The following is a 45,949-nucleotide window of genomic DNA, read 5'->3' on the forward strand; positions in this document are numbered from 1 at the left end:
ATCGGAATGTATGTGGTGGTTTATGGTTTACGAAACGTGGGTTTAACCAATGTCTTAGCCGACCTGATTCAAGTAACAGCAGATCAAGGATTATTTGCAGCAACAATCGGAATGGGTTTTATTGCAGCTATTCTATCTTCCATTATGAACAATATGCCAACTGTGATGATAGATGCTTTAGCAATTGCAGATACCAATACAAGTGGTGTAATTAGAGAAGCACTTATATACGCAAATGTGATTGGCTCTGATTTAGGTCCCAAAATTACTCCTATCGGTTCTCTAGCAACTTTATTATGGTTACATGTTTTATCGCAAAAAGGAGTTAAGATTTCTTGGGGAACCTATTTTAAAACGGGTATGGTTTTAACCATACCAACATTGTTTATTACATTGGTTGGTCTCTATATATGGTTGTTAATCATTTAAATTTTAATCACAAAAGGAGATTTCATCATGACAAAGAAAAAGCTTTATTTCTTATGTACAGGTAACTCTTGTCGAAGCCAAATGGCAGAAGGATGGGCAAAAAAACATTTAGGTGATGAGTGGGATGTACGAAGTGCAGGAATTGAAGCACACGGATTGAACCCAAATGCTGTAAAGGCAATGAAAGATGCTGGAATTGATATTTCAACTAATACTTCTGATATTATCAATCCTGAGTATTTGAACAATGCTGATTTAGTTGTAACACTTTGTGGTGACGCAGCAGATAAGTGTCCAATCACACCACCAAAAGTTAAACGAGTTCACTGGGGGTTTGATGATCCAGCTAAAGCTCAAGGAACAGACGAAGAAAAATGGGCATTCTTTCAACGTGTTCGTGATGAAATCGGAAATCGTATTAAACGTTTTGCTGAAACTGGTGAGTAAGAAAGAAATTAAGAGCCAAGAGATAAGACTCTTGGCTCTACTTAAAAATTAGGATTCTTTGCAAGAGAAGAAATGGATGTTACATGTCTACTTTTTATTATTCCTTGTCTTTCATGTTATTTATTTAAAAGGATAGCACCGATAGCAATTAGTAAAATGCCAATAATGGAATATACTGAAATGTTCTGACGTAAAACTAATATTGATAAAACTGTTATCAGAATCGCATTTACCCCAGTTTGAATACCGCCAAGCATTACCGTATTTCCAAATGTTTTACTCCCTTGAATGAACCCCCAAGCTAGTGCTATGTTTCCCAAAAAAGAAAGCGGAAGAAAATATATATTAAATCGGATGCTGTCTTTTAAAGTGGGTTGAAAAAAATAAGCAGATAGAATTGGTAATAAGGAAAAAACAGCTGCACCAATTACAATTGCGCCTATTACAAGAAATTTCAAAAGAACACCTCATTTAATGGAAATACTTTATCCTAAATAGTATTGCTTTTTCTTTCTATTCAATTCTCCTTTAACAAAAATATCTTTACCTTTTCTTTTATTATTTAAATCTGTTAGTTTAAGAGCTGAACCATAATTTTCTATTGGTATATTTTTCTTGGGGAATAATGGTAAAGTTCATGCTAAGATTTCCTAAAAGAGAGGTGTTTTTATTGGGCATACAAAGGTGTGAAACTTGTAAGAGTCAATTTACATGGAAAGAAATACAAAAGACTATCCGTTGGAATTATAAACCACTCGTATGTAAGAAATGTAGAGCGGAGCATCAAATTACAATAAAGAGCAAGTTATTATTTTCTTTTTCAATAGCAGTATTGTTATTCATTTTTAGTCTAGCAAATCTTCCATTCAATTTAAGAATTGCGGTAATTATTATTGTCTTCTTATCCGTTTTAGTTAGCTTCCCTTATTTTGCAAAATATAAAAAGAATGGAAATTCAATTAAAAAAGAAAAAAAGGTTAATTGATAACCTTTTTTCCTTTTTTCTCTACGCCCAGCAAGTATTATCTTTACATAACATTCTTTTTATCACTTTGAGAAATTGTAGGTTTAGTTAATAGGGACCCAACGTAATAGAAGATAGCTGAGGAACCTATACCAAATATCACCACTGAAAGTTGCGGTGCAAAGAAGTTAACCAATAAAGCTACTAAAGCGGCCATACCCCATGCAACGAATGGAAGTGGTTTCCAACTCTCGGAACCAAGAGACTGATTTTTTCTTAGAATAAGTTGATCTATTATAATGATTGTAGCGATTGGCGGTACAATTAAACCTAGAAGTTCCAGCCAGCTCTGGAAAGCGTTCCAGATACCTGATAATGCTGCGATGATTCCAACAATCCCTAGTACGATTGTTAAAAATCTCATGCTTTTTCCTGTCATATGTGAGAAACCGACGGCACCATTATACAAGCAGTGTGTACATCCAACACCCAGATTAATAAAAACAAAAATGAGAGCCAAGAAGGAGAGAAGAGGACCTTGTCCCGATAAAATTGGCATAAAGTCGCCACCACTCGTGGCAGGGCTTTGGATTACACCTGTCGCAACGATAATTGCACCCACTAATTCGGCGATGAACTTTCCAAATGGGAAGGCTGTAATTGCAGCTAACAATCCTTCACGCCCATTTTTCGACCAACGCGTAAAGTCGGCGGTCATCGTACCAGAATCAGCAAACGTTGCAAATACCATTGTGACTGCTGCTCCAAAGGATAGAATACCTGCACTGGTTGTTGGTTCATAATTAAAAATATCTGTATTTCCAGTTTTAAACGAGATAATAATTGAAACAATACCGAGAATGAGATAAAAAGGTGCCGCAATCCATCCTAAAATCGTTAATGCTTTTATTCCAATAAAAGTTGCAGCAACATAAAGAACCCCGCCAATTAAGGTCATTAATAGCATTGGGGCACCGAATGAGCGAGCCATTGTGTCACCAGTAAGACCTACCATAAGAGCAAACCATCCTACTACGACTGTGGAAAGTAATCCCGATACGACCATGTATCCATATCGTCCAAAAGTCCGTTGTGCAGTCATTGCAAAGTTTTCTCCGGTTTTTCCTGCCAAATAGCTTAATGCTCCCACAATAAGGCATAGCAATAAGTTTCCTGCTAGTATTGCAGTTACCCCTACTTTGAATCCAAGCATTGCTGTGATGACTCCACCGATTACAGCGCTTGTCAAAACCATCGGGAAACCAAACCAAACAGCTGCTACAGAAGCTAGCGGTTTTCTGTATTCTGTTGGTACAGGAATGGTTTCAAATTCCGGATCTAATACCTTCTGATCGATATTTTTAGTAGACATATATAACCTCCAAGTAAATAGATGTTGGTTAAGCACAAAATATCATTATTTTTATAAAGTACTGTATTTCACCTTCCTTTTATTTTTTAAAGCACTCTCAATAGGATCCTATATGATTATTTTAGAGTGGAAAATTATAGAAGTCTTTGGATATACCAACCGGAAATTATCGAAAAATTTAGTCATTTCATACAAATATTTGTGAATAAATTTTGAATAAGCCAGCTAACGATAGTATTTCATTTCTTTGACATAATTTAATCACAATCCATTGTATGATTTGCACAATTGAATGCATAGCTTTTTGGATTTGTTACACGATGACGGTGTTATGCAATATATCTAAAATAAACATGTAAGCATTTTAGTTAATTATAAAAGAAGGTTCGGTCTGCTCAACGGTATTTGACTGCACGATTCTAGATTTATGGGGTGTCATTCGTGATAAATTCAATCTCTGGTGATACAGATTTTATAAAGGTAATTAATAACTCAACATTCACTGGTTTTGTGCATAGTACATTTAATCGGACATTTAATATTAAATGTTTTGAAAATGGTGATTTATATACCATTGCATGCAACAGACTCGATAATGGGCCTAATACATTAATTGTTGATATTGATAATATGAAGCCAATGAAAATTGAAGCAAATGATCGGGTAAGGGTTGAAGAAAATCTTTTGTATATTGGAGATCAGCTTACTATATCGATAGATAAAGCATGTAAATGGGAAAGTGTTTTGCCAACATACCCATGTAATGTAGAAATCCTCAAACGAAATTTAATGAAAATGAAGGATTTTATCAACATCCACGGTGTGGGCGGAGGAATGAAAAAAAACGTAATAACCCTAAATCTTTTTGAAACAGAAGTCTCGAATATGCTTGAGAATAGAACTCTTTTACTTTTAAACGAATTATTAAATGACCGAATTTCATCTGCCTTGCCACATGCGGTTTCACTCTTAGGTCTTGGGCCGGGGTTAACTCCTTCAGGGGATGACTTTTTAACGGGGTTATTTACCATTTTTAATATGAAAAACAGTCCTTTTTATCCTTACCGATCATTTTGTGAAGATGTTTTAAAGAAAGCAAAAACCTTAACGAATGACATTAGTTACATGACTTTGAAAAAAGCAGCAATTGGTAAAGTGAGAGAGTCTATTATTTCATTACTTAATGCCTTATTAATTGAAAATGATGAAGACTTAAATCTCTCTTTAAATAAATTATTAAACATAGGTTCTTCATCCGGAACAGATATAGCTTTAGGCATTGTTTTCGGAATGGAAGCCAATATTAGAGCAGGAGGATAAGTATGTTAGTACAAGCTTTGATTAAGCCAAACACATATTTCGATTCAGTATCTTTAATGTCGCTTTCCACTAAAGCGAATCAAATTGAAGAAGTTGAACAAGCAATTATTGCAATGGGTACCGAAATGAATAAAGAGGTAATAAAAAATGTCGGCTTAATGACACCTGATGTTGAGACAGCGGGAGCAAGTGATTTAATGATTGTTGTAAAAGCAGCAACTGACGAGTTATGCGAAACCGCTTTCGAAAAAATTAATGATTTATTTACAAAAAAGAATTCAGGTAAAAAAGGTAAGAATGACATCAAATATTCTACTATTTCTTCTGCCGCAGATAGTAATCCGGAAGCAAATCTTGCCATTATTGCTGTGAATGGTGCTTACGCTGCTAGAGAAGCGAAAAGGGCTCTCGAAAATGATTTACATGTCATGATGTTTAGCGACAATGTAAGCATTGAAGCTGAAATTGAATTAAAGAGATTAGCTCATGAAAAAGGTTTATTTATGATGGGACCGGACTGTGGAACAGCGATTATCGGAAATACAGCCCTTTGCTTCGCAAATGCGGTAAGAAAAGGGAATATCGGTATTGTAGGTGCATCAGGAACCGGCAGCCAAGAAGTAAGCGTCCGAATTCACGAATTTGGCTTCGGTATCTCGCAATTGATTGGAACTGGTGGTAGAGATTTAAAAGAAGAAGTTGGCGGAATCATGATGCTTGATGGTATTCAGGCTCTTGAAGACGATGAAGAGACAAAAGTCATTGTCGTTATTTCTAAGCCACCTGCACCAAGTGTGGAAGAAAAAGTATTAGCGAAAATTAAAACATGTAAAAAACCAGTTATTGTTTGGTTTGTTGGCGGGAACGAAGAAAAAATTACTGAAGCTGGAGCACATTTTGCGAAAATGTCCAAAGAAGCTGCACTTAAAGCAGTACTATTGGCAGGGGCAGACGAAAGCAAGTTAAATAAACGCGCATTAAACATACCACTTATCGAAGAAGTTCGGACAAAGTTAACTCCTGAACAGAAATATGTTCGTGGACTTTTCAGCGGCGGAACACTGGCAGATGAAGCTATGCATGCAGCAATGGAAAAATTTGATAATGTCTATAGCAATATTCAAAGAAATCCAGAGTATCGTTTAAAAGACCGATATACAAGCCAAGAGCACACATTCATCGACTTTGGTGATGATGAATACACACAAGGAAAGCCACACCCAATGATTGATCCATCTACACGTCTTGAAAGATTTATTCAGGAGGCAAAAGATCCGTCTGTTGGTGCTATCGTAATGGACTTTGTAATAGGTTATGGAGCACATGAAGATCCAGTTGGAGCTTTCCTTCCAGCAATCATTGAAGCGAAACAACAAGCGGAACAAGAAGGAAGACATTTAGAGATAATTGGATATGTTCTTGGAACAGAATTAGATCCGCAAAATTATGAAGAGCAAATTAATAAATTATTGGCGGCAGATGTAACACATGCGAGCAGCATGCAAAATGCTGGCTTATTGGCAAGAGAATTTGTTGTGAAGGGAGAATAGGCATGAGTAGAATTAGCGATTTATTTAAAAGTAGACCACATGTTATTAACGTAGGAATTGAGTCATTTAAAGATGATTTATTACAACAAGGATCTGAAGTCATTCATTTAGAATGGACACCGCCTGGCAGAGGAAACCCAGCATTAATTGCTGCACTTGACAAGTTTGAAAATCCTGCAATCTTGGAAAAAATTGAAGAAGCTAACAAATTAGCAGTGGAAAGAATTATTAATTCTCAACCAGTGTTAATTGGATATGATCAAGCTATTAATTGCGTACCAGGTATGACAAAAACGACGATTCTTCATGCAGGACCTCCAATTACTTGGGATAAAATGAATGGTCCTATGAAAGGTGCCGTTACTGGCGCAATCGTATTTGAAGGTTTAGCTAAAGATGTTGAAGAAGCAGCTAAATTAGCGGCATCTGGAGAAATTACCTTTTCACCATGTCATGAACACAACTGTGTAGGTTCAATGGCGGGGGTTACATCTGCGTCAATGTTCATGCATATTGTTGAAAACAAAACATATGGCAATATTGCTTATACAAATTTAAGTGAACAATTATCAAAAATTCTCCGAATGGGAGCAAATGATCAAAGTGTTATTGATCGTTTAATTTGGATGCGCGATGTTTTTGGTCCTATTTTACGTGATGCAATGAAACTAAGTCCTAATGGAATTGACTTGCGTTTAATGCTTGCGCAAGCACTTCATATGGGAGACGAGTGTCATAACCGAAATGTTGCGGGTACAACATTATTAATTCAAGCATTAACTCCATATATTTTACAAACTGATTATACAATCGAACAGAAGAAAGAAGTATTTGATTTCGTTGCGAGCAGTGATTATTTCTCTGGTCCTACTTGGATGGCAATGGCGAAATGTGCCCTTGATGCAGCGCACGGCATTGAAAACAGTACAATCGTTACTACTATGGCACGGAATGGTGTTGAATTCGGTATCCGTGTGAGCGGAATGCCTGGAAACACATGGTTTACTGGTCCTGCACAAAAAGTTATTGGTCCAATGTTTGCAGGTTACAAGCCAGAAGATTCTGGACTTGATATCGGGGATAGCGCAATTACAGAAACATATGGTTTCGGCGGATTTGCGATGGCAACAGCTCCAGCAATCGTTGCATTAGTAGGTGGAACAGTAGAGGATGCTATTGGTTTTTCGACTAGAATGAAAGAAATCACTACAACAGAAAATTCTAACATCACAATTCCATTACTTGATTTCATGGGACTTCCGACAGGAATTGATGTTCGTAAGGTTGTTCAAACAGGTATTATGCCTGTCATTAATACGGCGATTGCTCATAAAGATGCAGGAATCGGAATGATAGGTGCAGGAATTACTTATCCTCCAGTAGAAGCCTTTGAAAAAGCAATGTTAGCTTTAAGTGAAAACATTCAATAATAGGTAATCGAAATTAAAAAGCCCAGCTTGGATTTTTGGATCAGCTGGGCTTTTTAATGTTTTTTTAACTTTGTTGAGTAAATGTCTAATATAGAATAAAACAATTACCTGCTATTGGGAAAAAGTCAAAACTAAGGTGTTGTGCAAAATATCAAATAACCCCACTGTTTACAGGTTTTTCCAATACGTTATGAAGGACATATTTTGTACAAAGTTTATTGTATAACCTGCCTAAATGAATACCAGTCTTTTTGGTTTAGGTAGCCAATGACCAAGAAAGCGTTTTCATATAAAATTTTAGATGTAACCGGTTAACCATTAATTTTATAATATTATTTCTCTTTCAGCTTTATAAAAATTTACCTGAGAAAGGAAAGAGTTTTTGCTATTAAAGACGGCAAATTGAATATGCGTAATAAATAATGATAACTAAACAATATTTTTCTAACAAACTAATTCAAATTTAGAGGTGAAATGAAATGGCTCAAACAATTCGATTTTGGAAAAAAGGGGACTTTGCTGCTTCCTTCGGATTATTCGTTAATGTTTTGACAGACTTTTTGGTTATGATTTCATTATTAATCGGTGTAGTTGGTATGCCAAAAGAGTTTGTTTATAAACAAATTGTTCCCGGTTTTGGATTAGCAGTTTTGATATCTGGCATTATATTTGCTTATTTTGCTTATAAATTGGCTAAGAAAACAGGTAGAACTGATGTTACCGCACTACCATCTGGTTCTAGTTCACCTGGTATTTTTCTTATCGTGTTTGTGATTATGCTTCCTCTATATCAACAAACACAGGACGCTGCTTTCACAACCACAGTCGCTGTACTTTGGGGATTTATTGAGGCTGCCATCTTATTTTTAGGAGCATTCCTGGGTGAAACAATTAGAAAGATTGTCCCAAGAACGGTATTGCTAGCAGCCTTGGCTGGTTTGGCATTTGTATTCTTGGGTATGAACCCAATGCTGCAATCCTTTGAAATGCCTATAGTGGCATTTGTTGCCTTAATCATCATCTTCATGAACTGGTTAAGTAAACATCCAATATTAAAGAAAATACCTACCGGTTTATTATTGATCGTAGTTGGAACTGCCATTGCTTGGATAGCTGGATATCAAAATCCTGCTGATGTTACGGAAGCTCTAAAATCATTCGGCTTTAATCCTCCAATGTTGCATTTAAATGGTTTTGCCGACAGTCTTAACGCTGCTTTGCCATATTTATTAACTGCTGTTCCTTTAGGGTTAGCAAACTACATTTTTAACTTGGAAAACGTAGAAGCTGCTGCTGTTAGTGGAGATGAATACAAAACTCGAGATGTTATGCTTGCAAACGGTTTTTCTACTCTAATTGGCGGACTTTGTGGTAATCCATTCCCAGTAACTGTATATGTAGGACATGCGGGTTGGAAAGAAGTTGGAGCAGGTTTAGGCTATTCCATTGCTAGCTCTGTTGCCATTTTCTTATTATCAGTTTTCAGTCTTATGGGACTGTTGCTAGCTGTTGTACCAATTGCTGCTATCGTTCCGATGCTCGTGTTTATTGCGATTGTAACAGGGCATCAAGTTGTCAAAGAAAGTCCGAAATTTGAAGCTCCAGCAATCTTTGTATGTTTCTTCCCATGGGTTGCGAACTGGGCGCTTGTTGCTGTTAATAATGCACTTTCAGCTGCTGGTGTGTCTGTAGGGACAGCTGACAATCAAGTTTCTTCACTAGCTCTGCATAATGCTGGACTTTTCTATGATGGCTTGGTTGCTCTAGGTAATGGTGCACCAATTTCGAGTGTTCTTTGGGGTTGTATAGCTGTATTTACGATCCGCAACACGCCTATTGGAGGCATTATTGCTGCAGTACTAGCATCTGCTTTAACTTTTATTGGTGCCATTCACACGAGCACTATCGGACTTGCAAAAGCAACTGCTATGCCTTTCGTTTGGGGATATCTGCTAATTGCTGCATTCTTAGCGTATAAACTCTATGTAAATAAAAAAGATAATATTGGTCCTGTTACAGAGTAAAAAAGAGGAGGAATTTTGATATGGATTATATGAAATTAGCTGCAGATGCAACACTAGTTGGTATGGCAAACAAAGTTGGTGGACCATTCGGTGCAACAATCGTACGCGGTGATGAAATAATCGCTGTAGTAAGCAATACAATGATGAGAGATACTGACCCATCTGCTCATGCTGAAATGGTTGCTATTCGTGAGGCTTGTAAAAAGTTGGGAACAATGGATTTATCTGATTGTGTTATCTACGCAACTTGTGAACCTTGTCCAATGTGTGTATCCGGTATTATATGGACAGGTATTAAAGAAGTTTATTACTGTAACACGAGCGAAGATGCTGATAGACATGGCTTCTCTGATATGCATTTACGAAAGTATTTAACCGGTGAAGATAAAAGTGTACTCAAAATGGTTAAAGTAGAGCAAAGAGAAGATTGTGATGATTTGTTTGAGTTTTTTCATAAATCTAATAAATAACAATAAGCCCAGCTTAGATTTTTAATCTGCTGGGCTTTTTTTAATTCAGGTGGGTTTTTAAAAAATCAATAACTTGTGTAAGTGCATGTTGAACAATCGGATCTTGGAAGTTTTTATCAAATACATGCTCACCATTTGGAATCGTAATAAGTCTTGCTTCAACCGATTGTTTAATGAGGGCAGCTCTCATAAATACTGACTGTTCGTATGGTACATCCGTATCCTTAGTTCCGTGTAATAATAAAGTTGGTGGAAATTCCTTTGTAACGTTACGATTCGGGCAGAATGGATAGAGAGCTTCTTTGTTATTTAAAGGATTTACCCCTGTAATTTCTTCAATCCAAACTCCATTTTGTCTCGCATAAACATAAAATAAAAACCGTTCCTCTACTGTTGCCTCAGTTACGATACGATCAGTAATCAGTTTGTAAGCGAGTTCCTTAGAAACAGTGTCCTTTTGACAATAAAATTTACTTGGACTGGCAGCCCAGCCTCCAATAAGATCCCCGTATCCGTAAAGCGAAACAATTGCACGAGGCTTAAGAGTAAATGTTCCAGTTGAAAGAGCTAAGAAACCACCTGCGGAACTTCCTGCAACTGCAATTTTCTTTGGATCTATTGAAAATTCTTTTGGTCCTTCTACTTGAATCCAATGAATTGCATCTTCGATATCCTTAAGAATTTCAGGCAGTTTTGTTGCAGGAGCCAGCCTATAGTCAATTGAAAATAGTGATAATCCATTGTCGGTGTATAGTTTGATCATTTCTTCACTAATTTCTTCTTTTGTTCCCCAAATTAACCCGCCGCCGTGAATATAAATGACAACAGGAGCATTTTCTTGGTAAGTCCCATAAAAATCTGCCTTAATTGAGAAATTTACATCCTCTTTATAAATAACCGTTTTCTTCACTTTTATTTACACGTCCTGTCTAATGATTGTTTCATTTAATACTAAAAAAAACAGTCAAATAATGCAATTAAAAAATTGTGCAACTTAACAAATACCCCCACTGTTTTTAAGTTTTTTAAATCTGATATCAAGTACATATTTTGTACAAAGTTTATTGTACAAACTGCCTAAATGAATACCTTTCTTTTTGGTTTTGGTAGCCAATGACCGAGAAAGGGTTTCTGTATAAAATTTAAGATGTAACCGGTTAATCATTCTTATTATTTCTCTTTCAGCATTATAAAAATTTACCCGAGAAAGGAAAGAGTTTCGCTTTAAAAGAAGGCAAAATAAGCAGAGGCGTATTAAATAATGAAAACTAACAATATTTTTTCACATCCAACAAACTATTTGATATTTAGAGGTGAAACATAATGGATCAAACAATTAAATTTTGGAAAAAAGGGGACTTGGCTGCATACTTCGGCTTACTCGCCAATAACTTAACCAATCTTCTAACCATGATGTCATTATTAATTTTTGTTGTAGGTATTCCATCATCCGTGGTTTATGGAAAAATTGCCCCAGCTTTTGGAATGGGTATATTTATTGCAAGTTGTGCTTATGGCTTTTTTGCGTATCGCCTAGCTAAAAAAACGGGCAGGTCTGATGTAACAGCATTGCCTTCGGGACCGAGTGCACCGTCAATTTTCACAGTAACTTTTTTAGTCATATTGCCAGTTTATACCCAAACGAAAGATTATGAATTTGCCATTGGTATTGCACTAGTATGGTGTTTCGTAGAAGCGATGATCCTAGTAGTTGGATCATTATTGGGTGATACGATTAGAAGAATCATTCCTAGAACAGTATTATTATCTTGTTTAGCTGGTCTTGGACTACTGTTATTAGCCATGAATCCAATGTTACAAGCATTTGAAGCTCCGATGATTGCTTTTGCTGTGTTAATTATTATTTTCATTAACTGGTTTGGTAAATCACCGGTCTTTGCAAAAATTCCAACAGGATTTTTATTGCTTGCTGTAGGTACTGGAATTGCCTGGGCTTTAGGTGTGATGGAGCCTGGTGCAATTTCACAATCTTTATCATCTTTTGGATTCAATCCTCCATCCTTAAATATTGATGGTTTTATGCAAGGATTGCCTCATGCCCTTCCATATTTAGCGTCAGCTATACCACTAGGTCTTTCTAACTATGTGTTTGACTTGGAGAATATTGAAAGTGCCTCTACTGCTGGGGATGATTATCAAACTAGACAAGTTATGTTAACTAATGGACTTGCTTCTTGTGTTGGTGCAGCATTTGGAAATCCTTATCCAGTAACAGTATATGTTGGACACCCAGGATGGAAATCAATGGGTGCCGGTATTGGCTATACAGTAGCAACGGGTTTATCGATGTTAATTCTTTCACTTTTCGGTATTGGAGCATTTTTGTTAGCAATCATTCCGATTTATGCCATCGCTCCTATCCTAGTTTATATCGGAGTTGTAACGGCCAATCAGGTTGTTCGTGAAACTCCGAAAATTGAAGTCCCAGTTATCTTTATTGCATTATTCCCATGGATCGCAAACTGGGCGCTAACACTTGCTAATAATGTACTTGGTGCCGCTGGAACTGCTGCAGGTACCGTTGGTCTTGATAAGCTCGCTAGTAAAGGTGTTTATTATGAAGGGTTGTCTCATTTAGGAAATGGTGCTCCGATTGCCAGTTTGTTATGGGGATGTATAGCAATCTTTGCTATCAACGATAAACCGTTACGTGGTGCAGCTGCAGCAGCAGTAGCAGCCGTATTGTCCATCGTAGGATTTATCCACTCTCCAACAGTCGCATTTGCTAAAGGTGCTTCTGTAGAATTTTTCTTTGGCTACCTAATGATAGCAGGTATATTTGTTATCAAATTTGTGATGGATCGTAGTAAAGCACAGCCAAAACCTGAAATAGAAGAAAAAATTGCATAATTATAACGTTAAAATTCACCTTCGATAGAGGATTGTACAGCTATCGAAGGTGATATTTATTCTAGATTAATGGTAAAGGGGAAAATTTTATGATGGAGCTAATCCTTGCAAGTGAACGTGGAGATCTAAAGGCTGTAAAGCAATTATTAGATGACGGGGCTGACGTGTCTTTTAAAGACGCAGATGGTCGAACAGCTTTGATGGCAGCTACACAGAAAAATCAACTTTCAGTCGTTAAAACACTACTAGAAGCTGGCAGTGATGTAAACACAAGAGATATTACACAATTAACACCGTTTATTTGTTCTGGTGCAAATGGTTTTCATGAAATTTTAAGCGAGATGCTTCGCTATGGAGCAGATTTAAAAAGTGTAAACCGATTTGGCGGCACTGCATTATTACCTTCCAGTGAAAAAGGCTATCTTAAAACAGTTCAAAGATGCTTGGAAGCTGGTATCCCTGTTAATCATGCCAACAATTTAGGCTGGTCAGCTCTATTAGAGTCAGTCATTTTGGGTAATGGCGGCCGCTTATACTCGATGATCATTGAATTACTTGTCAAAGCCGATGCAGATGTAAATTTGCCAGATAGGGATGGGAAATCATCACTTCAGCATGCCAAAGAATTAAAGCATCAAAAAGTAGTAAAGATTCTTACGAATGAGTATGTTGAACAAAATGATTATATAAATCGTGCAAAAGCTTTCTACTTAGACGATAAGTATGAAGAAGTAATTTCAGTAATGAATCAAGCTATCGAGACAGATTCAAATAATCTAGATTATTATTTCTACAAAGGCTATTCTTTGCAAGAACTCAAGCGTTATGACGAAGCCCTTGAAGAATATAAAAAGGCGTTAGTCCTTAATCCGAATGATCTTGATTATTATTTCTATACCGCTAATTGCTTAAGGTTAATGAAAAAACCAGATGAAGCACTAACTGAATATGACAAAGCATGTGAATTAGAACCTACTGAAACATTTTACCGTTACCATAAATCAAATTACCTAAGAGAATTAGGGAGACACGAGGAAGCGGTAGCTGAAATGGATAAGCTATTAGCACTTCAGCCAAACAGATATGATTTTTCTTTCCATAAGGCAAACAGCTTGAGATCCCTCAGAAGGCATCAAGCAGCAATAGAGGCTATTGAAAATGCGATTGCTAACGACCCAGAAAATCCACTATATCAATTGCATAAGAACCAATCACTTGAACTATTAAAAAAACAATTTGAATCACAGGGGGTTAACAGATGAATAAATTAGTAATTGTTGCAATTGGTGGTAACTCTCTAGTACGGGACAATGGTCGTGACTCTGTTCAAGATCAATATGAAGCTGTTCAAGAAACTGCCGTGAATATCGCAGATATGGTTCAAGAAGGATACAACGTAGTTGTGACGCACGGAAATGGTCCACAGGTTGGTTTTGGACTTAGAAGGTCTGAAATTGCAAATGAAATTGCAGGTATGCCGGATGTGCCGCTCGTCAATTGTGTGGCAGATACACAAGGCGGTATTGGATACCAAATTCAACAAGCATTAACAAACGAATTTACTAAAAGAGGCATAAATAAGAAAGTTGCAACGGTCATTACCCAAGTTGAGGTTGACATTAATGATCCGAATTTTGAAAATCCAACAAAACCGGTTGGTTCATTCTTTACTTTAGAACAAGCAGAAGAAATGAAAAAGGAACATCCTGAGTGGATTTTTATGGAAGATTCCGGACGTGGTTATCGCAGAGTGGTTCCATCACCAAAACCAATTGATATTGTTGAAAAAGAAGCCATCAAATCATTGGTAGATGCTGGATATGTTGTGATTGCGGCTGGCGGCGGCGGAATTCCGGTTATAAAGACAAGAGAGAATGAGTATTTGGGTGTCGATGCGGTAATAGATAAAGATTTTGCTACCAGCCTTTTAGCAGAACAAGTTAATGCTGAAACTTTAATTATTACAACTGGTGTTCCAAGAGTATGTATTAATTTTGGAAAACCAAATCAATTGGCCCTAGAAAAAATTACAGTTGAAGAGACAAAACAATATGTTCTTGAAAACCACTTTGCACCAGGAAGTATGCTGCCAAAAATTGAGGCTAGCCTAAGCTTCTTAGAAAATGGTGGAAAGAAAGTCGTTATTACAAACCCAGAAAGTTTACAAGATGCGATTAATGAAAAACAAGGAACTCACATTGTCAAACAGCTAAATATAACTCCTTGTATGAAATAATTTATAATAAATTAAAAGTCCGGCACTTAGTAAAACAGTGCCGGACTTTGTTCTTACTATTGATATTTACCTTTTTTCGTTCTCCCGAAATTCTGTTGGCGATTTTCCCTCTATTTTTCGAAATAAAGTACTAAAATAGTTTTGACTGCTAAATCCTGAGTTTTCTGCTACATCAGATATAGTCCAGTTTGGGTGAGCAATTAGAATCTGTTTCGCCGTATGGATTCGATATTGAATTAAATATTCCGAAAAAGCAACGCCTACTTCTTCATGAAATTTACGACTTAGGTAGGTAGGGTTAGCATGAACTTCACTTGCGATATCAGAAAGTGAGATCTTTTCTGCAAACTTTTCGTGAATGGCTTTCAGAGAGCATTGGATTAAGCTTGAATAATTTTGAGAAAACTGATTTTCTTTATACTTTGATAAAATTGTTAATAGTTCCCTCTCTATAACAGGCTTCGTTAAATAGTCAACAACCCCAATTCTAATGGATTGCTGAGCATAGCTGAAATCTTGGCAGGCAGTAACCATGATTATTTCCACATCTTTATTGCTTTGTCGCAGTTCCTCCCCAAATTCAAGGCCCGATTTTCCTGGAAGATTAATATCTAAAAAAGCCAAATCAATTTCATGACTTAGATTAATTGAATGTGCTTGACTCGCATCGGAAGCCTTGAAAAACTTCCATGAAGGAAATTCAGATAGCAACAAGTATTCTAATTGTTCTAACTCTAATGGTTCATCATCAAGTAATAAGACATTCATTTGCAGCAGCCCCTCTGTAAAGTTTCCCATGCAGTTCTTTCATTCAATTTAAACAAAAGGATATTTTAAGTAAATATGAGGTGGAAAAGAAGTAGAAAAAGTTTAAAAAAGAGTAATAATTCCGAAAATAATTTCATTTACCATTTCCTATAATTAAGCTATTAATCAAAATTGTAAAACACACCTGAATTGATAGAAAAGGAGGAAGAAAAATGATTGATTTGCTGCTAATTCACGGTACTGTAATCACAATGGATGCCAGCAGGCGGATTCTTCAAGATGGTGCTGTTGCTATTAATGATGGCAGACTATTAGATATTGGATTAACAGAAATTCTAGCATTAAAATATGAGGCAAAAAAAGTGATTGATTGCACCCATCAGTGTATTTTACCAGGATTAATCGATGTTCACGGACATGGCGGACACTCTATGTTCAAGACCATTGCAATGGATAATGACTTTTGGATGCAAATTATGACCAATACCTATAAACATTTTGTGACCGATGATTTTTGGTATTACGAAGGAAAACTCTCTGCACTAGAACGATTAAAAGCCGGGATCACAACAGGTGTATCTGTTTTAGGGTCGATGCCGCGGTCTGATGACCCGATCTTCGCGATCAATCATGCAAGAGCATACGCAGAGGTTGGTGTAAGAGAGGTTGTTTGTACAGGCCCTTGTAATCCGCCATGGCCACACTTATTCAGCCGCTGGGTGGATGGTAAACGAATTACGAAAGAAGTAACGTACGAGGAAGTGCTGCAAGGTGCAGAAGCAGTTATTGAAGCATTGAATCATGCTAATGAAGACCGAACACGTGCCTTTATAACTCCTTTTGTGATCGTTACCTCAGTTGAACCATCAGGCCCAACATCTCCAGGCAGGCTTTATGGGTTAACAGAGCATGACCTATATCAAGCAAAGAGAATTCGTGAGATTGCTAGAAAGTATCAAACACGGATCCATTCTGATGCCTTTGGCGGGATGATTCATCTGGCAGTCAAGGATTGGGAAAACGCCTTGCTAGGACCAGATGTTCACCTTCAGCACTGCCGTGGAATTTCATTCGACGAGGCACGAATTTTAGCGGATACAGGTACGAATGTGAGTGCCTCCCCAGGCATAACTCAGGCTAATGCGAGAACTCCGGTACCTGAGTTAATTGAATTGGGTGCAACGGTGGCTATCTCTACCGATGGTACATCACCATGTACAAGCTTTGATATGTTTCAAGCGATGAGAAAAACGCAGTTTGTGCACCAATCTGCCCTAAGAGATGAATTTTATTTGCCTCCTGGTAAACTATTAGAAATGGTAACAATTGATGCAGCCAAATGTATAGGCTGGGATGACGAACTTGGTTCTCTTGAAATTGGTAAAAAAGCCGATGTCATTACCGTGAACCTTAATCAGCCCCACTTAACTCCAGAATTTATGCATGTCCATCGCTTGGTATATCAAGCAGTTGCTAATGATGTCGACCATGTGATTGTCGATGGAAAGGTGATTATGGAAGGACGAAAAGTTCATACCGTTGATGAAAGAACAGTGTTGTATGAGGCAAATGAAGAGGCCCATTCAACAATCGAGCGGGCAGGACTTAGGAAGTATATGGAACCCTCCAAATATTTTTGGGGGCATGCACGAGGTTATGTTGATGAAAAGAGATATAACGAAGAAGATTATAGTATTACTAGACTGAAAGGAGAATAATAAATGGTAACAAAACTTAAGGGAAGATATGTGATTGGTTTTGATGGGGATGATCATGTAATTTTAGAAGATTCAGAGGTTGTATATGAAAACGATACAATTATTTATGTAGGTAAAAGTTACTCTGGAAAAGTGGATGAAGTTATTGATGCTGGGAACGCAGTCATTAGTCCAGGATTTATCGATTTAAATGCACTGGGTGATATTGATCATGATATCCTGCATTTAGAAGCAACTAGCGACAAACAGAAAAATCTGCTCTGGTCAAAGAGTTATGTTGAAAATGGTCATCATGAAGTTATGACAGCGGAGGAAGAAGCATTTAAATCCTTGTATGCCTATTCTCAGTTGATTCTTCATGGGGTGACTACTGCGATGCCGATTACATCTGTTTTTTATAAAAAATGGGCAGAGACATATGAGGAATTAGCCACAGCAGCCAATCATGCAAGCAGATTAGGACTAAGGATTTACTTAGGCCCAAGTTATCAATCTGGAATTAGAGTCGTGGAGCCAGATGGAACAATCAAACTTTATTGGGATGAAGATGCAGGGAGAGCAGGGCTTGAGCGTGCCGTTAAGTTTGTTGAAGAATTTGATGGTGCCTATGATGGGTTGGTTAAAGGCATGTTGGCACCTGAACGAATTGAGAGTCAAACAGAAGAAAGTCTGAAACTGACTAAATATTATAGTGAAAAGTTAAATGTTCCTATCAAACTTCATGCAGCACAAGGAAGCTTTGAATATCACACAATTTTAGAAAAATATGGGGTAACCCCAATTCGTTATTTGTATAATCTTGGCTTTTTAGGTCCAAAAACTGGAATTCCTCACGCCCATTTTATTGCTGGTTATAGTGAAGCGGAGTCCGGCGATGGCGATGATAGAGCGCTGCTAACTGAAACCAATACAACAGTTATCCATTGTCCTTTAATCATCGGAAGGCATAGTTCTGCTTTAGAATCATTTGCAAAATACAAAAGGGCAGGAATCAATTTAGCACTAGGTACGGATACATTTCCACCAGATATGTTTCAAAATATCCGAACAGGCAGTATGCTATCCAGGCTGATTGAAAAAGAAGTAAAGGACTCATCCTATGCTGATTTATTTAGAGCTGCAACAATTGGAGGAGCCAATTTTCTTGGAAGGGAGGACCTTGGCAGACTTACAGCAGGTGCAAAGGCAGATATCATAGCAATAGATTTGGACGGCTTCCATATGGGAGTGATAGATGACCCGATTCGTACAATGATTGCAAGCGGGTCAGGAAGAGACGTGAAATTATCAATCATTAACGGCAGGGTAGTTATGAAGGATAGAGTCATTCCTAACCTAGATTTAGAAGAAATTAAATCCAAGGGTCAAAAGTATTTTAATAAGATGAAAAAAGGATATTTGGAAAGAGATTATCAACAGCTTCCCGAGAATGAACTGCTTCCTTCATCCTTTAAGATAGTGGATTTTATTTAATTTTTTTCAAGTAGTAAAGATATTGAAAAATAAAGTAAATATTTTAAAAACAAGTAGTCTGAATATTTCTTATAATTAGACAAATGCATATAAAAATATTCAGGGGGTTTTGGTCCATGAAATGGAGATTAGGAAGATTTTTACTAGTTATGCTATTAGCATTCGTTATTACTGGATGTTCAACTAAAGAGGATGTCAGCACAGAGGATAATAACAGCGGTACCGCAAAAAAAGATGGCGGTACACTAGTCATTGCCCGCTTATCGGATGCTGAGAACTTAGATCATCATTTCATGTCAACGATTAACGCGGCAAGTGTGACCCACAGCAAAATATATGAGGGGCTTGTAGGGCGTGATAAAAATGCCGAAATTAAGCCTTTACTTGCAGAAGAATGGAAACAGCTGGATGATTTAACATGGGAATTTAAACTAAGACAAGATGTAAAGTTCCATGATGGAACAGCTTTTAATGCAGATGCCGTAAAAGCGACATTTAATCGTCTGTTGGATCCAAATGTTGGTTCACCAAGAGCAGTTGTATTTAAAATGGTAAAAGAAGTGAAGGCAGTGGATGAATTTACAGTTCAATTTATTTTATCGGAGCCATTCTCACCATTACTTTCTATTCTAGCAAGCCATGAAGGCGGTATTATCAGTCCAAAAGCGATTGAAAAGTTTGGTAAAGAAATTATTAATGAACCAAATGGTACGGGTCCCTTTGTTTTTGAATCCTGGACTCCTGGACAAGAAATTGTCTTTATTAAGAACAAGGAATACTGGGGAACAAAGGCTAATGTAGATAAAGTTGTATTCCAAGTAGTACCAGAAGAAACGACAAGAATCTCAATGCTCGAAACTGGGGAAGCCCATATTGCTGAGCCACTCTCAGTACCGATGATGTCTACTGTAGAAGCTTCGTCAAAAGTAGAGGTCTACCGAAGTGAAGGATTTGGAACGGAATATATTGGCTTTAACTTCCAAAAGGAACCATTTAATGATATCCGTGTACGTAAAGCCATTTCACATGCTGTTGAAATGGATTCGATTATAAAGGGCGTATACAATAATGTTGGTAAAAAGGCGAATTCATTATTAGGATCAAAGGTTTTTGGTTACCACGCTGATATGGAAGCATATGAATATAACCTTAATGAAGCAAAGAAATTGCTAGAAGAAGCCGGCTATCCTGATGGCTTTGAAACAACATTAAAAACAATGGATAGTAAAGAAAGAATCAATATGGCAGAGGTAATTCAGTCACAGTTAAAAGGAATCGGTGTGAAAGTAAATATACAAGTTTTAGAGTACGGTACGTTTGTTGAGCAAGCTAACAGCGGGGATTCTGAAATGTTTATTCTCAGCTGGAGAAACGCAACCGGCGATGCCGATTACAATCAATACAATCTTTTCCATACTAATTCTCAAGGAGCAGCTGGCAATACCTTCTTTTATAGTAATCAAGAGGTTGATCGTTTAATTGATGCTGCGCGCAAAGAAAAAGACCCAAATAAACGAATCGAACTGTATGCGAAATCACAAGAATTAGAAATGGAAGATGCAATATATATTCCAGTTAGAGTAATTGAAAATCTAGCAGCTGTAGCAAAAAATGTGGATGGTTTTGGAATTAGTCCCTCAGGTTATTTAGAAATCAATGATGTTTCAATTAAATAGGTAAAAAGATAAGAGGGATATCCAAGTGGGATACGCCCTTTTATCTTGTAAAAGTAATAGAAAGGATGTTTTATTATGAGCCGTACCTATTGGTTAACAAATGCCCGCCTAGAAACGGGTTATATAAAAGAAAATGATAGAGTAACAGGAACAAAAACAGAGCTTTTTCACTTATTAATAGAGGATGGCAGGATAGAAAAAATTATCAAAGAAGCAGAGTCTGTCGGAAATGATTTACCTGTATTGGATGCAACTGGTTTGCTGCTGCTTCCCTCATTTATTGAAAAGCATGTTCATCTAGATAAGACTTATATGGGGGAGAACTGGCGGGCTTGTATCCCCGCTTCAGGCGTTATTGAACGATGTGAAATTGAAAAAAATATTCTAGCTTCTATACCTTCCAGTACACAGCAACGCGCAGAAGCTTTGCTGGATGTTTTATTGTCCTATGGCTCAACCTATGTAAGAACACATGTGGATATCTATCCGGAAGCAGGATTGCACAATTTAGAAGGTGTGGGGCTGGCACTTGAAACATATTCTAATAGGTTAAGTTCAGAAATAGTTGCCTTTGCCCAGCATGGCCTGCTGCGTTCTGGTACTGTAAAATTGGTTAGAGAAGCATTGAGAAACGGAGCAGGGATTGTGGGGGCGGTTGACCCGGCAACGGTAGATAATAATATCGAAGCCTCATTAGTACAGTTACTGGACTTGGCTGTTGAAGGGAATGCTGATATTGACTTGCATTTACATGACCCCGGTCATTTAGGAACTTTCACAATGAAACGACTTGCTTACTTAACCAAGCAAGCTGGCTGGGAAGGAAGAGTAGCAGTCAGTCATGCATTTGGACTTGGGGATGTCTCAAAAGAAGAAGCAATCGAAATGGCAGGGATTTTAAGGGAAGCAGGTATCTCGATTGTCACCAGCCTTCCAATCGGGCGGAACATTCCACCGGTTAACCTTTTAACTGAATGTGGAGTTGAAGTTTCCGTAGGGAACGATAATATCTATGATTCTTGGTGGCCGACAGGTAATGGTGATGTACTGGAGAGAGCAGGACGTTTGCTTGAACGTTTCAGATGGACAGATGAAGTTTCACTTGGACAAACATTAAAGTATATTACAGGTGGAAAGACTCTATTAGACAAAGAGGGGAATCAGTTATGGCCAAAAGCAGGTGATGCTGCCAGTATGGTTCTAGTTGAAGCCAGCTGCACTGCTGAAGCGGTGGCAAGGCGGGCAAAACGTAAAACAGTTATCTACAAAGGTAATATAGTTTTCGAATCTCTACATTAATTATCTTTTTAATTTAACAGGATTTTATAGATTGGCTGTGTGAAAGCTAATTGTTGATTTTGGTCACTCTGTTGATTGGAGCGAAGCACCTGGAGCGGAAATCAACAGACAAGTTTAACACAGCCAATTCATTTAAAAGAAGTTTATAGATTAAGGGGATGAATTATATACATCCTCTTTTATTATTGAATTTTTATTATAAGAGGTAAAGATAACGAAAAATAACGTAAAGATATTCGAAGAGAATAATTTGAATATTCCTTATACTTAGATTAGTGAGAAAACTAAAGAAAAACGAGGGGGAGAGTCGATGAAAGAAAAATTAACTATCGGAAAAAGGCTTATTCTAGTACTGCTAATGGTAATGGTAATGATCATTACTGGTTGTTCTACAAATAAAAACGCCAGCTCCAATAAAAATGAAAAAGGGGATATTGCGAGGTCTGGTGGTACTTTAGTAGTCGTCCGTTTATCAGACGCTGAGAATTTGGATCACCATTTTATGAATACAATCAATGCAGCAAGTATAACTCATGGAAAAGTTTATGAAGGATTGGTAGGAAGGGGTAAAGATGCACAAATCCAGCCTCTATTGGCTAAGTCGTGGAAACAGATTGATAGTCATACTTGGGAATTTAAATTAAGAGATGATGTGAAATTCCATGATGGATCACCATTTAATGCAGACGCAGTCAAAACTAATTTTAATAGACTTTTAGATCCGAATGTAGGAGCACCGAGAGCAGGTGTTTTTAAAATGGTAAATGAAGTGAAAGTCATCGATGACTATACCGTTCAATTCATCTTAAGTGAGCCATTTTCACCATTACTCTCCATCCTAGCCAGTCATGAAGGCGGGATTATTAGTCCTAAATCAATTGAGAAGTCCGGTAACAACATGATTAATGAACCAAATGGAACGGGACCTTTTTCATTTGAATCATGGACTCCAGGTCAAGAAATTGTATTAGTTAGAAACGAGCAATATTTTGGTAATAAAGCGAAGGTAGAAAAAGTTGTTTTTAAAATTGTGCCTGAAGAAACAACAAGAATTTCGATGATAGAAACAGGCGAAGCCCATATTGCTGAACCGCTTTCTGTAACGATGAAGGATACAGTAGAAGCTTCGTCAACAATAGGGGTCTATCGAAGCGAAGGTTTTGGAACAGAATATATCGGCTTTAACGTTGAAAAAGAACCATTTAATGATGTTCGTGTACGAAAAGCTATTTCGCACGCTGTTGAAATGGATACGATTATCAAAGGAGTCTTTAATAATATTGGAAAGAAAGCGAATTCTTTATTAGGATCCCAAGTATTTGGGTTTCATGCTGGGTTGAAGGCATATGAATATAATCTTAATGAAGCAAAAAAATTGCTGGCTGAAGCAGGCTATCCAAATGGTTTTGAAACAACATTGCTGACCATGGATGCCAAGGAAAGAATAAACCTCGCAGAGGTACTTCAATCACAATTGAAAGCGATCGGTGTTGCTGTAGAGATACAGGTAATGGAAAATGGGGCGTTCGTTGAGCAGCGAAACACGGGAGATTCACGAATGTTTATCAGCAGCTGGAGAAACGCAACTGGCGACGCTGATTATAACCAATATAATCTTTTTCATACTGCTTCAAAAGGATCAGCAGGTAATACCTTTTTCTTCAGTAATAAAGAGGTTGATGGTTTAATAGATGCTGCCCGTAAAGAAGAAGATCAAGAAAAACGTATGGAGCTTTACGCGAAAGCACAGGAAATAGAAATGGAAGAGGCAGTTTATATTCCTGTACGCGTTATAGAAAATTTAGCAGCCATATCAAAAAATGTGGATGGTTTTAGAATCAGTGCGGCTGGATATTTAGAACTTAATGATGTTGTAATTAAATAACGAATAATCAATAAGGCTGGTTCTGATGGTTGTTAGATGACAACCATTCGAATCAGCCTCTTTTTTCTATTCTTTTACTGCCTTTAATTCAACTAGCTTACTAGCGTAAAATAAAACTAGATATAAAGGAATGGCTAGAAATATTCCCGTAAACCATGAAATACTCGTTAACGGAGCGAACAGGGGTACAAAATTTCCCGTTAAGCTTATTAAACCTGCAATGATTGTTGCAAGCATTGCGGGGAGATAAGTCCCTTGTGATATATGATTGTCGTTAAAAGAATATAACTCATGTATATTAATTTCTTTTTTACAAATTAGGAAATAATGCGTCAGCATGACACCGATTACCGGACTTAACAGACCGCCAACAATATTTAAAAAGGTAAAAATACTTGTCGGGTTTTCCATCAGCTTCCAGGGCATAATAAGAATTCCGATGATGGCTGCAATTAAAGCTCCTGTCTTAAAATTTAATTTTTTTGGGAAAAGAGCAGTCAGTTGAAAACCAGCAGGGATGATATTTCCAACTATATTAACGGATAAACTTGATAAGCAAATCGTCGTCAATGAAAGGGCAATAGAAAATTTACTATCAAATCTTTCAACGACATCTAAGACATTCCAAATTGGGACTCCGAATGCAATCTCTGAGCCGACAATAATCGTAATGCTTGCCACAGCAAATAACAAGTAAGTGATAACCAAACCGGAAATTTGTCCGATTGTCTGTTCTTTACTAGAGCGTGAAAATCTCGTTACATCAGCTACACTTAAAATTTGTGCAACCCATGTTGCCATGATCGCAGACACACAAGTCATAAAAATGAATAAATTATTTCCCTCTGCTCCCTTTGCACTATAACTTAATATAGAAGCAATTCCTCCGGCAAGATTAATAGACCAGATGGCCATTCCCCCAAAAACAACAAAAACTAAAGGGGAAACAATCTTCGTTAATTTCCCTAATCGTTCCATTCCTGCAAAAATAAATAAAACGTTTATCATCCAAAAAAGTAGGAAGGATAGGAGCCCTGGCAGGTTTAGACCCAAAAGGTTAAATTCTCCGCCCAAAGTTAAATAAGCAGGCAAAAATTCCCCTATTAAAATCGTGACTGCAAGACTGCCAGCGTAAGTCTGGAGACCAAACCACATGATCGCGGCGATAACACCTCTTAGGACTCCGGGAAATAGTGCACCCTTCATCCCATAGCTGGAACGGAGCAAAATGGAGAAAGGGATTCCATACTTACTGCCAGCATGTCCATTCAGAACCATCATCACAGCCAGTAAGAGGGAAGAGAACATAATGATAAAGAAAACCTGCCAAATAGATATACCAAGGGCAAAGAACCCTCCAATCGTTACATAGGATGGGACGTTATGAACGGATCCCATCCAAATTGAGAAAAAATGACTGACCTTCCACGTTCTAGCTTCAGATTTTGTAGGTAATAAATCTGGGCTAAGTCTGGATTTATCACCAAGCTGGGCATGATTTTGTCCCAATAGTACCTCCCCCTAAATTTCCTGTATTCTTTTTTTAGTTATTGCTTTATACAGAAAGATAATTAAACAAATAAATGTTGATACCGCAAAACTAAGCCAAATAGATTTCAAGTCATTACTTACTTGTTGAAATATTAAGCCAGAAAGAGCCCCAATGAAAGATGAAAAGGGGATGATGAAAGGTTGTACGTTTTTGCTTAGAATAATATAAAGCATCGGGCTGATTATCGCAGCATAAATATTCCCGAAGAAAAATAACAATGTTAGCGGGCTTGGCGTAAGAATACTGACGGCTGCTAGTAATAATACGCATATTGTCCCAGAAAAAATATAGCTATATTTCCATTGTTCAGATTCTGTAAGTGGACGAATCAATTCCATTACATTTCTTACAAAAAGGCTTGTTGTTGCGTGTAATTCTGAACTGATTGCTGATGCAATTGCACTAAAACAAAATAGGGCAAACAAGACAATAAGTACGGTCGATTGAATTTTGTCGACTAGCTCCCAAAATAACGTATAAACATTTTCAAAGCTTCTTCCAAAGATAGATATCAACAATAGGGAAGATAGAGCAAGAGGGATGGTTGCCCATATCAAGCCTGTTAAGGTAAAGGTAATGCGTACCTTATCCTTTTGAAGGATAAATAATCTTTGCCAGGTGGCCCGGTCAACTAAAATTTGACCAAAAAAAACAAAGAACGCTGTGACAATAAACCAAATGGCATCCTCGTTTTTTATATACAATAAATAGGGATGAAATAGCTTAATGCCGTCATAGATGGGATAAATCCCTTGCTGAATGAAAAAGAAAACAGGAATAATGATGACAGCTGCAAAAATTACGGTGACATTTACACCTGCAAGTTGATGAAGGTGCTGCATCCCGCCGACTCCTCCAATAAAATAGCAAATGGTTAAAAAGAAAAATATACCGATAAAGTCAGGAAATGGAAAAATGGTATAGATGAGAATTCCAGCTCCCATCGCCTGAATAAATATAGAATAAAAGCTTGTTAAAAATAATATCGAAATCATATACCAATATCCACTTGGCGTTAATTTTTGTCTTAAAACATCCCCTATGGTTTTTTGGTCAGAGTACTCATCATGAACTTTTTTTGCCAAAAAACCAAATAAGATAAAGCATAGGGCCCCTACAAGAGAATAGCCAAATCCGCCGACTAGACCGTATTTTATCAATGTCTCCGGTGAGGAAAGGATTGTATTTCCAGTCACCCATCGTGCCAATAAACTAACAACACCAAAGCTGACCCCAAGTTTAATGGCACCGCTTATATAAGTTTGATAGTTACTTCTTTTCAATGGAATGTCTCCCTTAAGCGATAGTCCCTTGGTGACTGTCCTGTCATTTTGCGGAAGATTTGGCTAAAATAATGCTGGCTGTTAAATCCACATCTTTCTGAAACGGTACTGATACTCAAATCGGGAAATTCGATAAGCATTTTTTGAGCTTGCTTTAACCGATATTCGTTTAAATATTCAGAAAAACCAATCCCAACTTCTTCTTGAAATTTCCTGCTAAAATAAGCAGGGTTAATATGAATTTTCGAAGCTAAATAATTTAGCGATAATTTATCACTATACTCCTGGTGAATAATTTTTAACGCATTTACAATTTGCTCGGAGTACCTTCCCAATCGTTCATACTTGCTTAACACTGCCATTAATTCATCTTCAATGATTGGTTTTGTTATGTAATCAACAACACCAAGCCTAATCGAAGTCTGAGCATATTCAAAATTTTGAAAAGCAGTAACCATAATAATGTCCATGGAATAAGAGCTTGTTAACTCTTTTGCCAATTCTAAACCTGATTTCCCTGGAATCTGGATATCAAGGAAAGCAAGAAAAATGTCATGCTGCTTTACAATTTGGAGCGCTTTGGAAGCATCTTGAGCTTTGAAAAATTTCCAAGTTGGAAATTTTTTAAGTATTAGATATTCAAGCTGCTCTAGTTCAAGCGGCTCATCATCCACTAGCAGGATATTCATATAAATGTGCACCTACCTTAAATCTCTGACTTAAGTACAAACGGGAATATAGCTAAAACGCTTGACCCCTCGTCTGAATTGATTAATTGTACCGACGTTTGGCCAGTAGGAAATAAAAGATCCAGCCTTTTTGTAATGTTCTCTAAACCTAGTCCACTTACATGAGGCAGTTCTTCACGACTGTCAGGGGAGCTGTTCCATACTGTAATGTGGACTGCCTTTCCCTTTTTTTTAATCGTTGTTTTTAAGAAGGCTTCGCCAATATATTTTTCAAAAGAATGTTTGAATGCATTTTCGATAAAGGTTTGTATTAAAAAAGGTATCGTAATGGCTTCATATACATCTGGGTCGATTGAAATTTCATAATGCAGCCTGTCCCTGAATCGGATTTTTTGTATTTCCAAATAATAATTTACATAGGTTAACTCCTCATCAACCGTTATGAAGGTGTTATTTGTTTGATACTTAAATTTAAGCAGCTTGGACAGTGTTTCAATCGATTGGATTAATTCTGTTTTTCGATCGAGCCTTGCTAAACTTAAGATTGAATTTAACGTATTAAAAAAGAAATGCGGCTGTATTTCTTGATTTAATTGATTATAAAGTGCGGTTTGCAGTTCTCTTTCTAAGGCAATTTCTCTTTTTTGATTTTCTAGCAGGTCAATTCGTTTTTCAAAGATAAATAAAAATAGTAATGTAAAAGCCCCTAGCAAAGGTGCAAGGGAAGCAATCATGATATAAAGGGAGAAAGTTTCAACAGTTAACATGGTCTGGGATTCTCCTAGAGATGTAGAAAAAAGGGGGCTGTTTATGCTCCCTTTTTTAATATAATATTCTATAGTATTTTCAGTTCTTTTGAAAATATTTTCTTACATCATTTCTTCTGCATAATGGCAGCTTACAAAATGATTCGTTCCTAATTCCCTTATGACTGGCTCTTCCACCTTGCATTTTTCAGTAGCAAAAGGACAGCGAGTATGAAAACGGCAGCCACTTGGCGGATTAATAGGGGAGGGGACATCTCCTTTTAAGAGTATACGCTCCCGTTTTATAACCGGGTCTGGGACAGGAATCGATGATAATAGTGCCTTCGTATATGGATGAAGAGGTGAATCAAATAAATCCTTTTTATCTGCAATCTCAACGACTTTCCCAAGGTACATAACCATGACCCGATCAGAAATATGTCTGACTACACTCAAGTCGTGGGAGATAAATAAAAAGGTAAGTCCAAATTGCTTTTGCAGTTTCTTTAGTAGATTTAAGACTTGTGCTTGAACAGATACATCCAAGGCCGATACAGCTTCATCGCATATTATTAGTTTAGGATTAACTGCAAGGGCTCTGGCAATCCCAATTCGTTGACGCTGACCGCCGCTAAATTCGTGAGGATAGCGGTCAAGTGCCTCTTGAGGAAGCCCGACATAGCCAAGAAGTTCAAGCATTCGGTCCATTCTTTTTGACTTTTCCACTACATCCTGGATGGACATGGCTTCATTTAAAATTTGCTTAACGGTTTGCCTCGGGTTAAGAGAAGCAAAAGGATCCTGAAATATTACTTGTAAATCCCCTCGAAGCTTTCTCATTTCTTTCTTATTTAATCCTAAAATGTCTGTCCCTGAATAATAAACCTTTCCATCTGTAGGTTCATCAAGTCTTAAAATCGCACGGCCTGTTGTGGATTTTCCACAGCCAGATTCACCTACAATACTTAAAGTCTCTCCTTCGTATAGCTTGAAGGAGATGTCGTCTACTGCTTTTACATAGGCTTTAGGCTTAAAAAGAGAGTCTGTTTTAACAGGGAAATATTGCTTTAAATGGTCTACTTGTAATAATACTTTCTTGTCTGCTACAGCCTGCATCATTTTACAGCCTCCTCTTTTGCAACTTTTTCTGTCCATTGATCAGTATACATCCAGCAGCGAACCTTTACACCATCATTTTGTTCAATGAGCTCTGGCTGCTGCTCGTGACATATCGGTTGCTGAAGAGGACATCTTGAAGCAAATCGGCAGCCAGAGGGCATATTGTAAGGACTTGGAACACTGCCTTCAATTGTTTGTAATTCTTCCTGGTCCTCATGAATTTTTGGCAGTGAGTCTAGTAAACCTTGTGTGTAAGGGTGTCTTGGATTTGCAAAAATTTTCTCGGTTGGTGCATGTTCGATAATATTACCTGCATACATGACAGCTACTGTATCACAAGTTTCCGCCACTACGCCTAAATCATGGGTAATCATAATGACGCCCATACCAAGCTTATTTTGCAAGTCTTTAATCAACTCTAGGATCTGAGCTTGAATGGTTACATCCAATGCTGTTGTTGGTTCGTCTGCAATTAATACCTCAGGCGTACATGCAAGTGCCATAGCAATCATGACACGCTGACGCATTCCGCCGCTTAATTGGAAAGGCTCTTGTTTTGCCCTTTTTTCCGGGGAAGGGATACCAACAAGCTTTAACATTTCGACTGCCTTTTCCCATGCAGCTTTACGACCCATTTTTTGATGCAATCGTAACGCTTCTGCAATTTGTTCACCAACCGGTAAAACTGGATTCAATGATGTCATCGGTTCTTGAAAAATCATCGAGATTTCATTTCCACGTACTTTTCTCATTTCATCTTCAGACATTGTCACTAAATCTTTTCCTTTATAAAGAACCTGTCCGCCAGCTATTTTACCAGGAGGGGAGGGGATTAAACGCAGAATGGAAAGAGATGTTATACTTTTTCCACATCCTGATTCACCGACAATTCCTAAGGTTTCCCCTTTATGCAAAGTAAAATCTATGCCATCAACCGCCTTACTTACGCCGCGCTTTGTAAAGAAATGTGTTTTTAATCCTTTTACTTCTAATATAGGTTTTTTATATTCAGCCACCATATTCACCACCTGTTAATTTAATTTAATTCAATTCGTTTATTAAAGAATCGGTAAAGGACATCGACAAGCAAATTCACTACGACGAAAACGAGAGAGGCAACTAATACCCCGCCTTGAACCATTGGTAGATCCCGCATTCGAATCGAGTCAACAATCATTCTTCCTAGTCCATTAATAGCGAAGATTGATTCAACAAGAACCGTTCCGCCTAGCAAAGCGCCAAATTGTAATCCAACTACTGTAATGACTGGAATTAACGCATTCCGTAACCCGTGCTTATAGATAATCACACTTTCACGTACTCCTTTGGCACGAGCTGTACGGATATAATCCTGGCCAATAACTTCAAGCATACTTGATCTCGTCATTCGCGCTACAATGGCCGCTCCACCCGCACCTAATGTCAGAGCAGGCAGAATAACATGAAGGATGCTGTCCCAACCGGCAACAGGGAGGATTTGCAGTTTTACTGAGAAGAAATACATTAACATTAATCCAAACCAAAAGCTTGGTAATGAAATACCTAGTAGAGCTACGATCATAACCGTTGTATCTTTTAGGGAATAGGGCTTAATCGCTGAAATAATACCAGCAGCCATTCCTAAAACGATTGTTATTAGAATACTAAAAAAAGCAAGCTCAATTGTAATCGGTAATCTGACTAATATTTCATCAAGGACAGGCTGGCTATTTTTAAGTGAAACCCCGAAATCTCCCCGAAAGACGTTTATCAAATAATCAAAATATTGTACGAAAAGCGGTCTGTTTAATCCTAGTTGCTCCCGTAAGTCTTCAATCGTTTCTTTTGAAGCACCTTCACCAGCCAGCAAAACGGCTGGGTCCCCCGGTACAAGCTGCATAATAAAGAACACCACAAATGTTACCCCTATAACTACCGGGATGGTTTGCATTAAACGGCGTAATATAAACATCAACATGTTGATCAACCTCCTTTATTTTTTCATTCTCGGATCGAATGCATCACGTAATCCATCACCAAAAATATTAAAACCTAATACTAATATGGAAATGGCCAACCCTGGAAAAATGGCGATATAAGGTGCAGAGAATAGGAAATCTCTGCCGCTGCTTAACATCGTTCCCCACTCTGGAGATGGTGGCTGCGCACCAAGACCAAGGAATGATAAACCTGCTGCTGAAAGAATGACTGTAGCTAGTCTTAGTGTTCCTTGTACAATAATAGGTGAAAGAATATTCGGTAAAATATGTTTAAAAATAATCGTTAAATCATTCGCTCCTAGTGAGCGGATGGCGTCAATATACTCGAGTCGTTTCACTTCTAAGGTCGAGCCGCGGACAATCCGGGCAAATAATGGAACAGAGTAGGCGCCAACGGCTATCGTTACATTGATTAGACCTGGGCCAAGTGCACTAATAATGGCTAAAGCAAGTAAGATTCCAGGGAATGCTAAGAGAATATCCATGATCCTCATGATGGTGGAATCGATCCATTTTCCATAATAACCTGCGATAAGTCCAAAAATAATTCCAAAAAAGGCACCAAAGATTACGGCAGTAATTCCAATTCCCATCGAAAGCCTGGAACCATATAGGATTCTGCTTAAAATATCTCTTCCTTTATCATCTGTACCCATCCAGTGATCTGCTGAGGGAGGTATTAATTTATTTTCTAATTTAATTTCGTATGGATCATAGGGAGCGAGTAATGGTGCGAAGAGTGCAACAAAAATATAGAAAAGAATGATGATTGCACCGACCATTGCCGCTTTATTCATTGTTAAAATAGATAAGAAATCTTTTATTTTAGATTCTTTAGGGTGATTCATTGTTTGTGTAATGATAACTGGTTGTTCTGTTTTTGCTTCTAGTGTCATGTAAAACCCTCCTTAATTTTTATTTGAAAGAATGAAGTCGTTTCTAGCTGCCATATCCTCCTTTCAGATACTGTTATTTTTTTTGGGATTATGTACAAAATTATCAAAATTTATAGGAAAGTAAATATTTTTTAAATTGTTTGTCAAAATACTTAAAATTTTAGTAAATATTCTGTAAATATTCCAGTTCATCATCTTCTATAATTCAGATAAGGATTTCGAAGGAGGTATGAAAATTACTTTTCCTTTTAAATTCAGAATGTAAATAAACAACAACAAAGGAGAGACGAAAATGGAGAGAAAAAAACGATCCATAAAAAAGGGCTTACTATTAGTTTTAATTGGTTTAATACTAATGGTGGCTCAAGCTTGTTCGACAAAATCAAATTCTTCTAACGAAGAAGCAAGTAAAACAGAGGGGACGAAACAAGGCGGTACATTAAATGTTGTTCGACTTTCTGATGCAACCAAGTTAGATCCACATTTTATTACGGATATCCCATCAGCAAATGTAGTTTATCAAAAAGTCTATCAAGGACTTGTAGTACCAGATAAAGATTTTAAAATTCAACCGCTTCTTGCAAAAGAGTGGACAGTAGTAAATGATACAACGTGGGAATTTAAATTAAGAGATGATGTAACATTCCATGATGGAGCACCTTTTAATGCTGAGGCCGTCAAAGCAACATTTGATCGTTTATTAGATCCTAATACAGGATCGCCGCAGCGTGAGAAATTCTCGATGATTACAGAAGTGAAAGTGGTAGATGAGTATACGGTTCAATTATCGCTTGCCTACCCATATGCACCCCTATTATCCATTTTGGCAAGTCAGGAAGGAAGCATCCTAAGTCCAAAAGCTTTAGCTGAAAATCCTGAAAATTTAGCGCAGCATCCAGTTGGCACAGGTCCATTTGTATTTGAAGCTTGGAAGAGCGGTCAGGAAATTTCATTAAAGAAAAATGAAAATTACTGGGGCAAAAAGCCAAATATTGATGGTGTTGTATTTAAGGTAGTTCCAGAGGATGCTACCCGTCTTGCGATGATTGAAACGGGTGAAGCACACATAAATGACCAAGTTCCTGTTACTGAAATTGAACGAATTGAAGCATCTGAAACAATGGGTCTGTATCGTACAGAGGGACTAGCTGTAGAATATGTTGGTTTTAACACAAAGAAAAAACCGTTTGATGATGTAAAAGTACGTAAAGCAATCAGCCATGCAATTGAAAGAGAAGCAATTATTAAAGGTGTTTACAATAACGTTGGAACTTTGGCAAACGTAGCAATGAGTCCGAAGGTTTATGGACATAGTAAAGAAGTTAAGCCATACAACTATGATTTAAATGAAGCTAAGAAATTGTTAAAAGAAGCAGGTTATGAAAATGGCCTTGAGCTTACATTGTTAACTAGCGATCGAAAAGAACGTATTAATATGGCTGAAGTTATTCAATCTCAATTAAAAGGTATCGGCATAAATGTAAAAATTCAAGTAATGGAATATGGTGCATATATAGAAATGGCCAATAATGGTGAGCATGATTTATTTATCGGCGGCTGGGGTAATGCAACAGGTGACGGAGACTACAATCAGTATAATTTATTCCACTCTGCATCACAGGGTCCTGCAGGAAACCATTTCTACTATAGTAATCCAGTGGTAGACCAAAAGATTGAAGCAGCACGTAAAGAAACAGCTGAAGCAAAACGTTTAAAGCTTTACGAAGAAGTAATGCAAATGGAAATTGACGAAGCAGTTTATATTCCAATCCGTAACTACGAGCACATGGCTGCTCATAGTAAAAACGTAAGTGGTTTTTGGCTAAATGCTGCAAACTATCTAATGATTGATGATGTAGTTATTAAGTAAAGGAATCAAAGGGAAAAGTACTTTTGAAAAAAAGTACTTTTCCTAATTTTCATAATAGGAGGAATAGGAATGACTACTTTTTGGCTAACGAATGTCCGTTTAGAAAAGGGTTTTAAATACGAAAATCATCGTATTGCTGGTACCGAGACGGAAATTTGCCACTTGCAAATTGAGGATGGAAAAATTACCGAAATCACGCAGGAATTACCTGATTCTGATGTAAAACAAATGGATGCAAATCAACAATTGCTGCTCCCATCATTAAGAGATATGCATATTCACATCGATAAAACCTACTACGGCGGACCTTGGAAGGCTTGTACTCCAATCACAAATGGTATTTTTACTAGATTAGAAGAGGAAAAAGAACTACTTCCCAAACTCCTGCCGACAGCACAGGAACGTGCAGAGAAAATGATTGAACTGTATTTGAAAAATGGACATACCCATATTCGGACCCACTGTAATGTGGACCCAGTGATAGGTCTTAAAAATCTAGAGGCAACAGTGAACGCCTTGAAAAAATACGAGGATGTTCTTACATATGAAATCGTTGCCTTTCCGCAGCATGGATTGTTGAAGAGTGACTCTGTCCAATTGATTCGAGATGCGATGAAGAATGGGGCAACACTTGTTGGCGGAGTTGACCCTGCTACAGTTGATCGAAATATTGAAAAATCTTTATATACGATATTTGAAATTGCTGTTGAAAACAATAAAGGTGTCGATATCCATTTACATGATCCAAACACTCTAGGAGCATTTACGTTTGAAAGAATGGCCCATTATACGAAAGAAGCCGGCCTAAAAGGCAGAGCTACCATCAGTCATGGTATAGCATTAGCAGATCTTCAGGGAGAAGCACTGAATGAAATGGCTGCTATTTTAAAAGAACAAGAGATTGATGTAACGACTACAGTACCAGTTAATCGTGCAACCATTCCGATACCAACTCTTGATAAGTTTGGTATTTCAGTATCTGTTGGCCATGACAGTATTACGGATCACTGGTCACCTTTTGGCACTGGGAATACGATTCAAAAGCTAGGAACTCTTGCTGAACGATTCCGTATGTCTGATGAATATTCTCTTGCAACTGCTTTGAAATTTGGAACAGGTGGAGTTACTCCGCTAAATGAAAAAGGAGAGCGCGTTTGGCCAAAGGTTGGCGATGAAGCTACTATGATGCTGGTAAACGCATCATGTTCAGCGGAAGCAGTCGCAAGGAGAGCAGCAGTGGAAGCATTATTTTTCAAAGGGAAAAAGGTTGAAAGTAAGTTAACAGAATCCAATCCAGTTCAAGTTTAAAGGAGGAATGAAAGAATGACCACTCCATATTGGTTAACAAATGTAAGATTAGAAACAGGATATATTCAGGATGGAAAAGGTGTTTACGAAACGAAAACAGAGCTTTTTCATTTGAAAATCGAGGATGGTAAAATTGTAGAGAAGAAATCTAATAGCTTTGCCATTCCACAAGCTGAGAAAACGATTGATGGAAAAGGACTATTAGCTCTTCCAACATTTAAAGAAATGCACAATCACTTAGATAAAACTTATCTTTCTCTTGATTGGAAGGCCCCTATTCCAGCAAACAATTTGGAAGAACGTTTACGGTTGGAAGCTATGGAACTTGAGGAATTAGCTCCAACAGCTAAGCAGCGGGCCAGTGCCATGATTGAGTTACTTCTTTCTAATGGTTCCACTCATATCCGGACACATGTGAACATCGATCCTTATATTGGCATGAAAAACCTAGAGGGTGTAAAAGCTGCGCTTGAGAATTATTCTGATAAGCTGACCTATGAAATCGTAGCATTCCCTCAACACGGTCTCCTAAGAGAAAATGTGATTCCATTGATGAAAGAAGCAATGAGGTCAGGAGCAAACCTAGTCGGTGGTCTAGATCCAGCTGGTATTGACCGTAATATCGAAAAATCACTTTATGAAGTAATGAATCTTGCGACCGAATTTGATGCCGATATTGATATTCATTTACATGATAATGGACATGTCGGCTTTTATACAGTCGATAAATTTGCTGAAATGGTTGAAGAAGCAAATTGGCACAATCGAGCAGCCGTTAGTCATGCTTTTAGTTTAGGAGAAGTGCCGGTACCTCAGCAGGAAGAAATCGCAGAAAAATTAAGCAGACTTGGTATGTCAATCATGTCGACCATCCCAATTACAAAAAACCTTCCGCCAATTGATTTGCTAGATCGAAAGGGTGTAAATGTCTACCTAGGATGCGACGGTTTCTATGATTCTTGGGGACCATACGGAACAGGGGATGTATTAGAGAAGGTAACACGATACGGTGAACTTTATCGAAGAAGTGATGAACGCTCATTAGCACAATCGTTAAAATTTGCGACAGGCGGTCTAACCCCTTTAACGAATGAAGGTGAAGTAGCCTGGCCTCTTGAAGGAGATGTAGCAAGTCTAGTTCTTGTCAATGCAACTTGTTCAGCAGAAGCGGTTGCAAGAACACCGAAGCGTGAGGCAGTTATTTTTCAAGGTAAAGTAGTATCAGGACAATTGTAAATTAAATGCCCCGCTATTTATTAATTAACGGGGCATTGTTTCGTCTTATGAGTCTGTGTGAAGTTTCTTATTTAAAAGTCTAAAAATCTTTAATGCTAATTGGATTTGAAGCAGTTCCTCTGAATTCTTTAAATCAGAATTTAATATTTCTTTGATTTTCTCTATTCTATAGATGAGTGTGTTCCGGTGCAAGAACATTGCTTTTGATGTTTCGCTGATATTAAGGTTATTCTGAAAATAATTCTCTAATGTAATAATGTAGCTTGTTCCATGTAATTGATCGTTTTCAAAAACTTTTCCAAGCCGCTTCATAAAAAATTCTTCTAATTCCATATCTTTAATATTGGAATCTAAAAAGTGATAGATTGAATGATCTTCAAAATGGGATACTCCGCCACTATTTTTAAATTTTTGCATTAATCTTATTGATTCATTTGCTTCTGAAAAGCTTTTATGAAGAGAACGAATCGTTCCGTACTGTCTGCCAATTCCGATTAAGAAGGTAGAATTGGTTATTTGCTTAGTCAGGATACTGTATAGGTTATTAGTGTATTGTTTTGCTTCATAAACAGAAACTGCTGGCCGATTTTCGTGCTGACCAATTAAGATGATGATTCGATTGTTTCGATGGAAGCAGGTAACTTCTCCGTCTGCTTTATTAGCGTAATCATAAATTAAATCAACACATTTTCTAGCCTTATTCTCTAAGCTAACCCTTCTAGCCACCATGTCCTCATACTGCTGAAACTCCTCTGATTCTATATTAATCACAATACAGTAATACATATAATTTGAGTGAAGTCCATGCATTTCACTTAGTGTGTGGATGGTTTCGCTAGAGGTTATTTTTCCAGTTAGCAAATCATCGAAAAAGTCCTGTCTGATTTTTAATTTTACTTCCTCTATTTCCTTGGCTTTTATCCTTTCAAGTGCTATGTTTGTCGATGCTTGTTCTAAAATAATGAAGTCAAATTCAGATAGTTCACTTACTGTTTGCCATACAATTATATATCCATAAATAGAGCTTCCTGCTGCAACAGGCAGGATTCTACATTTTATTTCCATGCCTTCTAAATAATAAATTCGTTTAATTGTCTTTTTTATTTCACTAATATTTTTTGGAATAGAGTCAATGAATTCTTTTGAGAACACGGGTCTATTTTTCACCAATTCAAGACAGTATGAAAGCGGAACTTTATTATTTACATGTTCTGTAAAGTCCACTAGCTTCCATTCTTCATTTACAAAAATAATCGGATTATTAATGGTCTCAGATAACATCGATAAAACTCTATCAATTCCGCCGCCTTCAAGTGTAATTCTAAAAAATAGATTATGTATGTCTAGGGTTTTTCTATTTAATAAATCGTATCTTCCTGATGCTTTTTCATTAATAATCGAGATGACCCTTGATAAAGTATATTCAAATGGTAACTCCAGTAAAGGTAATCCAAGCTTGTTTGCTTGGTCAATCATGTTCTGTGGGAGTTTATCAAAGTATCTTTTCATTTTGATCACTAGTCCGGCACAGTTAATTTCTGAAAGCTCCTTAATGATTCGATTTTGTAATTCTTCATTGTCTTTAAAAATATATCCTGTAGATAATAGCAGTTCATTTGGTGAAAGCCAGTCGAATGCCTCAGGATTTTCAATAATATTAACAATGGTTATCTCATTATTAATTCCTGTTTCCCCAGCTACTATTTTTAATCCATCAATGGCTTTAATTGCAAAAAGGTCTTTAACAGTCAACAATCTTTACACATCCTAAATTATCATTTCATCACTATTTATTGTACAACATGCTCAAATGAATTCAAGTCTTTTTGGTTCCGATAAACAATGACGATTATAGGCATTAGAATTAAAATGGTATATAGAATAAGGGGTAGAAAGTTATTATTACCAAAAAGGGAGGTATATATATCCTGTAGGTATCTTCAGTCAAACTAAACATAAATCATTGTGCATATCGCCTAATTGAATTGGTGTTATTTTGGGCAAGATAACCATAAAGTATTAGAAGTTTTTCTTAAACTTTGTTTTTTTTACTGCCAAATATGATCCGAGCTTTGACACTTTTAGAAATTTGAAAGGTTACTAAATCCTCTATGAATACAGAAAACAAATACTTAAGTGGGTTTCAATGGTTTGTCTATTTGATGGCTAATTCTATTGCACTTCCAATTGTAATTGGAAATGTATTTCTGCTTACTGCAACTGAAATATCAGCTTTAATGCAGCGAACTTTTTTTATCGTCGGGCTTAGTTCGTTTATGCAGGCGAAATTCGGCCATCGATTTCCCATTGCAGATGGGCCAGCCGGTTCTTGGGTAAGTATTTTTGTTATTTTTGCAAGTATTGGCACGCAGCAAGGAATGACCATGATCGAGACATTACAAACACTTGAGGCTGGTTTAATCGTTGCTGGATTATTATTATTTATGCTAGGGATAACAAAGTGGGTTCAACATTTATTGTTTCTCTTTACACCAATTGTAACTGGCACGTTTCTGTTTATTTTAGCCATACAATTAAGTGGAGTCTTTATTAAAGGGATGGTGTCAATAGATAACAGGACCGGTCAGATAGATGTGGTCAGCTTTCTCCTCTCAATTTTTGTTTTTATTATTATTATTATATTTTCTTCAAAAGCTAAAGGGTGGTTAAAGAGCTATGCCATCTTATTAGGAATCTTGGCAGGGTGGATTACATTTCTTGTTTTTGGAAAAGGTCATCTTAGCATTTCAATCTATACTGATTTTATTGAGCTCCCGGAAATTTTCCCATGGGGTTTCCCAAAAATAACTGGGGGTGTATTGGTTACAGCTATTTTATTCACCTTTTTACTTATTTCTAATACATTTGCTGCCATTTCTGCTGCAGAGGAATCAATTCCAAATAATAAAGGACAATTCCATGAAAAACTTATTCGGGGAACGTGGATAGGGGGAGTTTCTCATCTTTTTTCTGCAGTATTCTCAACAATTGCTGTTGTACCATTGCCAGCTACAGCTGGTTTTGTCAGATTAACAAAACAATATCGTATTATTCCTTTTTTGTTTGCTTGTGGGATTATGGTAATCATTTCATTATCTCCTAGTATTGTTGGCTTGTTGGCCACCTTACCTTTACCAGTAGCCAGCGCAGCACTTCTAGCCACACTAATCGAGATGCTTGGAATAGCGATTCGCTCACTGACAAAACAGCCGTTAAATGACAGGAATATTACTATTATTGGGATATCTTTACTATTTGGGATAGGAGTCATGTTTTTACCCGATGAGACCTTTAACGGTCTTCCATATATCATACAAAATATAGGGAAAAATGGTTTATTAGTAGGAACATTTCTAGCGATTATTTTTGAACAACTTTGGAAACCAAAAAATTAAGCTGCAGAGGCATATGTTCTGCAGCTTCACTATTTTAATTGCTGATTTGAGAAAATATATCACATGATCTATTGTTTCATGAACATACATCAATAGGGTGTATAATCAACGTTTGGCGTATATTTATTGGTTGCATTCCATAACAAATATTCATTGATTCCCTGTTCATGTAATGCTCGGATTTGATCTTCTACTTCTTTCTTGCCATAGACCTTATAATTACCATTTCCAAGCCAAGAAGCAGTGAAATCTTGCAGCCATGGCCGAGATATAGGGGGATTATTTAACTTCTTTAATCGTTCCTTTTCAACCTTAGCATAGCCCTCAACGAGGTGATAGGGCTGTAAATCTGGCTTTTGAATACCAAATATGGAGGTCCAATGACTTGGATAAATCATCGCAGAAATGACATCAACATTTTGTGCGATATTCGTGAAATTCTGCCCAATTCCTGCTGCTTCAGGAATGACGGTTGCATTTCCAAAGACATCGACTGAAACCTTCACATTGTAGGGCTTGAGTTTTTCTCTAGCGTATCTTACAAATTCACTTACAGCCCTAACCCTAATCCCTTGAAATGCCGATTTATCGTAGACAAGCTGGTTTTCCACCCTTTCAAACTTCTCAGGAAATCGTACATAATCAAATTGAATTTCTTTGAACCCTAAATTTACTGCTTCTATAGCCAGGCCGATATTATAATCCCAAACTTCCTTAAGAAAGGGGTTAGTGAAGGAATCACCCCGAGCGTTTTTCCATACTCCATTAGTGGTTTTATAAGATAAATTTGGGTACTTATTGGCCAGTACATTATCCTTAAAAACGACAATTCTGGCGATTGGGTAAATGTTATTCTTCTTTAACGTGTTCATGAGTGAAGAAGGATTTGGAATGTATGGACGGCCGATTGAGTAATAGGGTGATTTTTTTGAAGGGATGAAGGTAAGATTCCCATGATCATCTTTAATATCAATAACCATTGCGTTTAAATCGGTACTGTTAACGAGAGAAAGCAATTGATTAAATAAGGGTTTATTTGTATTTGGAGCATTTACATAGATACCTCTGATGGGTTCTGGAAATGGTTTAGAAGCTTGAACAATTTCATGAAATGGAAGGCTGAAGGATAGTAGGATGACATAAAGGGTTAGTAGATATTTTCTCATAACATCGCTCCTTTGTTGTTTATTACCTATTAGAATGTGCAGCAAAGGTGATTTTTATAAAAAAGAGCTATCTTGAAGATCAAGATAGCCCAATTTTTAAAAAATCAATTTCAATCCAACTAAGATAAGTCCGATTAGGAATCCGCAGACGGCGCCATTTACTCGGATCCATTGCAGGTCTTTTCCAACATTGTTTTCAATCATATCAATGAGTGTTTTATTATCGAGTTTTTCGAGATTTTCTGCAACGAGTCTTCCAATTTTCGCATGATTATTATCCACAAAAATAGAAATTTGATTCTGAATCCAAGACTCAATAGCGACGACTTTTTCATTATCTGCTTTCAGGTTTTCAAGTGCCTTTGATAAAAGAGGAAGGAGATAATCCTCGTAAAAATTAGGTACTTCGATAAGGAAACTAGCTTTTTGTTTTAGCTGTTCAACAAATTCCGTGATTTTATCCTCTAACTTCCATTCTGAAATCATTTGTTCCTTTATTGTGTTTAATTCCAAAGCGAGATTTTCGTCGGATTTAATATCTTGTAGTTTTGTATTTATATGAAAAAGTAAGGTTTGCCTATTTTGATTAAAGGGATCACTAAAGCTTTTTACACCTTTTTGTATAAGACCTTGAATAATATTCCCTAATTTCTCCTCATTGACAATGTTCGTAAATGATTTAAGTGCAAATTGCATAAAACCATCTGCTTTGATATTTTCAAGTGCATCTACTGCCATCCTGCCAAGTCTTTCTTTTGTACTTTCCTTTTTTGCCCAGTCATCTACCTCTTTTAGGATAAAATCAAGTGCTTTTTCATCATACTTCCTATTTAGCAGTTGATCAATGGCTAGGGGAAGGTAGTTACTTACATCTAAATCTTTAAGCTTTAATTTCAACTCTTCTGCAATGATGGGTGCCAGCTTTTTACTGTCAATAGAATGAAGTAAATGTTGAATCAAATTAACAACGGCTTTTCTCACGTGTTGTCCGCTTAGAGAATTCTGTGCTAAATGAAATAGCTTCTCGGTAAATGAAATGCTCGATATTTTTTTTCTAATGCTTTCTTTGGTCAGCCAATCATTTTCAAGCATTGAAATAATTGCTGCAATAATTCTTTTTCGGTTTTTCGGTAAAAGTGCTGTATGAGGTATTGGTATACCTAGAGGGTGACGAAATAATGCAGTAACTGCAAACCAATCGGCAAGTCCCCCGACCAACCCTGCTTCAAATCCCCCTTGAAGGATTATTCCCCAAAGGGAATCCTGAAAAGGAAATGTAGCGACAAAACCTACTCCCATTACAGCTAGAGAAATCGTCGCTAAGTGCTTCGATTTATTCTTTTTTCTCGACATCTTTGAATCCCTCATTTTTTTACTAAAGTATGCTAGCTAATGCTATTATCTCAATATCGCAAAAAAAAGCAAAAAAAAACTCCTATCTAATGAGAGGAGTTTTCCATTTTTCTCTTTTCAGGTTTAATATGCGTTATAAGCCCATCTAATTCCGTGATATAAAACTGTGTTTCGGGGGCAGATTTCAAATGTTTTTCTTGAAGTAATTGGTAATAGTTAACTCTTCGATTTGGATCAAAGCGCAGCATCGGGTATTCCTTGTGTTCCTTGACGAACAAGTCTACTGCTTTTTGAACCATGTCCATTTCAACAGGAATTTTCTTGTCCTTTTCCTCAAAAAGATCATAGGTTTCTTTAGACATATAATACCTATTAGAAGGAATCCCGCCTAAAATATTGGCAAGCTGTTTAAAATCGATACTGTTATCGTCCTGGACAATAATCGTACGGTATACACCTTTTGGCAGATTATCTGAAAATTGTCTCACAGCTTTCCGAACTTGATCAATGGTGACATCAATAATGGGATGGTCATTAGTCTCTTTTTGTACTCTTTCTATGTCGAAATCTTTCTGAGAAATGTCTTTTACAGGCTTTTTAAAATACTTTTGGACCATTACGTACCCAGTAAGTCCTCCAATTCCAATTCCAATAAAAGTAAATATTACGGTTAGCCACGGTTGAAAATCGAATTGGGCATCTAAGAAAAAGCCAAGTTTATAAAACCCAAAGACTGTTAAGGCGATTGTTAACCCAAATACCATGTTTAGTGAAAGGGTTTTCATTAAAAAGTTTGAAAACTCGTTCCAATGTTGATCGTTAAAGTTTTTTTCATTGTTAAGAAATTTTCTAACCTCCTTTTTCATTTCTTCTGACACTTTGTTTTCTTCGAAGAAGGACTCTAAATATTCACTTTTCGTTTTATCATTATTTTTTAAAATACAAGCTGTTTTCTCTGTTTTTCCTTTTGTGTAATGAATGTAAATATATTTTTCTTCAAAGCCCAATTCAAGATTCTCTGTTACTCTGCCTAAGTATTTGGTAAACTTGTGTTTCATATTTTACGCCCCCTTACTATCTTTATGCACAAATGATTGGGAACGGAATGATTTCTCTTTCACTTCCATTAGTATTTCTTTAGACTGGGCTTTCTCGTCCAAAATCATTAACCTGGCTTCGTGCTCACTATGCTTTATGATTTCCCTGGCATCTTTTCTAGCTTGCTTAAGAACTTCGGTACTAAGTTCCAGATTTTTCTTAGCTTCCTGCTTATATTGTTCTGTTAGTTGAAGCTGATTTTCAATATGTTGTTTTCTGCTATCCAAGACACCAACTAACTTCTTGAAAACAAGTTTTTTTAAAATAAAGACTAAAACAGTAAAAATAAGAGCTTGATAAATCATGGTTCCAAAAGAGATGGGGAGTCCAAACAGTGGATAGCACCGATGAAGACACAGAATGCCTGCCAAATGAGGAGAGGAATAGCTGCTTGTGAAGCAACAGCAAATCCATGGGTTACAGCACCAGCAAGTAGAGCAAGCATTACTTCCCCAGCATATATATTACCAAATAATCTTAGCCCTAAGGTTAAAGTTGTAGCAAATTGTTCCAAAATATTAATGGCAAACAAAGCTTTAAAGGGTTTGAAAGAGCTGGTAAAGTAATGATTAAATCCGTTTAGATGAATGTCGATGAAATGTGTGTAGGCAATGATCATGATGGCTAATGTCATAGTGACATGAGCATCAGCGGTCGGGGAGCGCCACCATGAAACGGGGGGTTCTTCAATGGTTATGATGGAAAAAGGGACACCTAAAAGATTGGCAATAAACAAATACATTAAAAGAGATACCCCAGTAGACAAAATAAATAAATTGTTGTTAGGACCCATTGAATTATTCATGATATCCCTAACAAAGTCCATGATCCATTCCATAAAGTTTTGCCATTTTTTAGGTATCCCTTTTGTGAGGTTTCTTGTAGCAAGGTAGGCTATCAGAAAGACCAAAATCGAAGCGATAGTGGTGGTCAAGATAATGGATAAATCGAAGGTTAAATTAAATAGTACTACTTGTGGCCTAGAATGTTCCATGATGTCTAACCCCTTTCTTATAGTAGGTTAAATAAGCTTTACTGCTTAAACACTAAGAAATATGTACTAGGTTGCGCTTTCATTATAAAGCTAATCAAATGTTATTGCAACATAGTTCATAAATTATTGCTAATTTTCTGAATAATTAAGTTAGCATGGTTACAAACAATCTTAAGATATAGTTAGTTATACAATTTATATTGTTCAGAATAGGAATAATAAAGGAAAAAGGGCAGCCAGTTAAGATGGCTGCCCTAAGTTGTCTTTTGGAGGAGAACTAGTTTATCGCCATAGTCTCCTTAAAAGTTATTTGAATTTCATTCATTTCGTCGTTATAGGAAAGGCAGGTTTCAGTATCCTCGAAGAACCATACATCATTTCCTTCTACATAGAAGTTAATCCCATTAATTTCTTTCATAAAGCCAACATTTGATGGTGCCTCTGCTGAAAATGCAAGGCTAAAGCCCTTGTTTTTTTCACCGAAACCACTGTATCGTGGAAACATTCTTACGGTATTGATCTCGAATTCATTTGTAAACCACTTTGCAGCTTTTTCATCAATTGAAATTAACATAATATGCACCAACCTTTTCAAAATGGTAATATCCATAACTAAGATTGAAAATCTGGAAATTTAAAAGAAATGGTTTTCACTTCTTATGATATAAGATTAAGGCTTTTTGTTAGGATTGCATGTGATATTTTTCACAAGGAAACCTCTTATAGGACTGATTTTATAAATCGTTCATATTTCCGCAATAATCATATAAAAGGTGGATACTAAAATAAAAATCGTTCAGTATTGTTTTGGAATTTGTAACATATTTAAAGTGTTAAAGATGATAAAATATATTTACTACGAAAAGGGAGTTATTACAATGGAGCAAAAACTTGATAAATTGACTGAGAACATATCCGATATAAAAACGTTAATTCATACTTTTAATAAAACCTTAGAAAATATTGAGCACAGACTTTCCCGATTGGAGCAAATGGACAGTATTGAGCATCGAGTAGAGGTTAACCAGATTGACTTGTCAGATATAAAAGAATCACTGCAGCGTATTGAAGAGGTACAGAGCACTGTAGTAAAAGAAATAAAGAATCATTCAGGAAATGGTGAGCATATTCAACATATTAATCGTCGCCTGGATTCGCACCTCATTAAATTAGCCCGAGCAGAAGAAGATATCATTATCTTAAAAAATAAATAATTACAATAAAAAAAGATCAGAAGCGTATAAATCTGATCTTTTTTATTATTTGGCTGTGTTAAATTTGTCCGTTGATTTGTGCTCCACTAAGGAATGCTTCTTCGAATAATCACCGCAGG

General features: G+C 36.9%; 40 protein-coding genes. 21 read left to right on the forward strand and 19 right to left on the reverse strand.

Annotated elements, in window-relative coordinates; genetic code table 11:
• Both CHI06_RS10285 and arsC read left to right on the forward strand, forming a co-directional pair.
• The coding region (locus CHI06_RS10285) for an ArsB/NhaD family transporter (RefSeq protein ID WP_306453808.1) at nucleotides 1-429 on the forward strand (429 nt) is incomplete at its 5' end.
• Between the two features lie 27 nt (nucleotides 430-456).
• Complete coding sequence (gene arsC, locus CHI06_RS10290; RefSeq protein ID WP_095248458.1) at nucleotides 457-876, forward strand: arsenate reductase (thioredoxin); 420 nt, start codon at nucleotides 457-459, stop codon at nucleotides 874-876.
• Nucleotides 877-992: 116 nt separating this feature from the next.
• Here arsC and CHI06_RS10295 read toward each other — a convergent pair whose 3' ends face one another.
• Entirely contained in the window at nucleotides 993-1,334 is a 342-nt protein-coding gene (locus CHI06_RS10295) for a hypothetical protein (RefSeq protein WP_095248459.1), read from the reverse strand.
• Nucleotides 1,335-1,513: 179 nt separating this feature from the next.
• On the opposite strand from CHI06_RS10295, the gene CHI06_RS31060 reads away from it, so the two are divergent.
• Nucleotides 1,514-1,861, forward strand: a complete 348-nt coding sequence (locus CHI06_RS31060; RefSeq protein WP_373558145.1) for a TIGR04104 family putative zinc finger protein — start codon at nucleotides 1,514-1,516, stop codon at nucleotides 1,859-1,861.
• Between the two features lie 43 nt (nucleotides 1,862-1,904).
• Here the strand turns inward: CHI06_RS31060 and CHI06_RS10305 are convergent, their stop codons facing one another.
• Nucleotides 1,905-3,212, reverse strand: coding sequence for a cytosine permease (locus CHI06_RS10305; protein WP_095248461.1), 1,308 nt, complete (start codon nucleotides 3,210-3,212; stop codon nucleotides 1,905-1,907).
• A 441-nt stretch (nucleotides 3,213-3,653) separates the two neighbouring features.
• Here CHI06_RS10305 and CHI06_RS10310 point away from each other — a divergent pair, with 441 nt between their 5' ends.
• The 5 genes from CHI06_RS10310 (at nucleotide 3,654) to CHI06_RS10330 (ending at nucleotide 10,006) form a co-directional block, all read left to right on the forward strand.
• Nucleotides 3,654-4,532, forward strand: coding sequence for a DUF2877 domain-containing protein (locus CHI06_RS10310; RefSeq protein WP_095248462.1), 879 nt, complete (start codon nucleotides 3,654-3,656; stop codon nucleotides 4,530-4,532).
• Nucleotides 4,533-4,534: 2 nt separating this feature from the next.
• On the forward strand, nucleotides 4,535-6,082 hold the full coding sequence (gene fdrA / locus CHI06_RS10315) for an acyl-CoA synthetase FdrA (protein WP_095248463.1): 1,548 nt from the start codon (nucleotides 4,535-4,537) through the stop codon (nucleotides 6,080-6,082).
• A 2-nt stretch (nucleotides 6,083-6,084) separates the two neighbouring features.
• Nucleotides 6,085-7,512 carry a DUF1116 domain-containing protein gene (locus tag CHI06_RS10320; RefSeq protein WP_179292594.1) on the forward strand — a complete coding sequence of 476 codons (1,428 nt, stop codon included), beginning with the start codon at nucleotides 6,085-6,087 and terminating at the stop codon, nucleotides 7,510-7,512.
• A gap of 479 nt (nucleotides 7,513-7,991) precedes the next feature.
• The gene (locus tag CHI06_RS10325; protein ID WP_095248464.1) at nucleotides 7,992-9,536 is read left to right on the forward strand and encodes a xanthine permease; all 1,545 of its coding nucleotides are present in this window, start codon (nucleotides 7,992-7,994) and stop codon (nucleotides 9,534-9,536) included.
• A 20-nt stretch (nucleotides 9,537-9,556) separates the two neighbouring features.
• Complete coding sequence (locus tag CHI06_RS10330; RefSeq protein WP_095248465.1) at nucleotides 9,557-10,006, forward strand: nucleoside deaminase; 450 nt, start codon at nucleotides 9,557-9,559, stop codon at nucleotides 10,004-10,006.
• A 40-nt stretch (nucleotides 10,007-10,046) separates the two neighbouring features.
• Here the strand turns inward: CHI06_RS10330 and CHI06_RS10335 are convergent, their stop codons facing one another.
• Complete coding sequence (locus CHI06_RS10335; RefSeq protein WP_095248466.1) at nucleotides 10,047-10,916, reverse strand: alpha/beta hydrolase; 870 nt, start codon at nucleotides 10,914-10,916, stop codon at nucleotides 10,047-10,049.
• Between the two features lie 413 nt (nucleotides 10,917-11,329).
• On the opposite strand from CHI06_RS10335, the gene CHI06_RS30435 reads away from it, so the two are divergent.
• The 3 genes from CHI06_RS30435 (at nucleotide 11,330) to arcC (ending at nucleotide 15,113) form a co-directional block, all read left to right on the forward strand.
• Nucleotides 11,330-12,877: a xanthine permease gene (locus CHI06_RS30435; RefSeq protein WP_095248467.1), complete on the forward strand. Its 1,548-nt coding sequence runs from the start codon at nucleotides 11,330-11,332 to the stop codon at nucleotides 12,875-12,877.
• A gap of 89 nt (nucleotides 12,878-12,966) precedes the next feature.
• A complete protein-coding gene (locus tag CHI06_RS10345) occupies nucleotides 12,967-14,139 on the forward strand; it encodes a tetratricopeptide repeat protein (RefSeq protein ID WP_218833093.1) in 1,173 nt (390 codons plus the stop codon).
• Nucleotides 14,136-15,113: a carbamate kinase gene (arcC, locus tag CHI06_RS10350; protein ID WP_095248468.1), complete on the forward strand. Its 978-nt coding sequence runs from the start codon at nucleotides 14,136-14,138 to the stop codon at nucleotides 15,111-15,113. Before CHI06_RS10345 ends, arcC begins: the two co-directional genes overlap by 4 nt.
• Nucleotides 15,114-15,179: 66 nt before the next feature.
• Here the strand turns inward: arcC and CHI06_RS10355 are convergent, their stop codons facing one another.
• Entirely contained in the window at nucleotides 15,180-15,881 is a 702-nt protein-coding gene (locus CHI06_RS10355) for a response regulator transcription factor (protein ID WP_095248469.1), read from the reverse strand.
• Nucleotides 15,882-16,093: 212 nt separating this feature from the next.
• Between CHI06_RS10355 and CHI06_RS10360 the strand changes: the two genes are divergently transcribed.
• The 5 genes from CHI06_RS10360 to CHI06_RS10380 all read left to right on the forward strand — a co-directional run bounded on the left by CHI06_RS10360 (nucleotide 16,094) and on the right by CHI06_RS10380 (nucleotide 23,932).
• A complete protein-coding gene (locus CHI06_RS10360) occupies nucleotides 16,094-17,599 on the forward strand; it encodes an amidohydrolase family protein (RefSeq protein ID WP_095248470.1) in 1,506 nt (501 codons plus the stop codon).
• A 3-nt stretch (nucleotides 17,600-17,602) separates the two neighbouring features.
• On the forward strand, nucleotides 17,603-19,072 hold the full coding sequence (locus CHI06_RS10365; RefSeq protein WP_095248471.1) for an amidohydrolase family protein: 1,470 nt from the start codon (nucleotides 17,603-17,605) through the stop codon (nucleotides 19,070-19,072).
• A 116-nt stretch (nucleotides 19,073-19,188) separates the two neighbouring features.
• The gene (locus CHI06_RS10370) at nucleotides 19,189-20,748 is read left to right on the forward strand and encodes a glutathione ABC transporter substrate-binding protein (protein ID WP_095248472.1); all 1,560 of its coding nucleotides are present in this window, start codon (nucleotides 19,189-19,191) and stop codon (nucleotides 20,746-20,748) included.
• Nucleotides 20,749-20,823: 75 nt separating this feature from the next.
• Nucleotides 20,824-22,047 (forward strand): amidohydrolase, encoded by a 1,224-nt coding sequence (locus CHI06_RS10375; protein ID WP_095248473.1) that lies wholly within the window; start codon nucleotides 20,824-20,826, stop codon nucleotides 22,045-22,047.
• Between the two features lie 310 nt (nucleotides 22,048-22,357).
• Entirely contained in the window at nucleotides 22,358-23,932 is a 1,575-nt protein-coding gene (locus CHI06_RS10380; protein ID WP_095248474.1) for a glutathione ABC transporter substrate-binding protein, read from the forward strand.
• Nucleotides 23,933-23,998: 66 nt separating this feature from the next.
• On the opposite strand, the gene ncs1 is transcribed toward CHI06_RS10380, so the two are convergent.
• The 8 genes from ncs1 to CHI06_RS10420 all read right to left on the reverse strand — a co-directional run bounded on the left by ncs1 (nucleotide 23,999) and on the right by CHI06_RS10420 (nucleotide 32,148).
• The gene (ncs1, locus tag CHI06_RS10385; protein ID WP_095248475.1) at nucleotides 23,999-25,441 is read right to left on the reverse strand and encodes an NCS1 family nucleobase:cation symporter; all 1,443 of its coding nucleotides are present in this window, start codon (nucleotides 25,439-25,441) and stop codon (nucleotides 23,999-24,001) included.
• A gap of 12 nt (nucleotides 25,442-25,453) precedes the next feature.
• Complete coding sequence (locus CHI06_RS10390; RefSeq protein ID WP_095248476.1) at nucleotides 25,454-26,767, reverse strand: sodium:solute symporter family transporter; 1,314 nt, start codon at nucleotides 26,765-26,767, stop codon at nucleotides 25,454-25,456.
• Nucleotides 26,764-27,456: a response regulator transcription factor gene (locus CHI06_RS10395; RefSeq protein WP_095248477.1), complete on the reverse strand. Its 693-nt coding sequence runs from the start codon at nucleotides 27,454-27,456 to the stop codon at nucleotides 26,764-26,766. The genes CHI06_RS10390 and CHI06_RS10395 overlap by 4 nt, the downstream gene beginning before the upstream one ends.
• A 17-nt stretch (nucleotides 27,457-27,473) precedes the next feature.
• On the reverse strand, nucleotides 27,474-28,223 hold the full coding sequence (locus CHI06_RS10400; RefSeq protein WP_095248478.1) for a sensor histidine kinase: 750 nt from the start codon (nucleotides 28,221-28,223) through the stop codon (nucleotides 27,474-27,476).
• A gap of 102 nt (nucleotides 28,224-28,325) precedes the next feature.
• Nucleotides 28,326-29,318: an ABC transporter ATP-binding protein gene (locus tag CHI06_RS10405; RefSeq protein ID WP_095248494.1), complete on the reverse strand. Its 993-nt coding sequence runs from the start codon at nucleotides 29,316-29,318 to the stop codon at nucleotides 28,326-28,328.
• A complete protein-coding gene (locus tag CHI06_RS10410) occupies nucleotides 29,318-30,337 on the reverse strand; it encodes an ABC transporter ATP-binding protein (RefSeq protein WP_095248495.1) in 1,020 nt (339 codons plus the stop codon). Before CHI06_RS10410 ends, CHI06_RS10405 begins: the two co-directional genes overlap by 1 nt.
• A 20-nt stretch (nucleotides 30,338-30,357) precedes the next feature.
• A complete protein-coding gene (nikB, locus tag CHI06_RS10415) occupies nucleotides 30,358-31,278 on the reverse strand; it encodes a nickel ABC transporter permease (protein ID WP_095248479.1) in 921 nt (306 codons plus the stop codon).
• Between the two features lie 15 nt (nucleotides 31,279-31,293).
• Nucleotides 31,294-32,148: an ABC transporter permease gene (locus tag CHI06_RS10420; RefSeq protein WP_257009235.1), complete on the reverse strand. Its 855-nt coding sequence runs from the start codon at nucleotides 32,146-32,148 to the stop codon at nucleotides 31,294-31,296.
• Between the two features lie 340 nt (nucleotides 32,149-32,488).
• On the opposite strand from CHI06_RS10420, the gene CHI06_RS10425 reads away from it, so the two are divergent.
• The 3 genes from CHI06_RS10425 (at nucleotide 32,489) to CHI06_RS10435 (ending at nucleotide 36,610) form a co-directional block, all read left to right on the forward strand.
• The gene (locus CHI06_RS10425; RefSeq protein ID WP_095248481.1) at nucleotides 32,489-34,066 is read left to right on the forward strand and encodes a glutathione ABC transporter substrate-binding protein; all 1,578 of its coding nucleotides are present in this window, start codon (nucleotides 32,489-32,491) and stop codon (nucleotides 34,064-34,066) included.
• A 69-nt stretch (nucleotides 34,067-34,135) separates the two neighbouring features.
• The gene (locus CHI06_RS10430; RefSeq protein WP_095248482.1) at nucleotides 34,136-35,374 is read left to right on the forward strand and encodes an amidohydrolase family protein; all 1,239 of its coding nucleotides are present in this window, start codon (nucleotides 34,136-34,138) and stop codon (nucleotides 35,372-35,374) included.
• A 15-nt stretch (nucleotides 35,375-35,389) separates the two neighbouring features.
• Entirely contained in the window at nucleotides 35,390-36,610 is a 1,221-nt protein-coding gene (locus tag CHI06_RS10435; protein WP_095248483.1) for an amidohydrolase family protein, read from the forward strand.
• Between the two features lie 45 nt (nucleotides 36,611-36,655).
• On the opposite strand, the gene CHI06_RS10440 is transcribed toward CHI06_RS10435, so the two are convergent.
• A complete protein-coding gene (locus tag CHI06_RS10440) occupies nucleotides 36,656-38,365 on the reverse strand; it encodes a PucR family transcriptional regulator (RefSeq protein ID WP_095248484.1) in 1,710 nt (569 codons plus the stop codon).
• A 356-nt stretch (nucleotides 38,366-38,721) separates the two neighbouring features.
• On the opposite strand from CHI06_RS10440, the gene CHI06_RS10445 reads away from it, so the two are divergent.
• Nucleotides 38,722-40,005 carry a purine/pyrimidine permease gene (locus CHI06_RS10445; protein ID WP_095248485.1) on the forward strand — a complete coding sequence of 428 codons (1,284 nt, stop codon included), beginning with the start codon at nucleotides 38,722-38,724 and terminating at the stop codon, nucleotides 40,003-40,005.
• 89 nt (nucleotides 40,006-40,094) lie between these two features.
• Here CHI06_RS10445 and CHI06_RS10450 read toward each other — a convergent pair whose 3' ends face one another.
• From CHI06_RS10450 to CHI06_RS10475, 6 genes are all read right to left on the reverse strand, one after another.
• Nucleotides 40,095-41,171 carry a putative glycoside hydrolase gene (locus CHI06_RS10450; protein ID WP_095248486.1) on the reverse strand — a complete coding sequence of 359 codons (1,077 nt, stop codon included), beginning with the start codon at nucleotides 41,169-41,171 and terminating at the stop codon, nucleotides 40,095-40,097.
• Between the two features lie 96 nt (nucleotides 41,172-41,267).
• Nucleotides 41,268-42,524 carry a DUF445 domain-containing protein gene (locus CHI06_RS10455; RefSeq protein WP_095248487.1) on the reverse strand — a complete coding sequence of 419 codons (1,257 nt, stop codon included), beginning with the start codon at nucleotides 42,522-42,524 and terminating at the stop codon, nucleotides 41,268-41,270.
• Nucleotides 42,525-42,610: 86 nt separating this feature from the next.
• On the reverse strand, nucleotides 42,611-43,582 hold the full coding sequence (locus tag CHI06_RS10460; protein ID WP_095248488.1) for an AtpZ/AtpI family protein: 972 nt from the start codon (nucleotides 43,580-43,582) through the stop codon (nucleotides 42,611-42,613).
• A gap of 3 nt (nucleotides 43,583-43,585) precedes the next feature.
• On the reverse strand, nucleotides 43,586-43,927 hold the full coding sequence (locus tag CHI06_RS10465; protein ID WP_095248489.1) for an ATP synthase F0 subunit B: 342 nt from the start codon (nucleotides 43,925-43,927) through the stop codon (nucleotides 43,586-43,588).
• Complete coding sequence (atpB, locus tag CHI06_RS10470; protein ID WP_095248490.1) at nucleotides 43,924-44,616, reverse strand: F0F1 ATP synthase subunit A; 693 nt, start codon at nucleotides 44,614-44,616, stop codon at nucleotides 43,924-43,926. Before atpB ends, CHI06_RS10465 begins: the two co-directional genes overlap by 4 nt.
• A 277-nt stretch (nucleotides 44,617-44,893) precedes the next feature.
• A complete protein-coding gene (locus CHI06_RS10475) occupies nucleotides 44,894-45,190 on the reverse strand; it encodes a HesB/YadR/YfhF family protein (RefSeq protein WP_095248491.1) in 297 nt (98 codons plus the stop codon).
• A 304-nt stretch (nucleotides 45,191-45,494) separates the two neighbouring features.
• Here CHI06_RS10475 and CHI06_RS10480 point away from each other — a divergent pair, with 304 nt between their 5' ends.
• Nucleotides 45,495-45,830 carry a hypothetical protein gene (locus CHI06_RS10480; protein WP_206021638.1) on the forward strand — a complete coding sequence of 112 codons (336 nt, stop codon included), beginning with the start codon at nucleotides 45,495-45,497 and terminating at the stop codon, nucleotides 45,828-45,830.
• Nucleotides 45,831-45,949 lie beyond the last annotated feature (119 nt).

It is taken from the genome of Bacillus sp. 7884-1, from assembly GCF_002272245.1.
Taxonomy (GTDB): domain Bacteria; phylum Bacillota; class Bacilli; order Bacillales; family Cytobacillaceae; genus Neobacillus.

Coding starts and splice junctions, on each gene's coding strand:
- arsC (WP_095248458.1), top strand. CDS start 457: ATGACAAAGAAAAAGCTTTATTTCTTATGTACAGGTAACTCTTGTCGA.
- CHI06_RS31060 (WP_373558145.1), top strand. CDS start 1,514: ATGCTAAGATTTCCTAAAAGAGAGGTGTTTTTATTGGGCATACAAAGG.
- CHI06_RS10305 (WP_095248461.1), bottom strand. CDS start 3,212: ATGTCTACTAAAAATATCGATCAGAAGGTATTAGATCCGGAATTTGAA.
- fdrA (WP_095248463.1), top strand. CDS start 4,535: ATGTTAGTACAAGCTTTGATTAAGCCAAACACATATTTCGATTCAGTA.
- CHI06_RS10320 (WP_179292594.1), top strand. CDS start 6,085: ATGAGTAGAATTAGCGATTTATTTAAAAGTAGACCACATGTTATTAAC.
- CHI06_RS10325 (WP_095248464.1), top strand. CDS start 7,992: ATGGCTCAAACAATTCGATTTTGGAAAAAAGGGGACTTTGCTGCTTCC.
- CHI06_RS10330 (WP_095248465.1), top strand. CDS start 9,557: ATGGATTATATGAAATTAGCTGCAGATGCAACACTAGTTGGTATGGCA.
- CHI06_RS30435 (WP_095248467.1), top strand. CDS start 11,330: ATGGATCAAACAATTAAATTTTGGAAAAAAGGGGACTTGGCTGCATAC.
- CHI06_RS10345 (WP_218833093.1), top strand. CDS start 12,967: ATGATGGAGCTAATCCTTGCAAGTGAACGTGGAGATCTAAAGGCTGTA.
- arcC (WP_095248468.1), top strand. CDS start 14,136: ATGAATAAATTAGTAATTGTTGCAATTGGTGGTAACTCTCTAGTACGG.
- CHI06_RS10355 (WP_095248469.1), bottom strand. CDS start 15,881: ATGAATGTCTTATTACTTGATGATGAACCATTAGAGTTAGAACAATTA.
- CHI06_RS10360 (WP_095248470.1), top strand. CDS start 16,094: ATGATTGATTTGCTGCTAATTCACGGTACTGTAATCACAATGGATGCC.
- CHI06_RS10365 (WP_095248471.1), top strand. CDS start 17,603: ATGGTAACAAAACTTAAGGGAAGATATGTGATTGGTTTTGATGGGGAT.
- CHI06_RS10370 (WP_095248472.1), top strand. CDS start 19,189: ATGAAATGGAGATTAGGAAGATTTTTACTAGTTATGCTATTAGCATTC.
- CHI06_RS10375 (WP_095248473.1), top strand. CDS start 20,824: ATGAGCCGTACCTATTGGTTAACAAATGCCCGCCTAGAAACGGGTTAT.
- CHI06_RS10380 (WP_095248474.1), top strand. CDS start 22,358: ATGAAAGAAAAATTAACTATCGGAAAAAGGCTTATTCTAGTACTGCTA.
- CHI06_RS10395 (WP_095248477.1), bottom strand. CDS start 27,456: ATGAATATCCTGCTAGTGGATGATGAGCCGCTTGAACTAGAGCAGCTT.
- CHI06_RS10400 (WP_095248478.1), bottom strand. CDS start 28,223: ATGTTAACTGTTGAAACTTTCTCCCTTTATATCATGATTGCTTCCCTT.
- CHI06_RS10405 (WP_095248494.1), bottom strand. CDS start 29,318: ATGCAGGCTGTAGCAGACAAGAAAGTATTATTACAAGTAGACCATTTA.
- nikB (WP_095248479.1), bottom strand. CDS start 31,278: ATGTTGATGTTTATATTACGCCGTTTAATGCAAACCATCCCGGTAGTT.
- CHI06_RS10420 (WP_257009235.1), bottom strand. CDS start 32,148: ATGAATCACCCTAAAGAATCTAAAATAAAAGATTTCTTATCTATTTTA.
- CHI06_RS10425 (WP_095248481.1), top strand. CDS start 32,489: ATGGAGAGAAAAAAACGATCCATAAAAAAGGGCTTACTATTAGTTTTA.
- CHI06_RS10430 (WP_095248482.1), top strand. CDS start 34,136: ATGACTACTTTTTGGCTAACGAATGTCCGTTTAGAAAAGGGTTTTAAA.
- CHI06_RS10435 (WP_095248483.1), top strand. CDS start 35,390: ATGACCACTCCATATTGGTTAACAAATGTAAGATTAGAAACAGGATAT.
- CHI06_RS10445 (WP_095248485.1), top strand. CDS start 38,722: ATGAATACAGAAAACAAATACTTAAGTGGGTTTCAATGGTTTGTCTAT.
- CHI06_RS10450 (WP_095248486.1), bottom strand. CDS start 41,171: ATGAGAAAATATCTACTAACCCTTTATGTCATCCTACTATCCTTCAGC.
- CHI06_RS10455 (WP_095248487.1), bottom strand. CDS start 42,524: ATGTCGAGAAAAAAGAATAAATCGAAGCACTTAGCGACGATTTCTCTA.
- CHI06_RS10460 (WP_095248488.1), bottom strand. CDS start 43,582: ATGAAACACAAGTTTACCAAATACTTAGGCAGAGTAACAGAGAATCTT.
- CHI06_RS10465 (WP_095248489.1), bottom strand. CDS start 43,927: ATGATTTATCAAGCTCTTATTTTTACTGTTTTAGTCTTTATTTTAAAA.
- atpB (WP_095248490.1), bottom strand. CDS start 44,616: ATGGAACATTCTAGGCCACAAGTAGTACTATTTAATTTAACCTTCGAT.
- CHI06_RS10475 (WP_095248491.1), bottom strand. CDS start 45,190: ATGTTAATTTCAATTGATGAAAAAGCTGCAAAGTGGTTTACAAATGAA.
- CHI06_RS10480 (WP_206021638.1), top strand. CDS start 45,495: ATGGAGCAAAAACTTGATAAATTGACTGAGAACATATCCGATATAAAA.